Consider the following 49,525-nt stretch of genomic DNA (forward strand, 5'->3'; position numbering starts at 1 on the left):
TTCGGGCAGCAGCGCGCGCAGCCCGGTCATCGCGCGATCGAGCGTGGCGCGACCGTCGGGTGACCAGTCGGTGCAGCGCCGCGCCGCCGGGCCGCCCGCGGACGCCGAGACCAGCCCTGCGGCCACCGCGGCCTCGGGCAATTGCGCGAGCAGCACCGCATTGGCCGTGTCGATCGTCGCAAGCGACGGACAGCCGGGCGCGCCCTGCGCAAAGCCGGGCGACGATCGCGCGAGCGCCACGCCCGCCGCCAGCATCGCCATCGCCTCGCGCCGCGTGCTCGCCGTCACTCATTCACCCTTTTATTCCTGCAATAGGCTGGTGACATTGGCATCGATTGGGCGCAACATCCACGCATGTTCAGGCTGGAAATGGATGGCCCCGTCGCGCGCGTCGTGATCGACCGGGGCGAGAAGCGCAACGCGATTCCGATCGGGTGCTGGAACGCGCTCGAAAAGCTGGTGGGCGAGGCGGCGAACAGTGAGGCCCGCCTGATCGTCATCACCTCGGCGGACCCGATCAGCTTCTGCGCGGGAGCGGACCTGTCCGAGCTGCCTGCACTCGTCGACGACGTCAAGAAACGCCACATCTTTCGCGGTGCGATGAACAGCGCGCTGGCGCGCGTCCGCGCGGTCACCAAGCCGACGCTGGCGCTGATCGAGGGCGGCTGCTTCGGCGCGGGCGTGTCGCTGGCGATGGCGTGCGACATCCGCATCGCCAGCCCGCGCTCGAGCTATGCGATCACGCCGGCGCGTTTCGGCATCTCCTACCCGCAGCCCGATCTGTCGCGGCTCGCCGAGCTGGTCGGCCCCGGCCAGGCGGCGCGGCTGCTCTACGGCGCCGAGACGATCGACGCCGCCGAGGCGCATCGCATCGGGCTGATCGAGATCGTCTCGACCGAGCCGCGCATCGGTGCCGACATGATCGACCGGATCGCGGGCAATGCGCCCTACAGCCTGTGCGCGCTCAAGGCGACGCTGGCCGGGCGGTTCGGCGTCGACAAGCGCTTCGACGACGCCTTCGCCTCGCCCGATTTCGCCGAGGGCTGGCAGGCGTTCCGCAGCGGCCGCAAGCCCAGCTTCGGCGGATGAGCGACGCCCGGGCGGAAGCCTGGACGGCGATCGACGGCAGGCGCGGCACGGGCGGATCGGCAACCGGCGGCATCCTGATCGTCGCGGATCACGCCTCCAATCATGTTCCTGCGGACATCGACCTGGGGGTCGACGCCGATGTCCTCACCCGCCATGTCGCGATCGACATCGGTGTCGCCCCGCTCGCCGAGGCGCTTTGCGGAAGGCTGGGGTGCACGGCGATCCTCGGCGGCGTGTCGCGGCTGGTCTGCGACTATAATCGCAGCGAGGCGGCGGCCGGTCTCGTGCCGCGGTCGAGCGACGGCATCGACATCCCGGGCAATGCGCTCGATGCCGACGGGCGGATGGTGCGGCTCGATCGCTTCTTCCGACCCTATCATACCGCGGTCGCCGCGGCGATCGCCGCGCAGCGGCCGGTGCTGCTGGTCTCGCTACACAGCTTCACGCCGCGGCTCGCGAGCCAGCCCGCGGACGAACGCCCGTGGCAGATCGGCATCCTCTACAATCGGGACGAGCGCGCGGCGCGGATCGCGATCCCGCTGCTCGAGGCGGCCGGCGTCGTCACCGGCGACAACGAACCCTATTCGGGCCGGGTGCTCAACGCGACGATGGACCGTCACGGCGAGGCGGCGGGGCTGCCCTATCTCGGCATCGAGGTGCGACAGGATCAGATCGGCGATGCCGACGGCGTCGCGCGCTGGGCGGACCTGCTCGAGCCCGTGATCGGCGCGGCCTGGGACACGTTTGCGCGCGCGGCCGTTGCGGGATGACGCGGCGGCGAGGCTCGCCTAAGGTGACGTCATGAACCGATTATCCGCATTGCTGCTCGTCCCGCTTGCGTTTGCCGGCTGCCACAAACGGGCCGGCGAGGCAACCGCGGAGGCCGCCGCGCATGGTGCGGTCGTGCCCTGCGCGCTCGGCGGGGCCAAGACGTTCAAGCCCGAATGCGCGGTCGAGCGGACCGTCGCGGGCGATGGGCTGATGCTGATCCTCCACCATCCCGATGGCGGCTTCCGCCGGCTGCTCGTCACCACCGACGGGCGCGGCGTGGTCACCGCCGACGGGTCGGACCAGGCGAGCGTCGCGGTGATCGATCCGGGCACGATCGAGGTGGCCGTCGGCGACGACCGCTACCATCTCCCCGCGACCGTCAAGGGGCAGAAGCTGCCGCAGCAATGAGCGGCCGTCCGATCTTGACCGCGGCCGAGACGCGCGCCGCCGAGGACGCGATATTCGGGCGCGGCGTGTCGGTGAGCGCGCTGATGCAGCGCGCAGGCCACGCGGTGGCGGACATCGCCTGGGATCGGTTCGGGCCGCTCGAGACGCTGGTGCTGTGCGGACCGGGCAATAATGGCGGCGACGGCTATGTCGTCGCGCGGCGGCTGGCCGAGTGCGGCGTGCGCGTCCGCGTCGCGGCGTCGGGCGATCCCAAGACCGCGGCGGCGCAGGCGGCGCGTGCGGCCTGGGGCGGGACGGTAGAGACACTTTCCGACGCCCGGCCCGCGCCGCTGACGATCGACGCGCTGTTCGGCACCGGCCTGTCGCGTCCGCTCGACGACGCGGTGGCGGGACCGGCCGGGCGATTGCTGGCGGCAGCCCGCCACCGCGTCGCCGTCGATCTGCCGAGCGGGCTTGCGACCGACGACGGTGCGGTACTCACCGAATTGCCGCCCGCCGACCTGACCGTCGCGCTCGGTGCGCTCAAGCGGACGCACCGCCTCTTGCCGGGTGTCGCGCGCTGCGGCGACGTGGTCGTCGCCGACATCGGGTTCGGCGATGTCGCGAGCGACGTCACCGAGATCGGCCGCCCGCGCATCCCGGGGCCAGGCTTCGAGGCGAACAAATATAGCCGTGGCAAGGTGCTCGTCGTGGCGGGCGCGATGGCGGGCGCGACGATGCTGTCCGCGCTCGCCGCGCAGCGCGCCGGGGCGGGCTATGTCGAGCTGCTCGGCACGGCGGGTGGCGGCGAACCGCATGCGTTGGTCCGCCAGGCGTGGGACGACGGGGCGGTCGGCGACACGCGGATCGGTGGCATCGTGATCGGGCCGGGGCTGGGCACCGACGACGACTCCTATCGCCGGCTGATGCTCGCGATCGGCACGGGCAAGCCGCTGGTGATCGACGCCGACGCGGTCACTCTACTCGCCAGGCGCGGCCCGGAGCGGATCGAAGCGCCCGCGGTGCTCACCCCGCATGGCGGCGAATTCGTCCGGTTGTTCGGCAAGATCGCCGGCTCGGCGCTCGATCAGGCGCGCGAGGGCGCGCGGCGCTCGCGCGCGGTGGTGCTGCTCAAGGGCGCCTGCACCGTGGTTGCCCATCCCGACGGCCGCGCCGCGATCGATGCGCCGGCACCGGCCTGGCTGGCGAGCGCGGGGACAGGCGACGTGCTGTCGGGCATCCTCGGCACGATGCTGGCGCAGCTCGGCGACCCGTTCACGGCGGCGCAGGCGGCGGTGTGGCTTCACGCCGAGGCGGCGCGCCGCGCGGGGCCGGTGCTGATCGCCGACGATCTGGTCGCGCAACTCGGCGGCGTCGTGGCGGACTGCCTCGTCGCATAAAGACCGCCGTCACTGCGGGGCGCGCCACGCCGCGGCAACCCGGTTCGGCGCGCGTGGTCCTGGATTGCTTCGCGTCGCGCGCCATCACGGGCGAGCTATGCGGCAGCTTGATTGGACAGTGGGGGTAGGGTCCGCGCCGGCTTGGTGATACGGGCACGCCGGTGACCGACCAGAACCCCATCGACCGCCCCGATCTGCCACCGACGTCGCCACCGGCGGAGGGGTTGGAAATCCTCCGTCTCAACGCCTCCGGGCTCGGCGTCACCGCGGACGGCTATGCGGTGGCGCTCGCGGCGCCCGGCGACAGCGTGACCACCGACGACATGATCCTGCCCGGCCCGCATCACCAGCCGCCACCCTGCCGTCACTTCCCGATCTGCGGCGGCTGCACGCTCCAGCATGTCGACGACGCGGCTTACGCTACTTTTTTGATCGATCGCATCGCGGGCTCGCTGAACTCGGTCGGCATCCGCACCGAGATCGCGACGCCGCATCTCTCCCCGCCGCGCACCCGCCGCCGCGCCTCGCTACGCGCCGAGCGCAGCGGCAAGCGCATCCTGCTCGGCTTCAACGAGGCGCGCAGCCGGCGCGTCGTCGACCTCGCCGAATGCTGGATCCTGCGCCCCGAGCTGTTCGCGCTGCTGGCACCGGTGCGCGGGCTGCTCGCAAGACTGCTGCCCGACCGGCGCACCGCCGGCGTCGAGCTCGCGCTCGTCGACCAGGGCGTCGACCTGCTGATCAGCGGGATCGATCCCGACGGTCTGATGGCGATCGAGGCGATGACGGACTTTGCGCAAGCGCACCGCCTCGCCCGTCTGTCGATCGATTCGGGGCAGGGACCCGAAGCCCGCTGGGAGCCCGAGCCGGTGACCGCGACACTCGGCGGGGTCGCGGTCCCGCTTCCCGCGGGCGGCTTCCTCCAGGCGACCGAGGATGGCGAGGCGGCGCTCCTCGCGGTGGTGCGCGACGCGGTCGGCGACGCGAAGACGGTCGCCGACCTGTTCACCGGGCTCGGCACCTTCGCGCTGCCGCTGTCGCGGTCGGCGCGTGTGCTCGCGGCAGAGAGCGACCGCGCGGCGATCCTGTCGCTGAAAGGCGCGGCGGCGCGCGCGGGCCGACCATTGGTCGCCGATCATCGCGATCTGTTCCGGAGGCCCTATACGGCGGCCGAACTGTCGCGCTTCGATGCGGTGGTGCTCGATCCGCCGCGCGCGGGCGCCCGCGAGCAGGTCGCCGAGCTCGCGCAGGCGACGTGCGGACGGATCGCCTATGTGTCGTGCAACCCGTCAACCTTCGCGCGCGACGCGCGGACCTTGGCCGATGGTGGCTGGCGGCTCGAACAGGTCACGCCAGTCGGACAATTCCGCTGGTCGACGCATGTCGAGCTCGCGGCGCGCTTTGTGCGCGAGTCCTAGCGGTGCTCATCACCGTCATTCCCGCGAAGGCGGGAATCCATAAACGCCGCGTCCGATGATCAAGCGCCGCGTCTATGGATCCCGGATCATGTCCGGGATGACGGGAGGAGAAAAGCGGACGTTTCTCCGACTCAGTGGTTCTGCCGGTTGCCGTCGGGATCGTGCGAGAAGACGCGGCCGACCGATTTGGCATCCTCGCCCGCGCCGTGAACCGTATTGCAGGCCGTCACGAGCAAAGCGCTCGCCAGCAAGGCCAATGTCGTGATCGTTCGCATGAATTTCCCTTCGCGGTCCGCGGCAGCATAGCGCGACGGCCCCGCGAAGGGAATCGGTCCTGTCCTAGTCGGCGAACAGCTTGGCGAAGCTGCGCTTGGCGCGCTGCTTCCAGTGGCCGCGGTGATAGGCGTCGGAGGCGAGCAGCGGCAGCACCGAGGTGGCCTCCGCGAACACCATCTGCTCGAGCGCGGTGTTGACCTTGCCCCAGCTTGCGGCCTCCTGCAGCGTCGAGGACGAGCAGGCGCCGTCGCGCACGTCGGCGACGGTGATCTGGATCGCGTATTTGTGCACCTCGACGTCGTCATGGCCGAGGATCTCGGCGCAGACGACGGTGTCCTGCACGAAATTCTTCGGGACCCCGCCGCCGATCATCAGCAGCCCGGTGGTGCCGGCCTTGATCTTGATGTCGGTAAGCTCGCGGAAGTCGGCGATGCTGTCGAGCGTCATATAGGCCTTGCCCGCCTTGACCGCGTCGACCTGGTGCTTGACCAGACCGAAGCCCGCCGAGCTGTCGGTGAAGGCCGGGCAGAAGATCGGCACGTCATGCTCGTAGCAGAGCTTGACGAGGCTGTTGTCCTTCTTGCCGTGCTCGACCAGATACTTGCCCATCTGCTTGATGAATGCACGCGAGCTGTACGGCTTGGCCTCGAGCGTCTCGGCGATCTCGAAGATGGTGTGGTCGACGTTCTGGAGCGCGACCTCGTCGATATAGGTGTCGTAGATGCGGTCGATGTAGAGCGAGCGCAGCGTGTCGTCGTCGGGGATCTCGAGCGCCTGATAATGTTTGTGGCCGAGGCCTTCGAAGAAATCCATGTCGACGATCGAGGCGCCGGTCGCGACGATCGCGTCGACCATGTTGTTGCGGACCAGTTCGGCATAGAGGTCCATGCAGCCGCCGGCGCTCGTCGAGCCCGCGATGACGAGGATCACCGAGCAATCGGGGTCCGCCAGCATCTGGTTGTAGATGTCGGTGGCGCGGCCGAGATCGCGCGAGGTGAAGCTCATCTTCTTCATCGCATCGACGATCGGGCGCGCGTCGAAGCTGGTGATGTCGATATGCTCGACGGTGGTCGACAGCAGCTCCGCCTTGCGGGTGTCGTTGATCGGGGACTCGGTGTTCATGGCATGACCTTTCAAGGCAAGCCTGTTCCCCGGCGAACGCCGGGGCCCAGAGCTTCAGGCGCCGCGCGTGCGGGCCTGGGCCCCGGCGTTCGCCGGGGAACGGTAGGGATTAGGTGACCGTCTCTTACAGCTTGATGACGCGGCCGGCCACCTTCGCCGGCGCGGCGCGCTCGACGTAGAGACTGGTCATCGGCTCGTCCTCGACCACCACCGTCTCGTCGCTGGTGAAGCCGTTGAAGGCGGTGCGCATCGCGCAGCCATAGGCGCCAAGCATGCCGATCTCGATGAAGTCGCCTGCTGCTGTGTCGGCGGGCAGCTCGAACGGGCCGGCCATGCGATCCATGTCGTCGCAGGTGGGACCGTAGAAGCTGAAGCCGATGTTCCGCGCATGGCTGTCGGGTTCGCGCAGCAGGCTGACCGGGAAGCGCCAGCCGATGTGCGCGGCGTCGAACAGCGCGCCATAGGCACCGTCGTTGATATACAGCTCGTCGCCGCGACGCCGCTCGACGCGGACCAGCAGCGAGGCATATTCCGCCGACAGAGCGCGGCCGGGCTCGCACCACAGCTCGGCCGAATAGGACACCGGCAGGCTCTCGAACGCCTCGTGGATCGTGCGGAAATAGCGATCGAGCGGCGGCGGCTCCATCCCCGGATAGGAGGAGGGGAAGCCCCCGCCGACGTCGATCACGTCGACGGTGACCGCCGCCGAGACGATCGCCGCGCGCACGCGCGCCATCGCGTCCGAATAGGCCTGCGGGCTCATCGCCTGGCTGCCGACGTGGAAGCAGATACCGAGCGCGTCGGCGACCTGGCGAGCCGCCATCAGCAGCGGCGCCGCATCGGCGAGGTCGACGCCGAATTTGGACGCGAGGCTGAGTTTGGAGTGATCCGACGACACGCGCAGGCGGACGCACAGCGTCAGGTCGGTGGCGCCGTCGGTGGCGCGCACGATCTTGTCGAGCTCTTCCTGGCTGTCGAGCGAGAAGGTACGGACACCATGCGTGGCATAGGCCTCGCGGATCGCTTCCTCGGCCTTGACCGGGTGCATGAAGCACAAGGTCGCATCGGGAAGCGTGCGCGCGACGAGACGCACCTCGGCGATCGAGGCGACGTCGTAATGCGTGATGCCACCCTCCCACAGCGTCTCCAAGAGCGCGGGGGACGGATTCGCCTTCACGGCATAGAGCGAGCGACCCGGGAACTTCTCCGAAAAGAAGCGGGCGGCGCGCCGCGCAGCGTGCGGGCGGATAAGCGTGACCGGTTGTACCGGACGCGCCTTGGCGATCTCAAGGACGGAAACGGCCTTGTTGGGGGCTACCCCCAGCGCGCGATGATGCTTGTGCAATTCAAGGGACCTCCAGGGGTAGTTTCACCGAGAGCTGCCTTGCGGTTGGAAGTCCCATGGGGCAGCGAGGGGCGGCATATAGGATTAGCGGACCCCCCTGTAAAGGGCCGTGTAAACCCCAGGAGAACCGCCATTTTTCAAGCCGAATCAACGAACTTGTTAAGCAATCGGTTGCCGACGCTTTCGGGTGTCCGTGGCGCGGCCAACGCCCTGACGCACGTGGGGGTCGTCACGCCGCTGATCGAGACGCAGATTCGCGACGAAGTGGTATTCATCAAGGCCGAATGCCTGCAGCGCACCGGCAGCTTCAAGTTGCGCGGCGCCTGGTGGCGGCTGGCGTCGATCCCGGCTGTGCAGCGGGCGCAGGGCGTGGTCGCCTTCTCGTCGGGCAACCATGCGCAGGGGGTGGCGTGGGCAGCGCGGCGGCTGGGGATGCCGGCCGTGATCGTGATGCCGCGCGACGCACCGGCCGCCAAGGTCGCGGGGACGCGCGCGTCCGGCGCGGAGATCGTCTTCTACGATCGAGCGACCGAAAGCCGAGAAGCGATTGCCGCCGAAATCGCGCAAACATCCGGTGCGGTGCTGGTGCCGAGCTTCGACGACCCCTGGATCGTCGAGGGGCAGGGGACCGCGGGGCTCGAGATCGTCGAGCAATATCGGGCCGCCACCGGCCGGTCGGTCGCGCGGATTGCGGTGTGCTGCGGCGGTGGCGGGCTGTCGGCGGGCATCGCGCTGGGCGCCCCCGATGCTGCGATCGTCGTCGTCGAGCCCGAAGGCTGGGACGACATGGGCGAATCGCTCAGGCGCGGCGCGATCGTGCCGGTCGGCGCGAACCCGCCGGTGACGTCCTGCGATGCGCTGCAGACGCTGCGCGTCGCCGATCGCACCTTCGAAATTTTGCGCGCGCGCGGCGCGACCGGCATCGCGGTGAGCGAGGCCGAGATTGCCGCGGCGATGCGCTTCGCGTTCGAGACGCTCAAGCTGGTGGTCGAGCCGGGCGGTGCGGTCGCATTGGCAGCGGCACTGGCGGGTAAGCTGCCGCTGGCGGGCACCGCCCTGGTGGTCTCGGGCGGCAATGTCGATCCCGCGACCTTCCGGACGCTAACGGCATGATTGCGGGCAGTGGCTTTGCCGAATTCGCGCTCAGCGTCGCGATGCTTGCCGCCTTCGCGCTGGCGATCGCCGGCGTCCGGATGGTGGCGAGGGGCGAGGATCGCCAGCGCGGATGGCTGATGCTCGGAGTGGCGCTGGTGCTGGTCGGCAACGTGCTGATCTGGGCGTGGCCCTGACTCCCCTCCCTGCAAGGGAGGGGGCGGGGGTGGGTTTGCCGGTGGCGAACGGAGCCGCAATACGGAGAGCGACCCACCCCTAACCCCCCCCTTTCGGGCGGGGGAACGGCTATTTCAGCCGCATGTCCAGATAGCCGTCGACCGATTTCATCAGCGGATCCAGCTCGTTGGCGAAGAAGTGGTTCGCGCCCGGGATGGTGTCGTGATGGATGGTGATGTGCTTCTGCGTGCGCAGCTTGTCGACCAGCTTCTGCGTCGCCGGCGGGGTCGCCACCTCGTCGGCATCGCCCTGGATGATGATGCCCGACGACGGGCAGGGCGCCAGGAAGCTGAAGTCGTACATGCTCGCGGGCGGCGCGATCGAGATGAAGCCGCGGACCTCGGGGCGGCGCATCAGCAGCTGCATGCCGATCCACGCGCCGAAGGAGAAGCCCGCGATCCAGGTCTGCGTCGCTTCCGGGTGGATCGACTGCACCCAGTCGAGCGCCGAGGCCGCGTCGGACAATTCGCCTATGCCGTTGTCGAACAGCCCCTGGCTCTTGCCGACGCCGCGGAAGTTGAAGCGGAGCGTCGCGAAGCCGCGGCGCACGAAGGTCTGGTACAGGCTCTGGACGATGCGGTTGTTCATCGTCCCGCCCGCCTGCGGATGCGGGTGAAGGATCAGCGCGACGGGCGCGCGCGGGCGCGGGCCGGGGTTGAAACGACCTTCGAGACGGCCCTCGGGGCCGGGAAAGATGACTTCTGGCATTGCACCTGCTGCGGACGAGCGAAGGAAAACGACCGGTTTCGGCCGCACGATTGGCGCCCTATATAGAAAGCCGGGCCCACCGCGCAATCTTCGTGCGCGTGGATCGCCAGGAGTTGTCCCACGCCGATGCCGTCTCGCGTCTATCTCGATCATGCCGCGACCACGCCGCTGAGCCCGGCCGCGCGTGCGGCGATGCGCGACGCCTATGCGCAGTGGGCGAACCCGTCGTCGCCGCATGCCGAAGGCCGCGCGGCGCGCGCGGCGCTCGAGGGTGCGCGCCGCCGGATCGCCGCTCTGACCGGCTGGCGCGGCGCCATCCTGTTCACCAGCGGCGCCAGCGAGGGGCTGGCGATGGTGATGCGGCATGCCAAGGCGGGGCGGCGGATCGTCTCGGCAGTCGAGCATGACGCGGTGCGCCGCATAGCAGAGCGCGCGATCACGCTGCCGGTCGACGGCGACGGCCTCGTGCATAAGGTCGGTCTCGCCGAGGCGATCGCGCAGGCGGGCGATGCGCCGCTGGTCGCGGTACAGGCGGTCAACAGCGAGACCGGCGTGATCCAGCCGTTCGACGCGATTGCGGACGCCGTGCGCCAAGCCCGCGGGCTGTGGCTGTGCGATGCGACGCAGGCGGTCGGCAAGATCGCGCTGCCTGACGCGGACTTCCTCGTCTTCTCGGCGCATAAATTCGGCGGGCCGGTGGGCGTCGGCGCGCTGCTGGTGCGCGATCTCGCGACGATCGGCGCCGGCGGCGGGCAGGAGCAGGGCTATCGCGGCGGCACCGAAAATCTGCCGGGCGTTGCGGGAATGGTCGCCGCGCTTGGCGACGACGACGGGTGGATGGCGCGGGTCGCCGACCTGCGGGCGCAGTGCGACGCCGCGATCGAGGCGGCGGGCGGCACGATCGTCGCGCGCGACGCGCCGCGGCTGGCGACGATCGCCGCGTACCGGATGCCGGGGATGGCGGCCGCGGCGCAACTGATCCGCTTCGACATGGCGGGGTTCGCGGTGTCGGCGGGCAGTGCCTGCTCGTCGGGCAGCCTCAAGCCCAGCCATGTCCTCGCCGCAATGGGGCTCGACGGCCACGCCGCCGGCGAGACGGTCCGAATCAGCTTCGGGCGGACCACGACCAAGGACGAGGTCGCGCGATTCTGCGACCAGTGGCGTGCGATCGCAGCCGAAAGGGGAGCCCGCGCGGCATGAAGCGACCGATCTATCTCGATTATCAGGCGACCACGCCGCTCGCCCCCGAAGCGCGGGCGGCCATGCTGCCGCTGCTCGAGGAGGCGTTCGGCAACCCGCATTCGCCGCACCGCCTGGGGCGCGAGGCGAAGGCGGCGGTCGAGGTGTCGCGCGAGGTGATCGCCGCCCCGTTCGGCCCGGGTGGACGGCTGCTGTTCACCAGCGGTGCTACCGAGGCGCTCAACTGGGCGATCAAGGGCATCGCCGAGATCGCCGGCACCACGCGGCCGCGCATCGTCGTCACCGCGATCGAGCATGCCGCGGTGCTGGATACGGTCGGCTGGCTTGCGGGACGGGGCCATGACGTCGTCGTGCTCCCGGTCGGCCGCGACGGCATCGTCGACCTCGAGGCCGCGCGTGCCGCGATCGACAACCGCACCGCGCTGGTCGCCGCGATGCTGGTCAATAATGAGATCGGAACGATCCAGCCGATTGCCGATCTCGGCGCGCTGGCGCGCGAAGCCGGCGCCGTCATGCTCTGCGACGCGGTGCAGGGATTCGGACGCGTGCCATTGCCGGTCGAGGCGTGCGACATGGTCGCGATCTCGGCGCACAAGATCCACGGCCCCAAGGGGATCGGGGCGCTGTGGCTGCGCGACGGCGTCGCGCCCGCGCCGCTGCTGCATGGGGGCGGGCAGGAGGGCGGGCTGCGGTCGGGGACGCTCGCACCGGCGTTGTGCGTCGGCTTCGGCGCGGCCGCGGCGCTCGCCTTCGACCGCGTCGCGGACGATGCCGCGCATGTCGAGCGGCTGTGGCGCGCGGCGCTGGCGGGATTGGGCGAGGGTTGGTGGCTCAACGGTTCGGCGACGCGGCGCTGGCATGGCAATCTCAACGTCCGCCGTAACGGGCTCGACGCCGGCCGGCTGATGGCGGACCTGCGCGACATCGCCTTCTCGGCAGGCTCGGCCTGCGCCAGCGGATCGGGACGGCCGAGCCACGTGCTGCGTGCGATCGGCCTCGACAGGCCCCAGGCGCTGAGCTCGATCCGGCTCGGCTTCGGCCGCTACACCACCGCCGACGAGATCGGCGAGGCGGCCGCCGCGATCCGCGCCGCCGCCGAGCGGCAGGCCGCGTGGGCGGCATGACGCGCGTTCGCTTTCTGGATACGGCCGGGGCGCTTTCGGCCGCGGTCGATGCGCCCGTGGGCGCGCGGTTGCTCGATGTCGCGCAGGCCGCCGGTCAGCCGCTTGAAGGCACGTGCGAGGGTCAGATGGCTTGCTCGACCTGCCATGTCGTCGTCGCGCCGGAGGATTTCGCGCGGCTCCCGCCCGCCTCCGAGAATGAGGAGGATCTGCTCGATCTCGCCGCGCACGTCACGCGCACGTCGCGGCTCGCCTGCCAGATCTGGCTCGACGAGACGCTCGCCACGCTGACCGTGCGGATGCCGGGACAGGCGCACAACATGATGGGGCGTTGATTCACGCCGCGGGATCGACCATATGCGCCGCGGGAGTCGGGCGGACGGCGTCGTCGCCAACTTGGTCAGGTCCGGAAGGAAGCAGCCACAACGATTTTCTCCGGGTCGTTCCGGCTCCCACCGCGGTCGCTTTCCGGCTAGTCTATCCCCGATGACCGAATCCACCCCCTATCGCGTGCTCGCACGCAAATACCGGCCGCAGCGCTTCGGCGAGCTGATCGGCCAGGATGCGATGGTGCAGACGCTCGGCAATGCGATCCGCCGCGGACGGCTGGCGCATGCCTTCCTGATGACCGGCGTGCGTGGGGTCGGCAAGACCTCGACCGCGCGGCTGATCGCCAAGGCGCTCAACTGCATCGGGCCCGACGGGCAGGGCGGCCCCACGATCGATCCCTGCGGACTCTGCGAGCCGTGCGTCGCGATCGCCGAGGGCCGCCACATCGACGTGATCGAAATGGATGCCGCCAGCCACACCGGTGTCGACGACGTGCGCGAGATCATCGAGGCGGTACGCTATGCCGCAGTCTCCGCGCGCTACAAGATCTACATCATCGACGAAGTTCACATGCTGTCTAAGAACGCGTTCAACGCGCTTCTCAAGACGCTGGAAGAACCCCCTGCCCACGTTAAATTCCTGTTCGCGACGACCGAGGTCAACAAGGTTCCGGTGACGGTGCTGTCGCGGTGCCAGCGCTTCGACCTCAGACGGATCTCGGCCGAGCTGCTCGCCGGCCATTTCGCGCATGTCGTTGCCGCGGAACAGGTCTCGGCCGAGCCCGAGGCGCTCGCGCTGATCGCGCGGGCGGCGGAAGGCTCGGCGCGCGATGGATTGTCGATCCTCGATCAGGCGATCGCGCATGCCGGCGTCGATTCGACGGGCGTTACCGCGGCGCAGGTTCGCGAGATGCTGGGGCTCTCCGATCGCGGTGCGGTCAGGCGGCTGTTCGCGCTGCTGCTGTCGGGCGATGCGCCTGCGGTGCTGGCGGCGCTCGCCGAGCAGCACGCGCTGGGCGTCGAGCCCGCGGCACTCTTCCGCGGCCTGCTCGAGGCGGTGCACGGCGTCACGCGCGCCAAGGCCGGCGGCGTGCCCGATCCCGCGCAGTCGGCCGAGGAGCGCGAGGCGCTGGCGGAATGGGCGGGAACGCTTGGTCATGCGACGCTGCACCGGCTGTGGCAGCTGCTGCTCAAGGGGCTGACCGAGATCGAGACCAGCGCGATGCCGATCGAGGCCGCCGAAATGGGGCTGCTCCGCGTCGTCCACGCCAGCCAGCTGCCCGATCCGGCCGAACTGCTGCGACGGCTGCAGTCGGGCGAGCCGATGCCGGTCGACGCCAGCGGACCGGCGATGGCGGCCACGCCGACCGGCGCTCCGGGTGCCGCGGCGCCCGCACCCGTGGCGCTGGTGCAAGCGCCCGAGAGCTTCGCGGGACTTATCGAGGGAATAGAGCGACGGCATGCCCATCTCGCGCAGCAATTGCACGACCATGCCAGCCTCGTCCGATACGCGCCGCCCGAACTTGTGCTGCACCCCGAACGGCCCATCGACGGGAATATCGCCAAGGCCTTGAACGACATCTTTCCGATCGACTGGAAGGTGACGATGGCGGATTCACCGGGGGCGCCGACGCTGCGCAAGCAGGAACTCGCGGCGATCGAGGATGACCGCCGCGCGGTTCGGGATCATCCCGTCGTCGCCGCCGCGATGGCGGCGTTTCCGGGTGCGCAAATCATTGAAGAACAACGGAGTATGACATGAACCTCGAAGATCTTATGAAAGCTGCGCAAAATGTGCAGGATCAGCTCGGCAAAGCGCAGGCCAATCTCGACAGCGTCGAGGTCGAGGGTGTCGCGGGCGGTGGGCTGGTCACGGTGAAGGCGACCGCCAAGGGTCGTGTCACCGGGATCGCGATCGACGACAGCCTGATGGAACTGTCCGAAAAGCAGATGCTAGAGGATCTGATCGCGGCGGCGTTCAACGATGCGCGCAGCAAGGCCGATGCGGTCAGCGGCGCGGAAATGAGCAAGATGACGGCGGGCCTGCCGCTGCCGCCGGGCTTTAAACTGCCGTTCTAAGGGGTCGCGGCACACTGCACCCGTCGACGCGCCGGCGGGTGTCCCGAGCCCTCCGGAAACATGATTTTCGACAGGTTCGGCGCGGCGCGGGCGTCTAGCGCCTCCTATACGTCGGCCCGCTGCCAAGCGGCGTACGGCGGCGGTGGCGCATCATCGGACGCAGCGATCATAGCCGCCCCGCTGGACCGTGCCGATCCGGGCTGCGATGCGATTGCCATAGCGGCGCACCGCGCCCACCGGAGCCACCGCGCCGCGCACCTTGGGCAGCGGGAAAACCGCGACCAGCCGGGCCGCCTCGGTCGGGCTCATCCGGCTGGCATCATGATGGAAGTAGCGGAGCGCGCCGGCGTCGACCCCATAGGTGCCGATCCCGGTCTCGGCCACGTTGAGATACATTTCCATGATCCGGTGCTTGCCCCAGATCGTCTCGATCAGCAGCGTGAACCACGCCTCCAGCGCCTTGCGCAGGTAGGAGCGGCCTTGCCAGAGGAAGACGTTCTTCGCGGTCTGCTGGCTGATCGTTGAGCCGCCGTGGATGCGCCTGGCATGTTCGTTATGCTGCATCGCCTGCTCGATCGCGCCGAAATCGAAGCCGTGGTGCGAACAGAAGCGCGCGTCTTCGGCACCGATCGCGGCGCGCGCGACGTCGGGATCGATCCGCGACAACGGCATCCAATCCTTGTCGATGCCGCGCCCGTCGATCGCATTGGCGACCATCGTGAAGGTTACCGGCGGCGGGACGACGCGGTAGAGCGCGACCCACAGCACGGACAGCAGGACGAAGGCGACGAGGGCCTTGAAAATCCAGCGGAACAGGCGGCCGAGCGTGACGCGGCGGCGGGGTGCGGTGACGTGCATCGACGCGACGCTAGCGGGCGGCAGGCCCCGGCGACAATCCCCCATCGTCGTGGCGGGCATGTGCCGCGTTCGATGGCTCTCGGCCGGCCGTCTGGCGGCCAGGCGATCGAGGCTCGAATTGGTGTCCGGACAGACCGGCGGTCGCAGCCTCGGAGGGGGGCCGTCGGCGCGCCGAACGCGCCGGCCGGTCAGCTCAAAGGTGCGCGTGGATCCATTCGGGGCCTGCGATCCTGGGCGGCGCCGACGAGGTGTTCTGCGACATGACGATCATGATCGTCGCGAAGCCGCTGAACAGGAGCACGCAGGCAATGGCTTTCATTGGATCGTCCCGTGGTGGAGCCGGCGGTGGTCTGCCGCGGCGCTATCGCAGCAAAGCTGCGATCGCGTTAACCGCAACAGAAAGGGGCGCCCACCGCACGGTGGACGCCCCTTGAGTACGTCGCCGGAGAGATCAGGCCATCGCGGGCAGCAGACCCTTGCCGCCGGCCAGGCGGATCATCGCCTTCTGCAGCTTGTCGAACGCGCGCACCTCGATCTGGCGGACGCGTTCGCGCGAGACGCCATAGACCTGCGACAGCTCCTCGAGCGTCTTGGGATCGTCCGCGAGCCGGCGCTCGGCGAGAATGTGCTTCTCGCGGTCGTTGAGATCGTCCATCGCCTCGGTCAGCAGCTGATGGCGCTGGCCCTTCTCCTCGTCCTCGGCGAGCAGTTCGTCCTGTAGCGGGCCGTTGTCGACGAGCCAGTCCTGCCACGTCCCGTCGCCATCCTCGCGCATCGGCGCGTTGAGCGACGAGTCGCCGCCCATCGACATGCGGCGGTTCATCGAGGTCACTTCCTCGGCCGTAACGCCGAGGTCATGCGCGATCTTGGCGACATGCTCGGGGCGCAGATCGCCGTCCTCGAACGCGTCGAGCCGGCTCTTCATCCGGCGCAGGTTGAAGAACAGCTTCTTCTGCGCTGCGGTGGTGCCCATCTTCACCAGGCTCCACGAGCGCAGGATATATTCCTGGATCGAGGCGCGGATCCACCACATCGCATAGGTCGCCAGCCGGAAGCCGCGCTCGGGCTCGAACTTTTTGACGCCCTGCATCAGCCCGATATTGCCCTCCGAGATCAGCTCCGAGGTGGGCAGGCCGTAGCCGCGATAGCCCATCGCGATCTTGGCGACGAGGCGCAGATGCGAGGTGACCAGCTTGGATGCGGCCTCGGTGTCGCCATGCTCCTGAAAGCGTTTGGCGAGCATATATTCTTCCTCGGGCGCGAGGATCGGAAAGCGGCGGATTTCCGACATGTAGCGGTTGAGGCTCTGCTCACCGCCCAGCGCCGGAATGGTCGCGGGAGTGCGGGCGCCTGAGGTTCTCTTGGCAGTGGCCATGATAGTGTCTCCCAGAACTGTAGAACGGTTCGACTCGGAAGTCCGTTCCAACTTGCAACCTTTATACATGAAGCTCGCTTAACAAGCGCTGCATATCGTCAGGAATGCTGCTTTGCAGTGAGATAGTCTGGCTTGTCACGGGGTGGACGAAACCCAGATGGGCGGCGTGCAACGCCTGTCTCGCAAAGCCCAACTCTCTCAGCAGCGAAGAGTGCCCCTGACGGGCGCGCCCATAGACCGGATCGCCGAGCAAAGGATGTCCGATCGACTCCATATGGACGCGGACCTGATGCGTCCGACCGGTCTCCAACCGGCATTCGATCAGCGCCGCCTTGCGTAACTTCGTCTCCAACGTCCAATGGGTTACAGCGCGGCGTGCATGGGGCGCGTTGACGATCGCCATCTTCTTGCGGTCGGTCGGCGCGCGCGCCAGCGGGGCGTCGACCGTGCCGCTCAGCCGCAGCGGCACGCCCGATACGATCGCCTTGTAGCGCCGGTCGATGCTGTGCGCCGCGAACTGGACCGCGAGACCTTCATGCGCCCGGTCGTGCTTGGCGGCGACGATCAGCCCCGACGTGTCCTTGTCGATCCGGTGGACAATGCCGGGCCGGGCGACGCCGCCGATCCCCGACAGCTGCCCCGCGCAGTGATGGAGCAGCGCGTTGACCAGCGTGCCGTCGAGATTGCCCGCCGCCGGGTGGACGACGAGGCCGGCCGGTTTGTCGACGACGATCAGATGCGCATCTTCATAGGCGACGACCAGCGCGATGTCCTCGGCCTGCGCCTCGGCGGGCACCGCGTCGGGTACGGTGACGACGAACAGCGATCCGGCGCTGGTCTTGGCGGAGGCCTCGCGGACCGGGCTGCCGTCGGCGCGGGCGACCGCGCCTGCGGCGATCAACGCCTTGACGCGTTCGCGCGACAGATCGGGAATCGCCGCGGTGAGCGCGCGATCCAGCCGCCAGCCGTCGGCATCCGCCGGCACGCAGGCATCGATATTGGAAAACCCCCGGATCATCCGCTAGCGGATGTGGCTATGGACGTGCGGATTGCAAGCGCTCTGATCGAGGCGATCCTGGCCGACGCGGCGCGCGCGCCGGGGCGCGAGGTGTGCGGATTGCTATTGGGGGAACCCTGCGACCCGGTTCGTGCCGAGCGACGTCGAAGCGCAGGTCCCGACCTATCCTCCGGGTCCCTCGACGTCGCGCGGGACGAACGGGTGGGGGCGGTGCGCGCCACCGCGAATGTCGCCGCCGATCCCGCGCGCAGCTTCGAGATCGACCCGACATCCCTGTTCGCCGCGATCCGCGCCGAGCGGGCCGGCGGCGCGCGCATCCTCGGCCATTATCATTCGCATCCCAATGGCTCGCCTCGGCCGTCGGCGCGCGACGCGGCGATGGCGGATCGACCCGGCCGGCTGTGGCTGATCGCGGCGGCCGGCGCGGTGCGGCTGTGGCGCGAGCGGCCGGGCGGGATCGTGCAAAACGCCTTTGAACCGGTGCGGCTCGTCGTCGATCCGCTGACAAGCGGTTGCGCTTGAGGGTTCGAATCGCCACAAGGGCGGCTGTTCAGGCGCGTGATGATAAGAGGACGGGGATATGGCGGCAGACGGCATCGAGTTTGCGAGCCTGCTCTGTTCGCGACTTTGCCACGACCTGCTCTCGCCGGTCGGCGCGCTCAACAATGGCATCGAGCTGCTCGCCGACGAGCATGATCCCGAGATGCGCGCACGCTGCCTCGATCTGCTTGCCGAAAGCGCGCGGGCGTCGGCGAACAAGCTTAAATTCTTCCGGCTCGCCTTCGGGGCGGCGGGCGGCTTCGGCGATTCGGTCGATACGCGCGAGGTGCGCGCGGCGATCGAGGGGCTGTTTGGCGGCGATCGGCGGATCCAGGTCGGCTGGATGGTCGGCGATGCGACGCTCGGCAAGGCCGCGATCAAGATCCTGCTCAACCTCGCGCTGATCGGCGGCGACGCGCTGGTCCGCGGCGGCCGGCTCGACGTCGGCGTCGAGAATGGCGCCAACTCGACCGAGATCGTGGTGCGCGCCGAAGGGCCGCGGATCGTGCTCGACCCCGAATTGCGCACCGCCCTGACCGGCGGCACCGCGCAGGACGCGCTGACCCCGCGCGCCTCGGCCGCGTGGCTGATCTGGCACGTCGCCAATGAGCGCGGCGGCAGCGTGATGATCTCCGAGCCGGAGGACGGCGTGCTCCTCCTCGGCGCGGCGCTGCCAACGACCGGCTGAGGCGGAGGCCTGTTCGGTCGCCCGGCGGGGGCCGGCTTAGCCCGGAGCGTGGGGCGAGCGCGGCGTCAGGAGAGCGCGCTGACGCCTGGGACCCGGCTTCCGTTGGGAAAGCGAGCGCCATCAACGCCACAAACGGCTTCTTAACCAAATCTGCCCGATAGCGTCCCGGTACAGTATTGGACCGGGACCGATGGACGAACTTCTGGGGGAATTCATCGCCGAGACGCGCGAGACGCTGGAGCCTTTGGCCAGCGAGATCGTCGCGTGGGAGCTTGCGCCCGACGACCGCGCGCGGTTGGACAGCATCTTCCGCTTCGTCCACACCGTGAAGGGCAGCTGCGGCTTCCTCGACCTGCCGCGGCTCGAGCGGCTCAGCCACGCCGCCGAAGGTGCGCTCGCCGAGGTTCGCGAGGGCTCGCGCCGGCCTGACAAGGCGCTGGTCAGCGGGGTGCTCTGCATCATCGACCGGATCGGTGAACTGGTCGAGGCGCTCGCCGCGGGCGAGCCCTACCCCGAAGGCGGCGACGATGCGCTGATCCTCGCGCTGGAGCCCGGAAACGATCCCGACGAGGCGGCACCGGCATCGGCGCATGCCCAGCCCCAACCGCAAGCGGGGCCGCGTGCGCCCGCGCGCAGCATCCGCCTGCCCGTCGAACTGCTCGACCGGATGATGGCGGGAGTCTCCGACATGGTGCTCGCGCGCAACGAACTGTCGCGACGGCTGCGCGATCGCGGTAACGACGGCAGCATCGACGCCGCGTTCGAGCGCTTGTCGACCTGCGTCGCAGAGATGCGCGAATCGATCACGCGGACCCGCATGCAGCGGATCGACGGGCTGTTCTCGGCGCTGCCGCGGATGGTCCGCGATCTCTCGGCCGATCTTGCCAAGCAGGTGCTGCTGGCCGTCGACGGCGGCGACGTCGAACTCGACCGCGAGATGATCGAGATGATCCGCGATCCGCTCACCCACATCGTCCGCAACGCGATCGATCATGGCATCGAGCTGCCCGCGGAGCGTCAGGCCGCGGGCAAGCCGGCGTCGGGCACGCTGCGCGTGCTGGCGCGTCAGTCGGGCAACCAGATCCTGATCGAAGTCGCCGACGACGGCGGCGGCATCGACGACGAGCGGCTGGTCCAGAAGGCGATCGGCGCCGGGCTGATCGCCCGCGAGCGCGCCGCGACGATGACACGGACCGAACGGCTCGAGCTGATCTTCTCGGCCGGGCTGTCGACCGCGACGGCGGTCACCGCGATCTCGGGTCGCGGCGTCGGCATGGACGTCGTGCGCGCCAATGTCGAACGCATCGGCGGCACCGTCGACATCGACACCCAGCCCGGTCGTGGCTGCCGGCTGACGCTGCGTGTGCCGATGACGCTGACGATCATCCCGGCACTGACCTTTTCGGTCGGCGCCGAGCTGTTCGCGATCCCGCGCGGTGCGATCGACGAGATCGTCCGCGCCAGCGGCGGTTCGGTGGTGGTCGAGCGCGTCGGCAATTCACCGGTCGCGCGGATCCGCGGCGAGCGCGTGCCGGTCGTGGCGCTCGACGCGCTGCTCGGCATCGACAGCTATATCGATCCGGCGCGGGCGATCCTCGTCGTGGTGCGCGCCTCGAGCGGCGAGCGCTATGCGCTGCTCGTCGACAGCGTGCAGGATCACGAGGAGCTGGTGGTCAAGCCCGCCGCGCCCGCGATCATGGCGACGGGAATCTATGCCGGCACGACGCTGCCTGACAATGGCCGGCCGATGCTGCTGATCAATCCTGCCGGCGTCGCGCACATCGCCGGGGTCCAGGCGCCCGACGCCTCTATGTCTGCCAAGTCCGATGTTCCCGAGGCGGTGATCGAGACGATACCGACCTTGCTGTTCCGCGCGGTCGACGGCGCGGTCCGGGCGATCCGGCTCGGCCTGGTCGAGCGGATCGAGGACGTCCCGTCGACCGCGGTCGCGAATGTCGGCGGGCGGTTGCGGCTGTCGCACGACGGCCGCATCGTGCCATTGTTCGGCTGCGAGGCGGTCGTGCCCGATAAATATGACTGCGTCCGCGTGCTGCTGCTCGGCGACGGATCGAGCGAGATCGCCTACGCCATCCGTGAGGTCGTCGACATCCACGCGCTGTCGCCCGACTGCCTGCCGGCCTCGACGCCGGGACCGATCGCGGGGGTGCTGCTGGTCGGTGAGATGCAGGTCGAGCTGATCGACTGTTTCTGGCTGTTCGCGCAGGCCGGCGCGGGGCTCGGTGCGGCCGAACGCCCGCTGTGCCTGTTCGACCGCGACGATCCGTGGATGCGCGACGTGCTGCGGCCGATCGTCGAGCAGGCCGGATACCGCGTCGCCTATAGCGGCGATCCCGACGACCAGGCCGCCGCGGTGATGATCCTGTCGGCCGAGCGCGAGAGCGGCCCGCCCGTATCGCACGCGCCCGTCATCCGGCTGCGGGCCACCGCGGACGAGGATCATGCCGCCTCGGGCAGCGTCTATCGCTATGATCGCAGCGGGCTGATCGCCGCGCTCGTCGCCGCGCAGGGGGGGCGCTGAGATGGACTCGCTCAAACTCATCGCGCGCATCGCCGACCAAGAGGTCGCGATCGCCACCAGCCTTATCGAATCGGTCGTCGAGGTCGAGGCGATCACCCGCGTCCCGCTCGCCGCGCCGCACATCGCGGGGCTCGCGGCGCTGCGCAGTCGGGTGTTGACGATCATCGACACCTATGCCGCGCTCGAGATCGGCCACTCGCCGCGCGAGGGCATATTGCAGGCGGTGGTGGTGACGATCGACCACCATCTCTACGGCCTGCTCGTCGACGAGGTGGTCGATGTCGCCGCGATCGCCAGCGAGCCCGATCTGCTCCACGCCGGCCTGTCGCGCGGCTGGGCGCACGCCGCGCTCGGTCTGGTCGAGCATAATGGCAAGGCGCTGCTCGAACTCGATCCCGCGCGGATCGTGGCCGGGCCCGCGGTGCTCGCCGCCTGAGCCGTTAACGTCGTGCTTACCCCGCCATGGCTATGGCGGTCTCACCATCGTGTTGCATCGAGGAAGAGATGATGAAGACGTGTCTGGTTGTCGATGACTCGAAGGTGATCCGGAAGGTCGCTCGGCATATCCTCGAGACGCTCGATTTCACCGTTTCCGAAGCCGGCGACGGGCAGGAGGCGCTCGACGCCTGCCGCGTCGGCACGCCCGACGTGGTGCTGCTCGACTGGAACATGCCGGTGATGAGCGGGATCGAATTTCTGCGCGCGCTTGGCCAGGAAGCGCTCCCGCAGCGCCCCAAGGTGATCTTCTGCACCACCGAGAACGGCATCGCGCACATCCGCGCCGCGATCGACGCGGGCGCCGACGAATATGTCATGAAGCCCTTCGACCGCGAGACGCTGCAGAGCAAGTTCGAGCTGGTCGGCGTCGCCTGATACGCGCCCGATGCCCGTCCACCAGAGTTACGGACGGAAGCTCGAGACCCGCCCGATCCGGCTGATGATCGTCGACGATTCGATCGTCGCACGGTCGGTCTTCCAGACGATCCTCTCGCCGCTTCCCGACTTCGAGATCGTCGCCACCGCGAGCAGCGCCGCGCAGGCACTGGCGCGGCTTGATGCGACCACGGTCGACATCGTGCTGCTCGACCTCGCCATGCCCGGCATGGACGGCTTCGCCGCGCTACCCGAGATTCTCAAGCGCGGGCGCGGTGCGCGCGTGCTGATCGTCTCGGCGTCGGCGGGCGTGGGCGCCGAGGCATGCGTGCGCGCGATGACGCTGGGTGCGGCGGACACGCTGGAAAAGCCCGTCGCCGGGGGCTTCGCCGATCACTTCCGCCTCGATCTGGTCGACAAGCTGCGCCGCATCGGTGGCGACAGCCGCGTGCCGGACCGCGCCGTCGTCCGCGAGGTCGCACCCGCCGCGCGACCCGAGCTCGACCTGCCGGCGATGCGCCAGCCGGTACCGGGCGTCATCGACTGCCTGGCGATCGGTGCCTCGACCGGCGGTTTGCACGCGCTGTCGGCGCTGTTCGCGGCGCTGCCGCCGAGCTGCGACATGCCGATCCTGGTAACGCAGCATCTGCCGGCGTCGTTCATGCCCTATTTCGCCGATCAGATGAGCACGATCACCGGCCGTCCCGCAACCGTCGCGCGCGAAGGAATGAGCCTTTTGCCTGGTCAATTGCTGATCGCGCCCGGCGACGCGCACATCACCGTCGGCATGATCGGCGGTTGCCCGCGGATCCTGCTCAATCGCGATCCGGCGCCGTCGGCCTGCATGCCGTCGGTCGATCCGATGCTGGCCTCGGTGGCGCAGGTCTATGCCGAGCGCGCCTTCGCGGTCGTGCTGAGCGGCATGGGCCGCGACGGCATGATCGGCGCGCGGGCGCTGGTCGAGGCGGGCGGCGAGGTCGCGGTGCAGAACCGCGCGACGTCGGTGGTCTGGGGAATGCCCGGCAGCGTCGCCAAGGCCGGGCTTGCCGCCACCATCGCGTCGCCCGCGCAGATTGCCGCGCGCATCGTCGAGCGGGTGGAGGGGCGCGCCGCGCGTCTGGCGCCGTGGAGATAAGCGACGGCGCGGTGCGCGTCCTCGCCGGTCTGCTCACCGCGCGCACCGGGCAGCAGCTGTCGGTCGGCCGCCGCTGGCGGATCGAGACCGCGCTGCGGCCGCTGCTGCTCCAGCATGAGATCGCGACGCTCGACACGCTCGTCGGCCGCATCGTCTCGGGCGCCGAGCCCGTACTGGCCGACGCGGCGATCGAGGCGTTGCTCAATCACGAGACCTTCTTCTTCCGCGATCTCGCCGCCTTCCGGCAGTTCGAGACGCTCGGGCTGCAGCGGCTTCATACCGCGCGCGCGGACACCAAGCGCTTGCGGATCTGGTCGGCGGGATGCTCGACCGGCCAGGAGGCCTATACGCTGGCGATGATCTTCGCCAATCGGCCGGACCATTGGGCCGACTGGTCGATCGAGATCGTCGCGACCGATCTTTCGCCGACCGCGGTCGCGCGGGCGCGCGCCGGTCGCTATTCGCAGTTCGAGATCCAGCGCGGGCTGCCGGTGGCGCAGATGCTCCGCTGTTTCGATCAGCAGGGCGACGAGTGGCAGGTGTCGAGCGGCTTGCGCGACAAGGTGCGGTTCCGCGTCCACAATCTGCTCGGCGTGCCGCCGGCGGGGCTGTTCGATGCGGTGCTGTGCCGCAACGTCCTGCTCTATTTCTCGGCCGACGTCCGCGGGCTGGTGTTCGGCCGGATCGCGAGCGCGATGCCCGACGACGGGCTGCTGATGCTCGGCGCGGGCGAGACCGTGATCGGCCAGACCGACCGCTTCGTCTCCGATTATGAATGCCGCGGCTGCTACCGCAAGCGCCGCGACGGCAGCGGTCCGATCGCCAGCCAGGGCAGCACGCTGCGCTGACGGCTTGACGGCGCCGGCCCAGGGGGCGAGGCAGGGTCATGGCTGCCATGATCGATTGCCCCTCGCCCAATTTCGACGAGCGCACGCTGCCCGTCTCGATGGTCGTGCTCCACTATACCGGCATGCAGGATGCACAGTCCGCCTTCCGTAGGCTGACCGATCCCGAGGCCAAGGTCTCGGCGCATTATATGATCGCCGAGGACGGGCAGGTGATCTGCCTGGTCGAGGAGGACAAGCGGGCGTGGCATGCCGGGCGCAGCTATTGGCGCGGGCTCACCGACATCAACTCGGCGAGCATCGGCATCGAGCTGGTCAATCCCGGACATGAGTTCGGCTATCGGCCGTTCGCCGAGGAGCAGATGGCGGCGCTGATCACGCTGATGATGGGCATCGTGCCGCGCTACGGCATCACCCGCGGCAACATCGTCGGCCATTCGGACATCGCGCCGTCGCGCAAGGAGGATCCGGGCGAGCTGTTCGACTGGGAGCGGCTGGCCAAGCTTCGGCTCGCGCTGCCGCGCCCCGAGGAATATCTGACCGACCCGCATTGGACCGATGCCGGCTTCCTGCTCGCGCTCGAACGCTTCGGCTACGACATCGTCGACCAGGAGGCCGCGGTCCGTGCCTTCCAGCGCCGTTTTCGACCCGCCAATCTGGATGCGGTGATCGACGGCCAGTGCCGCGCGATCCTGCTCTCGCTGCTGACCGGCGGCGACAAGGGCGCGGCATTGCGGGCGGGGGCGGGGTGAGCATCCTCCGTTCGTCAGCACGAACGGGTTTTGGCTTTCTTCGTCGCGCCCCTTCCGCTAACGCCCCTCGCGTCAGAGGGTCGGGCGGCCGCGGCCTCGCGCAAGCGGGGGCGAGGAAAGTCCGGGCTCCACGGAAAGTACGGTGCCGGGTAACGCCCGGCGGGGGCGACCCCAGGGACAGTGCCACAGAAAACAAACCGCCCTGCAACCAGGTCTCTGGGGCCAGGGTAAGGGCGAAACGGTGCGGTAAGAGCGCACCGCGCCCCTGGTAACAGGGGCGGCACGGCAAACCCCACCGGGAGCAAAACCGAATAGGGATCGCACGAACCTTCGGGTTCAGGGGCCGCTTCCGCCTCGCGATCCGGGTTGGTTGCTGGAGGCGGCGAGCGATCGCCGTCCTAGAGGAATGGTCGCCCATCCCCGGATTTCGGTCCGGGGTGGACAGAACCCGGCTTACAGACCCTCTGGCATTTTCCCCCTTTGGCTTTTGCGGACTCATGCCCTAGCAGGGGCGGCGATGCTCGAAAGCCCGACGCCGGACCGCAACGCCACCGTCCTGCTGCTGCTGGCGATCGCCGGTTGCGTCGACGTCGTCGGCCTCGGCGAGACCAGCCGCTATTTCGTCTCCTATATGAGCGGCAATACGACTCAGCTCGGCCAGCTGCTCGCCTATCACGACTATGCGGCCGCACTGATGCCGATCGGGCTTATCGCTTTGTTCGTCGGCGGCGCGACGCTGGGCACGCTGATCGTCGAGGCGGCAGGGGCGCGCGCGGCGGGCGCACTCCTGCTCGTCGAGGCGGCGCTGCTCGCGCTCGCCTATGCGGGTCTGGGCACGCTGCGGCCGATGCTGGGCGTGATCCTGCTGCCGGTGGCGATGGGGCTCGCCAACATCGTCACGCTGCACAATGGCGGCGCCAGCCCCGGCACCACCTATGCGACCGGCACGCTGGTCAAGCTCGGCGTCGCGCTCGCCGGGCTCGGGCGCGACGGCGGCGGGAGCCGCGCGCGCGACGTGCTGCGCTATGCGATCATGTGGCTCGCGCTGCTCGCCGGCGGGATGCTGGGCGCGATCGGCCAGCTGCGCTGGGGCGCCGCGGTGCTGCTCGTCCCGGTCGCAGCACTGGCGGTGCTCGGCCTCGTCGACCTTATGCTGACTGGCCGCAGGCGCGCCTGAAAAATATCCGCGCGCGCAGTCGCCTAATCCCCTGCCGCACCCTAGATGGGGCAGGATGACGAGACGGCAGACGCGATCCGACGACTGGGGCTTTCCCCGCTGGCGCAGCTACGGCAGCGAGACCGCGGCGGCGCGCGTGCGGCTGTGCGACCGCCACGGCTGCGACAAGCCCGGCGACCGGCCAGCCCCCAAATCGCCCAACAGCCCCGAACGCTGGTATTTCTGCGAAGAGCATGCCGGCGAGTACAATCGCAATTGGGACTATTTCCAGGGCCTGTCCGCCGAGGAGGCCGTCGCGCGCGAAGCAGACGAGCGGCGGACTTCGGCGGGCTACCGCGAATCGTCGCACAATGCCTGGGCGGGGCCCGGCGACGGCAGCCGCTCGCGCGACGAGATGCGCGCCTTCGACGCGCTCGAGCTCGAGAGCGATGCGACGATGGACGAAGCCAAGGCGGCGTGGCGCCGGCTCGCCAAAGCCAACCATCCCGACGTCAAGCCGGGCGACGCGGCGGCCGCCGAGCGCTTCCGCAAAGTCCAGGCGGCGTGGGAGGTGCTGCGCACCGCCGAGGAGCGGCGCCAGGGCATCGCATGAAGACGCTGGTCCGGTCGCATTGGTCGAAGACGGTGTTGGTGTGCGGCAAATGCTCGAAGAAGCTGGGCGGCGGGTTCGGTGAGAAGCGCGAGACGTCGCTGGTCAAGCTGCTGCGCAAGTTCGGCGGCGGCAAGAAGCGCAAGGCGGCGTTCGGCGTGATCGAGACGAAATGCCTCGGCATCTGCCCCAAGGGCGCGGTGGTGACGGTCGATGCCGCGCATCCCGGGCAGTGGCAGCTGATCGAGGCGGGAACGCCCGAGGGGCAGGTGATCGAGCGGCTGGGGCTGTTGGTGGATTTAAGACCAGAAGACACCCGTTCGCACTGAGCGCAGGCGAGGTTCCAGGTCGGGCGCGGTGCGCTTGGCGCATGTCCTTCGAGTTCGCGCGGGACGAACGGGGTGGGGGCTTATTCGTCGCTCTCGGCGTCGGGCAGCGGATCGCGGCCCGAGATGCGGCGCGCCAGCGCGGCGGTCGCCGCATAGTCGCCGAAGTCGCCCGAGAGTTGGAGTACATGGTCGCTGCCCAGCGCACCCGCCGGGCTTGTCCCGAGCGGCTTGCCGTCGAGCGCGCAGGCGATCGTGCCGTCGGCCGGCGGCGCGATCGCGGTGACCGCAGCCGATGCCAGCGTCACCATCAGCGAGGGCTTACCCGCCATGTCGGGGATGGCGCGCGCGTCGAGGATGTCGGTCGGCTTGAGCGCGTGGCCGGCAACGACGAACGCGCCGGTCGGATAGGTCTTTGCCGGCGGCCTTGCCGCGGGCTTGGCGGCAACCGCGCTGCCGCCCAGCAGCAGCGCGGCGCCGAGCGCCAGGAGCAGGCGCTTCCGCACCATCACGCCGCGGCGTAGCGCGCCGCGGTGTCGCGGATCAGCGCGATCATGTTGGGGATGCCCTGCGTGCGGTTGGAGCTGAGCTGGTTCTTGAGATCGAACGGCGCGAGCGCGCCCTCGATGTCGGCGGCGGCGATTTCGGTCGCGGGCCGGTCCTGCACGGTCTTGAGCACCAGCGCGATGATGCCCTTGGTGATCGCCGCGTTCGAGTCGGCGAGGAAGTGCAGCCGGCCGTCCGCGGGATGCGTCGGATAGACCCACACCGAGGCCGAGCAGCCGCGGACCAGCGTCGCGTCGGTCTTGAGCGCCTCGGGCATCGGCTCGAGCTCGCGGCCGAGATCGATCAGCAGGCGGTAGCGATCGTCGGCGTCGAGAAATTCATATTCGTCGCGGACGGCGTCGAGGGTGGTGGCCATGGAAGTGCGATTAGCAGGGGGGGCGGTTGGACGGAAGGGCGGAGCGTCCGACATCTGCCTGGCCTCCCTCCGCCTTCGTCATCCCGGACTTGATCCGGGATCCATAGACGCAGCGCTCCTCAGTCGAACGCGGCGTATATGGATTCCCGCCTTCGCGGGAATGACGGGGAGAGAGAGGCAAGGACGCCTAAAGATCGATCCCGGCCGCGATCGCTTCCAGCTTGCGGATGCGCTCGCGCAGGTCGGCGAGTTCGATGCGCGCGCCGGCGCTGGTGGGGCGGGGCAGGTCGGGCTCGCTGACCAGCGCATGGCGCTTGAGGTCGAGCCAGCCGCGCCAGCCGGCGAGGCTCGCGCTGGTCAGCATCGCCAGGCCGGCAAGGCCGGCGATCGAGACGGTGAGCAGCGGAAGGATGTCGGTCATCGCATCTCTCCTTGGGGCGGTGGGGTCGGCGCGGGCCGAGGTCGTGCCCTCAGGGCCGGTCGCGCAACGATTCGATCTCGCGGTCGAGCGACGTCGAATGGTCGGTGGCGATCCGCTCGAGCACCGCGATCCGCTCTTTCAGCGAGCGGACCTCGTCGCGCAGCTGGCGGGCCTCGGCGTCGTCGGACGGGCGGGGCGGCATCGCGTCGAAACGGGGGCGGACGTTTCGGCCGCCGATGCCGCAGCGATCGCGGTAGAGCCGCGTGGCCAGCACCATCCCGATGATGATGACGACCATCCATTCTCCGTGGTGCATCGCAGGTCTCCTTAAGCTCGGGGTGGCGCTCAGTTGAGCGGGCTATCGCGCAGCCGGTCGATCTCGTCGGCAAGATTGGTCGAGCGATCGGTGAGGATGCGCTCGAGCACGGCGACGCGCTGTTCGAGCCGCTCGGTCTTGGCGGCATATTGCGCGGCCTTCTCGGCGGTGGCGTCGGTCGAGGCCTGCGCCATCCGCTCCTTGGCGGCGATCCATGCCTCGAACGGGCGGCGGGCGAGGGCCACGATCGGGATCGAGACCGCGATGATGGGAACGAGGATGCCGATGTCCATGATGAATTCCCCTTAGTTTACCGGGCCGCGCAGCGTCTCGATCTCGCGGTCGAGACGGTAGGCGCCATCGGTAACGATGCGCTCGATCGTGACGAGCCTGTCCTTGACCGCACCGAGTTCGGCACGGAGTTGCGCATTCTCCTGCGTGACCAAGCGCACCCGCTCCTCCGCCACGTCGGACGAATGGGGATAGATCGGCTCGCCCCAGCGCGTGCCCAGCGGATAGCCGTTCTTGATCTTCATCCGGGTCACGATCACCCAGGCGGGGGCGATGAACATCGTCGGGAAGGCGACGAGCGGTACGATGAGATCGGCAACATTCGACATAGTCTGTCCCCTTATCGTCCCGCGTCTTTAGCGCAGGCTGTCGATCTCGTCGGCGAGGCGACGGTTGTGGCTGGTATAATAGACTTCGAGGTCGCTGAGGCGACGGTCGATGTCGCGAAAGCTCGAGCGGACGTCGCGGACGCTGTTGCCGGGTGTGACGCGCGCCTTCTGCCAGAAGCGCTGATCCTCGCGGCTCATGTCCTCGAACTCGAGCGGCTTGTCGGCGGCCAGCCAGTTGGTCACCCAATAGGCGATCAGCGTCCAGGGGAAGCCGCCGATCACGGTGAGCAGCACCGCGGCGACACGGACCATGGTGACGTCGAGCCCTGTATAATCGGCGATCCCGGAGCAGACGCCGAGCCATTTGGCGTTGCGCTTGTCGAGGTAGAATTTGGTGTAGCGAGCGGACATGGACGTTACTCCCTATGCGATTGCGGTCAGGCGCGGCCCTGCCAGTCGTCGGCGTCGCGGCCCATTCCGCGCGGTGTGCGCTCGCTGCGATCGGGGACGGAGGGGCGCCAATTGGGGTCGTCGGCGGCAACGATGCGTTCGATCGTGGCAAGCCGCTCATCGAGCCGGCGGGCGAGATCATGCAGGCCGTCGAGGAGGTTTTCGTCCTCCATCGAGAGGCCGCGGGCCCGCCGCCACTGGCTGATATAGTGGAGCCCGATCCAGGGGAGCCCGATGAAGAGCATCCCGCAGATCATGATCGGGAGGAAGACGTCCTCCATGGATCAGCCCTCCTGGCTGGCGGAGGCGCGGCCCATCCGGGCTTTGAGCGCCTCGAGCTCGGCATCGACCTTGTCGGACGAGCGCAGATCCGCAATCTCCTCCTCGAGCGTCTTGGGGGCGGCGCCCATGCCGGCGGCATCCGCCCTTCCTTCCGCGAAGTCGACGCGGCGCTCGAGCGTCTCGAAGCGTGCGAACGCCTCGTCGATCTTGGGGCCGTTGGTCATCTCGCGCAGCTTGTAGCGGTTGTGCGCGCTTTCCAGCCGCGCGACGATCGAGCTCTGGCGGGCGCGCGCCTCGCGCAGCTTGGTCTGCAGCTTGGTGATGTCCGCCTCGGACGCGCCGAGCGCATCGTCGAGCACGCCGATCTCCTCGCGGAGGCGGTCGGCCATGTCACCGGCCTTCTGCTTCTCGAGCAGCGCCGCCTTGGCGAGGTCCTCGCGATTCTTCGAGAGCGCGAGCTCGGCCTTCTCGGTCCAATTCTCCTGGAGCTTGTCGAGCTTGGCGATGTGGCGGCGCATCTCCTTCTGGTCGGCGATCGTGCGCGCGGCGGAGGCGCGAACCTCGATCAGCGTCTCCTCCATCTCCATGACGATCATGCGGATCATCTTGGCGGGGTCCTCCGCCTTGTCGAGCAGGTCGGTGACGTTGGCGGCGATGATGTCTCGGGTGCGGGAGAAAATGCCCATTGTTGTGCTCCAGTGAAACGAGTGGGGATGGCCGGGCGGGAGGGGGACCGCCCGGACCGGTCGGTCAGGCCAGCGCCGGACCGACCGCGGCGGCGAGGCAGGCGGCCGTCGCGAACAGGGTGACCAGCGCGGCGGTGACCGGGCTGCGCTCCGTTGCGTAAACATAGGACATGGCGTGTCTCCGTGCCTGAACGTGTGGACCGCCGGAGCGGTGACGGAAAGAGCCTTGCAGATGCCGTGCCAAATTCGGAAGTCCCTGGTTTCCGGGGTTTTCCGTCGCTCGCACGCGACATAAGAACGTCACACTTGCCAAATGTTGGCGAATAGTCCCATTTCCGCCGCCATGGATCGCGACACCAAATTCATCGGCGAATCGACCGCCTTCCTCGATGCGGTCGAGCGCGCGAGCAGAGCGGCGGCGCTCAACCGGCCGGTGCTGGTGATCGGCGAGCGCGGCACCGGCAAGGAGCTGATCGCCGAACGGCTGCACCGGCTGTCGCCGCGCTGGGCCGGCTCGCTGGTCACGCTCAATTGCGCGGCGATGCCCGAGACGCTGATCGAAGCGGAGCTGTTCGGCCATGAGTCCGGCGCGTTCACTGGGGCCACCAAGGCGCGCGTCGGCCGCTTCGAGGAGGCCGACGGGGGCACGCTGTTCCTCGACGAGCTCGCGACTTTGTCGTCGGGCGCGCAGGAGCGGCTGCTCCGCGCGGTCGAATATGGCGAGGTGACGCGGATCGGCTCGTCCAAGGCGATTCGCGTCGACGTGCGGATCGTCGCGGCAACCAACGAGCATCTGCCCGCGCTGGTCGACCAGGGGCGATTCCGTGCCGACCTGCTCGACCGGCTGTCGTTCGAGGTCATCACCCTGCCGCCGCTGCGCCACCGCGAGGGCGACATTCCCGTGCTCGCCGACCATTTCGCCCGGCGGATGGCCGCCGAGCTCGACTGGCCGCAATTTCCAGGCTTCGCCGCCAAGGCGATGGCGATGCTGGTCGGCTATGACTGGCCGGGCAACGTCCGCGAGCTGCGCAACGTCGTCGAGCGCGCGGTCTATCGCTGGGACGCGCCCGATCGCGCGATCGACTCGATCGAGTTCGACCCCTTCGCCTCGCCCTGGCGGCCGCAGGGGCAGGGCGCCAAGCCGGCGATGACCGCCGAGCCCGGCCCCGCGCAGACCATCGCGGTGGTCGAGCATGCCGACGTCAGCGACCTGCGTGCGGCCTGCGACGCCTATGAGAAGCAGCTGCTGGAGGCCGCGCTCAAGCGCTGCCGCTTCAACCAGCGCACCACCGCGGCGGCGCTGGCACTCAGCTACGACCAGCTCCGCCATGCGCTGAGGCGGCACAATCTGCTCGAGAAGGCGGCAGCCTCCTAACCCGCTCGCCCTGAGCGAAGCCGAAGGACATGCCGCGAGCGCGGCGCCTGCAACACGCGCCTCGACTGCGCTCAGTGCGAACGGGCGTGAAGGTTTGCGACCACCACCCGCCGTCCGTCCCGAGCGAAGTCGAAGGACATGCCCCGAGCGTGGCACTTGCAAGACGCACTTCGACTTCGCTCAGTGTGAACGGGCTAGAGATACGTCACGCCCAACCGTTTCGGCTCCGTTCTCTGATAATGGCTCGCAACAGGTCTTTTCGCTGCACTTTTGTCGAAGGGACGCGTTAGGGCCCACGAGCTTTCAACCACGATACCAGGAGATGCCGCATGGCCTTCGTCCTTCCCCCGCTTCCCTTCGAGAAGACCGCGCTCGATCCGATCATGTCGGCCGAGACCTTCGACTATCATCATGGCAAGCACCACAATGCCTATGTCCAGAAGGTCAATGGCTGGGAGGCCGAGAAGAATCTCGGCGGCAAGACGCTGATCGAGGTCACCAAGCTCGCCAAGGATACCGGCGACAAGGGCCTGTTCAACAACGCCGCTCAGGTCTGGAACCACAGCTTCTTCTGGCAGTGCCTGGCGCCCGCCGGTTCGACCAAGCCGAGCGAGAAGCTCGCCGGGCTGATCGAGCAGTTCGGCGGCCAGGACGCGCTGATCGCCAAGCTCAAGGAAGAGGCCGTCGGCCATTTCGCGAGCGGCTGGGCGTGGCTGGTGCTCGACGGCGGCGCGCTCAAGGTGACCTCGCTGCACGACGCCGACACGCCGGTGGTGCATGAGGGCATGAAGCCGCTGCTCACGCTCGACGTGTGGGAGCACGCCTATTACATCGACTATCGCAACGCGCGCCCCGACTTCGCCGAGAAGGTGCTCAAGAATGTGATCAACTGGGACTTCGTGTCGCAGAATCTCGATGGCGAAGGTGCCAGCCGCGCCGACCAAGAGCCGGCCTGATCCGCTAACTCGATCGTCATCCTGACGAACGTCAGGATCCAGGGCTGCGGGCTACACGGTCTGCAGCCCTGGATCCCGGATAGGTCCGGGATGAGTTTTGAAAATTATTCCGCAGGCGGTCCGTCGGCGACCGCCTCGGCGGGCGTTTCGCCAAGGCCATGCTTCATCAGCATCGGGATGTTCGCCATCGCGAAGATCATCGTCGCGGGCACCGCGCCCCATAATTTGTAGCCGATCCAGAAGCTCGTCGTGCTGTTGCGCCAGACGAGCTCGTTGGCGACTGCCATCGCGATGAAGAACAGCGCCCAGTTGCGCGACAACAGCGTCCAGCCGCGCGCGTCCAGCCCCGGATAGGCGGTGCCCAGCGCGAGCTTGAGCGTCGGCTTGCCCGTCCACAGGCCGAACCAGAGGATGCCCGACACCATCAGATAGTAGAGCGTCGGCTTGATCTTGATGAACCAGTCGACGTGCAGCCACAGCGTCAGTCCGCCGAGCACCAGCACCATCGCGCTCGAAAACCATTGCATCGGCGAAATCCGCCCGAAGCGGACCAGCGAGAAGACCATTGCCACCGCCGTCGCCGCCATGAAGATCCCCGTCGAGGCGAAGATGTTCTTATGCGTCAGCGAATAGGCCGCGAAATAGACCAGCAGCGGCCCGAGATCGAGCGCGAGGCGGAGCAGCGGCCCGGCTTCGGTCCGGCGGGCGGTGGGGCTGTTCACGGCAATCCTCTTTCCTGTCTTCTCACCGTTGGTCCCCACGTAGTCGAAGGACGCGCGGCAGGCGGTATCGTTTGTAGCACGCACTTCGACTGCGCTCAGTGCGAACGGTATAGGGCGTTCGGGTGAACCGCCCCTTACTTCACCCGTGGCGTCACCCCCGCGATCAGCCCCGCCACCTCGTCGGGATCGAACGGCCGGAAATCCTCGAGCGTCTCGCCGACGCCGATCGCATGGATGGGCATCCCGAATTTCTCCGCCGCCGCGACCAGCACGCCGCCCTTGGCGGTGCCGTCGAGCTTGGTCATCACCAGCCCGGTGACGCCCGCGTCACGCCCGAAAATCTCGATCTGGTTGAGCGCGTTCTGGCCGGTGGTCGCATCGAGCACGAGCACCACGTCATGCGGCGCCGCCGGATTGAGCCGCCCCAGCACGCGCCGGATCTTCGACAGCTCGTCCATCAAGCCGGCCTTGTTCTGGAGGCGGCCGGCGGTGTCGACGATCAGCACGTCGGTGCCGATCGCGGTGCCCTGCTTGACGCCCTCCCAGACCAGGCTGGCCGCGTCGCCGCCTTCCTTGCCCGAGATGATCGGCACCCCGATCCGTTCCGCCCAGACCTTGAGCTGCCCGATCGCCGCCGCCCGGAACGTGTCGCCGGCGACCAGCATCACCTGATAGTCCTGCTCCTGGAGCAGATGCGCGAGCTTGGCGATCGTCGTCGTCTTGCCGGAGCCGTTGACGCCGATCACGAGGATCACCTGCGGACGCGGGAACGCCTCGATCTCGAGCGGCTTGGCGACCGGGCGCAGGATCTTGGCGACCTCGTCGGCGACGACCGCGCGGATGCCGGCCTCGTCGATGCCCTTGTCATAGCGCTCGTCCTCGAGCCGTTCGCGCACGCGTGCCGCGGTGACCGGTCCGAGATCGGAGGCGATCAGCGCCTCCTCGATCTCGTCGAGCGTCTGCCGGTCGAGCTTCTCCTTGGTGAGCAGGCCCGCGAGGTTGCCGCCGAGCTTCTCGGTTGTGCGACGGAAGCCCGCTGCAAGCTTGTCGTGCCAGATCACCGTATGCGGTACGCGCTTGGTCGGTTCGGGGGTGTCGGTCATCTGATCTTCCTGTTCCCCGGCGAACGCCGGGGCACGATATGGTTCAACGCGTCTCTCCCACGAGCATGCCATCCTCGACATGGCTCACGCGCATCGACACGACGTCGCCGCGGCGGACGCGGTTGGTGGTGGCCCCCCATGGCGCCGCGCCCGAGGCGAGGCGGATGGGGGCGTAATTGCCGGCGTGCCCGCGGCCGTCGAGCCGCTCGACCAGCACCGACTGCGTCGTCCCGACGAGGGTGCTCAACCAGGCGGCGCGGCGCGCATCGGCGGCGTCGCGCAGACGCGCCGCGCGGGCGCGGATCGTCGCGGCGTCGTGCTGCGGCATCCGTGCAGCGGGGGTGCCGGCGCGGACGGAATAGGGGAAGATGTGGCCGAGCACGATGTCGCAATCGTCGAGCAACGCCAGCGTGTTGAGCGCCTGCTGTTCCGTCTCGGTCGGGAAGCCGGCGATCAGGTCGGCGCCGATCGCGATCTCGGGGCGCGCCGCCTTGAGCCGCTCGACCATCGCCACCGCTTGCGCGCGGCTGTGACGCCGCTTCATCCGCTTGAGCACTTTGTCGTCGCCGGCCTGTAGCGACAGGTGAAGATGCGGCTGGAGGCGGGGTTCCTGGGTGAGCAGCGCGAACAGCCGGTCGTCGATCTCGATCGAGTCGAGCGAGGACAGCCGCAGCCGCGGCAGCTCGGGCACCAGCGTCAGCACGCGCTCGACGAGCTGACCGAGGCTCTGATGGCCAGGCAGGTCGGGGCCGTAGCTGGTCGTGTCGACGCCGGTCAGCACGATCTCGCGATAGCCGTCGGCGACGAGCGCGCGGATGCGCTCGATCACGCCGCCGGCCGGGACCGAACGGCTTGGGCCGCGCGCATAGGGGATGATGCAGAAGGTGCAGCGATGGTCGCACCCGGTCTGCACCTCGACGAAGGCGCGCGCGCGGGTGCCGAAGCCGGCGGCGAGGTGGGGGGCGGTGTCGGTGGCGGCGAGGATGTCGGAGACGCGGATCTTGTGTGCACCCACGCCTCCATCTTCGTGCGACCCCCAAACCCCGTTCGTCCTGAGCGCAGTCGAAGGACGTATTACGGGCGCGGCGCCTGGGTCACGCACTTCGACTGCGCTCAGTGCGAATGGGGTGGGGGGCGTGGACGTGCCCTCCCGTAATCCGTTCGTCCCGAGCGCAGTCGAGGGACCGGCTTCGGGCGACGCGTCTGCGTCTTGTCCCTCGACTTCGCTCGGGACGAACGGGGGAAGGTTGAAGGACGCCGCCTCGCGCTTCTCCCGATTGCCCACCACCGCGCTCACTTCGGGCATGACCGCGAACATCGCCGGATCGAGCTGCGCCGCGCAGCCCGTCACCACGATCCGCGCGCCCGGCCGGCGCTTGGCTGCAGCGCGCACCGCCTTGCGCGCCTGGCGCACCGCTTCGCCGGTCACCGCGCAGCTGTTGATGATGACCAGATCGTCCTGACCCGCCGCAAGCCCGCGCATGGCCTCGCTCTCGGCGGCGTTGAGACGGCAGCCCAGCGTGATCAGCTCGGGGCCGCTCATGCCGGGAAGGCGGCCATGTCGAGTTCGCCCGTGAAGACGTGGGTGGCGGGCCCGGTCATGCGGATCGTGCCGCCGGGCTGCCAGTCGATCACCAATTCGCCGCCGGGCAGCGCCACCGTAACGCCGCTCCGGGCACGCCCCGAGCGGATCGCCGCGACCGCGGTCGCGCACGCGCCGGTGCCGCAGGCGCGCGTCAGGCCCGCACCGCGCTCCCAGACCCGCAGGCGGATGCGATCGGGCGAGTCGATCGTGGCGAGATTGACGTTGATCCGCTCGGGGAAGACCGGGTCGTGCTCGATCGTCGGCCCGATCGCGGCGAGATCGGGCGCGTCGAGGTCGGGCACGAAGAAGATGATGTGCGGATTGCCCACGCTGAGCGCGATCGGTGCCATGATCGGCGCGAGCCCGTCCCACGCCAGCGGCAATGCCGCCGTGTCCATTGCATAAGCGAGCGGCACCGCATCCCAGCCGAAGCGCGGCGCGCCCATGTCGACGCTGGCGCCGCCGGCGATCGCTTCGCTCGACAGGATGCCGCCCAGCGTCTCGATCGCGGGCGTGCCGCCGAGCAGCAGCGCGACGCAGCGAGTCGCATTGCCGCACGCCGCGACCTCGCCGCCATCGGCGTTCCAGATCCGCATACGCGCGTCGGCGACGCGCGACCGCTCGATCAGGATCAGCTGGTCGCAGCCGACGCCGCTGTGCCGGTCGGCGATCGCCTGCGCGCGCGCGGGCCCCATCACCAGCGGCGCTTCGCGCGCGTCGAACACGACGAAGTCGTTGCCGAGACCGTGCATCTTGTGGAAGCGTTGCGCCATGATGCGCGCGATCTAGGCAGTGCGCCGGGTCAAGTCCACCGCCGCTTGCGTTTCACCGCGCACCGGTCTATCCGGCCGGCGATCGTTCCGACAGGTTCGTGATGGCTCCAGCGCCCGGTTTCGGACCGTGCGCCCGCCGGCCGGCGAGTTTCGCCCGCCGGCGCTTTGTGCGTTGGGCTTATCGCGATCCCCAGGACACAGGAGCCGGTGCGTATGTTCGAGAGTCTGAGCGAAAGGCTGGGTGGGGTCTTCGATCGCCTGCGCGGTCGCGGTGCGCTCAACGAGGCGGACGTGCGCGCGGCGCTGCGCGAGGTGCGGATCGCGCTGCTCGAGGCCGATGTCGCGCTGCCCGTGGTGCGGGATTTCGTCGACAAGGTGACCGAGGCCGCGATCGGCCAGTCGGTGCTGCGCTCGATCACGCCCGGCCAGCAGGTCGTCAAGATCGTCAACGACGCGCTGACCGAGATGCTCGGCTCGGAAGCCTCCGATCTCCAGCTCGACGTCACCCCGCCCGCGATCGTGATGATGGTCGGCCTGCAGGGCTCGGGCAAGACCACCACCACTGCCAAGATCGCCAAGCGCCTGCGCGAGCGCGGCCGCAAGAAGGTGTTGCTCGCCTCACTCGACGTCAACCGTCCTGCAGCGCAGGAGCAGCTTGCGGTGCTGGGCGTCCAGGCCGAGGTCGCGACGCTGCCGATCGTCGAGGGCCAGCAGCCCGTCGACATCGCGCGCCGCGCGCTCAACGCCGCCAAGCTCCAGGGCTTCGACGTGCTGATGCTCGACACCGCGGGCCGACTGCATGTCGATCAGGCGCTGATGGACGAGATGAAGGCGGTCGCCGACGTCACCCGGCCGACCGAGATACTCCTCGTCGTCGATGCGCTGACCGGCCAGGACGCGGTCAACGTCGCCAAGAACTTTTCCGACCAGGTGCCGCTCACCGGCGTCGTGCTGACCCGGATGGACGGCGATGCGCGCGGCGGCGCGGCGCTGTCGATGCGCGCGGTGACGGGCAAGCCGATCAAGTTCGTCGGCACGGGGGAAAAGCTCGACGGGCTCGAGCTGTTCCAGCCGTCGCGCGTTGCCGGCCGCATCCTCGGCATGGGCGACGTCGTGTCGCTGGTCGAACGCGCGGCGGAGAGCATCAAGGCGGAGGATGCCGAGAAGCTCGCCGAGCGCATGTCCAAGGGGCAGTTCGACCTCAACGATCTGCGCGGCCAGCTGACCCAGATGCGCAAGATGGGCGGTCTCGGCGCGCTCGCGTCGATGCTGCCCGGCATCGCCAAGGTGAAGAACGCGATGGCGAACGGGCAGGTCGATGACAAGATCCTGATCCACATGGACGCGATCATCGGCTCGATGACGCCCAAGGAGCGGGCGAAGCCCGAGCTGCTCAACGCCAAGCGCAAGATCCGCGTCGCCAAGGGCTCCGGCACCACCGTGCAGGACGTCAACAAGATCCTGAAGATGCATCAGGAAATGGCGACGATGATGAAGAAGATGAAGAAGATGGGCGGCCTCAAGGGGCTCGCCGCCATGTTCGGCAAGGGCGGCGGGGGCATGGGTGGCCTCGGCGGTCTGGGCGGACCGGGCGGCGGGATGCCCCCGGGCGGCGGCGCGGGCGGTCTCGGCGGTCTGCCGGGTTTGCCCGGCGGGCAGGGGCTGCCACCCGGCTTCGAGAATTTCATGAAGAAGAAGTGAGTTAGTTCAACAACCGTCGTCATCCCGCCGAACGTCAGGATCCAGGCCCACAGGCGACCCCGCCCGAAGCCTTGGATCCCGGATCAAGTCCGGATGACGGATAGAAATCAGTAGAAGGAATTACAGCATGTCCGTTTCGATCCGTCTGTCGCGTGGTGGTGCCAAGAAGCGTCCTTATTACCGCATCGTCGTCGCCAACTCGACCGCGCCGCGCGATGGCGCCTTTCTCGAGAAGATCGGCACCTACAATCCGATGCTCCCCAAGGGCGACGAGAAGCGCGTGATCCTCGACGGCGAGCGCGCCAAGCATTGGCTGTCGGTCGGCGCGCAGCCGACCGATCGCGTTGCCCGCTTCCTCGATGCCGCCGGCATCAAGGAGCGCGCCGCGCGCTCGAACCTCAAGAAGGGCGAAGCCGGCGACAAGGCCAAGGAGCGCGCCGAGGAGCGCGCCGCCAAGGTGACCGCGGCGAACGAGGCGGCTGAGGCTGCGGCTGCTGCAGCGGCGGCACCGAAGGAAGAGCCGGCGGCGGAAGCGGCTCCGGCCGAGACGCCTGCGGAAGAGACCAGCGAGGCGTGATGCCTTGGCCTGGCGCTTCAAAAGGAGCGCCAGGCTCTCTCCCCACCCGTTCGTCCTGAGCGAAGTCGAAGGACAGGACACGGGCGGAAACACCGTTCGTACTGAGCGCAGTCGAAGTGCAGCCACCGTCCGCGCGTGGCCTTCGACTGCGCTCAGGCGGAATGGGGGTGCTTCGACTTCGCTCAGCACGAACGGGGTGTAGGCCGGTGACAGACACGCGCGTTACATTGGCTGCCGTCGTCGGCGCGCACGGCATCCAGGGCGAACTCCGCCTCAAGCTGTTCACCGACGACCTCGCGCAGTACCCGCGGCTTCAGGCGGGCGAGGCGACGCTGACGCTCAAGTCGGTGCGCCCCGGCCCCAATGGCGCGGTCGCGCGCTTCGCCGAGGTGACCGACCGCACCGCCGCCGAGGCGCTGCGCGGCACGCCGCTTACCGTTTCGCGCGACGCGCTGCCGCCGCTCGCCGACGGCGAATATTATCATGCCGACCTGCTCGACCAGGACGCCGTCTCCACCGACGGCACCGCGCTCGGCCGCATCGTCGCGGTCGAGAATTACGGCGCGGGCGACCTGATCGAGATCGAGCGCCCCGACGGCAAGCGCTTCCTCGTGCCGGTCGCGGCCGGGGTCGACGATCTCGGGCCGCCGATCCGCGTGCACGCCGAGTTCGTGGACGCCTGATGGATCCGGCCGCGCAGATCTTCTTCCTGATGCTCGCAGCGCAGTTCGCGTTTACCGGGCTGTTGATGTGGAGCGTCGCGCGGCGCTTCCCGGCGCGTCTGCGACTATACCGGTTCGTCGCGCCCGCGCCGGTGCCGATCTTCTGCTTCGCGATGGCGATCACCGGCTTCCTCGCTTGGATGCGACAACAGCATCTGCCGAATTGGGACGAGGCCTCGACCGGCATCGTCGTGCGGATGGCGGTATCCTATGTCGTACTGTGGCTGGTCGGCGTGGTGTGGGGGAGCTTGGTGGCGCGCTGGACGCGTCGGCGATGAGCATGTTCTTCTCGTTCCCCGGCGCACGCCGGGGCCCAGAGCCCCAAACGCTGCCGCCTGAAGCCCTGGACCCCGGCGTACGCCGGGGAATGGAAATGCGATGAGCTTCACCGCCGCCGTCCTCACCCTCTATCCCGAGATGTTTCCCGGGCCGCTGGGCACCAGCCTCGCCGGCCGCGCGCTGGCGGAGGGCAAGTGGGCGCTCGATGCGGTCCAGATCCGCGACTTCGCCGCCGACAGGCACCGCTCGGTCGACGACACGCCGGCCGGCGGCGGCGCGGGCATGGTGATGCGCGCCGACGTGCTCGCGACCGCGCTCGACGCCACCGCCGCACGCCACCCCGCGCTCCCGATTCTGGCCATGACGCCGCGCGGTGCGCCGCTCGCGCAGGCGCGCGTCAGGCGCCTCGCGGACGGCCCCGGCGCGCTCATCCTCTGCGGCCGCTTCGAGGGCATCGACCAGCGGCTGTTCGACGCACGCGCCATCGAGGAGGTGTCGATCGGCGACTATATCCTGTCGGGCGGCGAGATGGCCGCGCTGACGCTGCTCGACGCTTGCATCCGGCTGCTTCCCGGCGTAATGGGCGCGGCTTCCAGCGGGGATGACGAGAGCTTCGAGACGGGGCTACTCGAATATCCGCATTATACCCGACCCACGACATGGGAAGGGCGCACGATCCCGCAGGTGCTGCGATCGGGGGATCATGCGAGGATCGACGCCTGGCGTAAAGCCGAGGCCGAGACCATCACACGGCTAAGGCGGCCGGACCTTTGGGAGCGCCACGGTGGCGCGCCGGGTCGGTCGCCCTCTGGCGCGCGGCACGAAGACGGGACGAAGTCATGAACCTGATCCAGACGCTCGAGGCCGAGGCCATCGCGCATTTCAACGAAACCAAGAAGATCCCCGAATTCCGCCCCGGCGACACGATCAAGGTCGGCGTCAAGGTCGTCGAAGGCGAGCGCACCCGCGTCCAGGCATTCGAGGGCGTGTGCATCGCGCGCGCCAACCGCGGCATGGGTTCGAGCTTCACCGTCCGCAAAATCTCGTTCGGCGAGGGCGTCGAGCGCGTCTTCCCGCTCTATTCGCCCAACGTCGATTCGATCGACGTCGTGCGCCGCGGTGTCGTGCGTCGCGCCAAGCTCTATTATCTGCGCGGCCGCACCGGCAAGTCGGCGCGTATCGCCGAGCGCAAGGACAATCGCGAGAAGGTCAAGGCGTAACGCCTTTGGCCCTCGCGGGCTGATGAGGGGCGTCGGTGGCGGAAGCCGCCGGCGCCCTTTTCTTTGCCCCTCTCCCCTGCGGGGGAGAGGGAGGGGCCCGCCGCGCAGCGGTGGGAGGGTGAGGGCACGTCCCCTCGGGCGCTGCGTGTCCCCACCCCCCCACCCCCCTGGCTGGGCCCCCCCCCCCCCCCCTCGCGGGGGGGGGGGAAGGCGCGCCGCGGGGGGGGGGGGGGGGGGGGCCACGTCCCCTCGGGCGCTGCGTGCCCTCACCCTCCCAGCCTGCGGCTGGGCCCCTCCCTCTCCCTTGCGGGAGAGGGGAAGAATGCTACCAGCACCTCATGCGCCATATCCTCCTCGCCCTGCCGCTTCTCGTCGCCGCCGCTCCCGCCACGACTGGTGTCCCGCAGAAACCGCTGACCCTCGATCGCATCTATGCGAGCCCGTCGCTGTCCGGCCCGACCCCGCGCGACGTGCAGCTCTCGCCCGACGGCAGGCTCGCGACATTGCTCAAGCCGCGCGCCGACGAGCGCGAGCGCTACGATCTGTGGGCGGTCGACACGACCGCTGGTGCGCAGCGCATGCTGGTCGACAGCAAGCGCGTCGGTTCAGGCGCCGAGATTTCCGAGGCCGAAAAGATGCGGCGCGAGCGCGCGCGCGTCGGCGGCACCAAGGGCATCGTCGACTATGATTGGGCGCCCGACGGCAAGACCATCCTCGTCCCGATCGACGGCGATCTCTATCTGGCCGGCCTCGACGGATCGGTGCGCCGGCTGACCGACACGCCGCAGTCGGAGATCGACGCGCACGTCTCCGAGGGCGGGCGCTATGTCAGCTTCGTCCGCGACCAGAATCTGATCGCGCTCGATCTCACCACCGGCAGGGAGAAGCCGCTTACCAAGGAGGGCGGGGGCACCGTCACCTGCGGCACCGCCGAGTTCGTCGCGCAGGAGGAGATGGACCGCACCACCGGCACCTGGTGGGCGCCGGGCGACGGCCATGTCGCGGTCGAATGCTACGATGAAGCCAAGGTCAAGACGGTCACGCGCGCCGCGATCGGCGCCGACGGCACAAAGACCTTCGACCAGCGCTATCCCGCCGCGGGCACGCCCAATGTCGCGGTGTCGCTGACGGTCATGTCCGCCGACGGCTCGCATCGCCAGAAGGTCGATCTCGGCGCCGATCCCGACATCTATGTCGCGCGCGTCGACTGGTCGAAGGACGGGCGCACGCTCTACGTCCAGCGCCAGAGCCGCGACCAGAAGACGCTCGACCTGCTCGCCGTCGACCCCGCGACGGGTGCGTCGAGGACCCTGTTCAGCGAGACCTCGAAGACCTGGGTCAACCTCACCGACGATTTCCGCCCGCTCGCCGACGGCAGCCTGATCTGGGGTTCGGAGCGTAGCGGCTATATGCATCTCTACCGCTATGCCGATGGCGTATGGACGCAGCTCACCCACGGCGACTGGACCGTCGAGATGAACGGCCAGAGCCACTCGACCGGCGTGATCGGTGTCGACGAGGCGCAGCACCGGCTGTTCTTCGCGGCCAATAAGGACGACGTGCTCGAAAGCCAGATCTACACGATCGACTATCTCCACCCGGGTGAGCCGCAGCGGATCACCGAGCGCGGCTATTGGAACGACGCGGTGATGGACAAGGCGGCGACGCACCTGCTCGTCACCCGCTCGAGCCCCAGCCAGCCGTCGCAGGTCTATCTGGCCGACGCGACCGGCAGGCGCGTGTCGTGGATCGAGGAGAACAGGCTCGACGCGGCGCACCCCTATGCACCCTATCTCGCCGCGCATCGGCCGGTGACCTACGGCACGATCAAGGCCGCCGACGGCAGCGATCTCCACTATGAGATGATCACCCCCAAGCTCGTGCCGGGCAAGCACTATCCGGTGTTCTTCGAACATTATGGCGGCCCGGGGTCGCAGCAGGTCAAGCGCAGCTGGATGGGGCCGCTGCCGCAATATTGGGTGTCGAAGGGCTGGATCTATTTCCAGATCGACAATCGCGGCTCGGCCAATCGCGGCACTGCCTTCGGCAACCAGATCTATCATGCGATGGGCAGCGTCGAGGTTGCCGACCAGGCGACCGGCGCGCGCTGGCTGCAGAGCCAAAAATTCGTCGATCCGAAGAAGATCGCGATCTTCGGCTGGTCCTACGGCGGCTATATGACGCTCAAGATGCTCGAGACCGCACCCCCAGGCCTCTATGCGGCGGGGGTGTCGGGCGCGCCGGTGACGCGCTGGGAACTCTATGACACGCATTATACCGAACGCTATCTCGGCGATCCGACGGCCGTGCCTGGCGTCTATGCGGGATCGGACGCGATCGCGCAGGCGCCGTCGATCAAGACGCCGATGCTGCTGATGCACGGGCTCTCCGACGACAATGTCGTGTTCGAGAATTCGGCGGCGCTGATCAACAAACTGCAGGAGACCGACACGCCCTTCGACATGATGCTGTACGTCGGCCAGACCCACCACATCGCGGGCGAGGGCCGGCAGGCGCATGTCGAGAAGACGATCGAGCGGTTTCTGGACGACAAGGTGCTTCACGAACTCACCCCTCCCTGAAAGGGAGGGGACGGGGGTGGGTTCGCCTGGGGCTGGCGCTACCCTATCCTGAGACGAACCCACCCCTAACCCCTCCCTTTCAGGGAGGGGAACCGCAAGCCTCTTGGACAACAAGCGCCAAGCGACTATGCGCGGGCGCGCAATATTCGCACTTGGAGTTTTGACATGGGGTATCGGATCGTCGTGGCGGGAGCCACCGGCAATGTCGGGCGCGAGATGCTCGCGATCCTGGCGGAGCGCGAATTTCCGATCGATGAGATCGCGGTTGTCGCCAGCAGCCGCTCGCAGGGCACGCAGGTCGAATTCGGCGACACCGGCAAGATGCTGACGATCAAGAATATCGACCATTTCGATCCGACCGGCTGGGACATGGCGCTGTTTGCGATCGGCTCGGAGGCGACCAAGATCCACGCGCCGCGCTTCGCCAAGGCGGGCTGCACGGTGATCGACAATTCGTCGCTCTACCGGATGGATCCCGACGTGCCGCTGATCGTGCCCGAGGTGAACCCGGATGCGATCGAGGGCTACGCCCGCAAGAACATCATCGCCAACCCCAATTGCTCGACTGCGCAGATGGTCGTGGCGCTCAAGCCGCTGCACGATTTCGCCAAGATCACGCGCGTCGTCGTCTCGACCTACCAGTCGGTGTCGGGCGCGGGCAAGGCGGGGATGGACGAGCTGTTCGAGCAGAGCCGCAACATCTTCGTCGGCGATTCGGCCGAGCCGAAGAAGTTCACCAAGCAGATCGCGTTCAACGTGATCCCGCACATCGACAGCTTCCTCGACGACGGCTTCACCAAGGAAGAGTGGAAGATGGTCGTCGAGACCAAGAAAATCCTCGATCCCAAGATCAAGGTGGTCGCGACCTGCGTGCGCGTGCCGGTGTTCGTCGGCCATAGCGAGGCGATCAACATCGAGTTCGAAAACGAGATTTCGGCCAAGCAGGCGCAGGACATCCTGCGCGAGGCGCCCGGCATCATGCTGATCGATAAGCGCGAGGACGGCGGCTACACGACGCCGATCGAGTGCGTCGGCGAGTTCGCCACCTTCGTCAGCCGCGTCCGCGAGGACCCGACCGTCGACAACGGCCTCGTGCTGTGGTGCGTCTCGGACAATCTGCGCAAGGGCGCGGCGCTCAACGCGGTGCAGATCGCCGAACTGCTCGGGCGGCGCCACCTCCATAAGGCGGCGTAACGGTCATCGTCCGCTCGGTGGTCGCGCTGTCGGCCATCGAGCGGATCGGTCCGCCGGATCAGGCGGCCAGCCACATCCGCGCGGCCTTCTCCGAGATGAAGACCATGCCGCCGTCGCGCATCGTCTGCTTCGCGCGGACCTTGCTGAGGCTGTCGGCGGTGACCACCGCGGTGCGGTCGCCCTCGCGCCACAGATCGCCCATCGCGTCCGCCATGATCTTGGCGGAACTCGGCGATGCCACGGTGCCGCGGCTATTGTCGAACAGGACGCGGAGCGTGCTGAAATCGTGGCGCGCCCTGATCAGTTCGGCGCGACAGTCCTGCGCCATGCGCGAGGTCATGCTGTCGTCCAATTCGCCTTCGACGCGACAGATGACGAGGGCATCCGAAACATCGCGTTCGATTTCGTACCTGGCCATGTGATCCTCCGAAGATCGGCATGTTTGTCATTCTTTACCATGAACTTAAAGACCAATCTTGCGGTGCATTGCAGCAATGGCCTGCCCCGCTCAAATATCGGTCAGGCGGATCCCGCTGTCCGGTGGACGACTGCGGAGCATCCGATCAGATCGCAGGGCGATGCGGGAGGCGAGAATGACCGACACGATGACAGGCGGCTGCCAATGCGGGCGGGTGCGCTACGCCGCCGCGATTGCGAACGACGAGGCGTATGTCTGCCATTGCGGCATGTGCCGCCGCGCGACCGGTGGCATCTCGATCGCATTCAAGCAGGTCGCGCTCGCCGATGTGACGTGGACCGCGACATCGCCCGACTATTATCAATCCTCGCCGATCGCCAGACGGCCCTTCTGTAAGGTGTGCGGGACGCCGCTCGGCTTCCAGTTCCTCGACGGCGACGCTATGGACCTCACCGTCGGCTCGTTCGACGATCCGACACGTTTCCGCCCGACCTCCCATTTCTCGATCGAGACCGCGCTGCCGGCGTGGATGGATGTGTCGCATTTGCCCGGCACACGGCTCGACGAGCATGCGCCCGTCGCCGACAGATGGAAGAAGGCCCTTGGCAAGCTCCCCGACTGATCCGACCGTCCATCGGTTCGCCAGCTTCGACGGCGTCGAGATCGCCTGGCGCGAGATCGCGCCGGCCGGCGGCGGCGGGCGGCCGATCGTGCTGATCCACGGCTTCTTCTCGACCGCCGAGGTCAATTGGATCCGCTACGGCCATGCCGCGCGCCTCGCGGCGTGCGGCTACCGCGTGATCATGCCCGACCTGCGCGGCCATGGCGACAGCGCCAAGCCGCACGATTCCGCCGCCTATCCGCGCGATGCGCTCGCCGACGACGGCTTCGCCTTGATCGCTCGTCTCGGGCTGACCGACTATGACCTCGGCGGCTATTCGCTGGGCGGGCGCACGACGATGCGGATGCTCGCGCGGGGTGCCACGCCGCGGCGCGCGATCGTCGGCGGGATGGGGCTCGCCGGGATCGTCGACACCGGCGGACGCGGTAGTCATTTCCGCAACATACTGACCAACCTCGGCAGCTTCGCGCGGGGCTCGAACGAATGGATGGCGGAAGCCTTCCTCAAGACCGTCGGCGGCGATCCGGTGGCGCTGCTCCACGTGCTCGACACCTTCACCGACACGCCGCTCGACGTGGTCCGCGGCATCGACACGCCGACGTTGGTCGTCGCCGGCGTCGACGACGACGACAATGGCTCGGCGCGGGCGCTTGCCGACGCGCTGCCGGCTGGGGTCCACGTCCCGATCCCCGGCAACCATATGAGTGCGGTGACCAAGCGGGAACTCGGCGAGGCGATCGCCGATTTTGTCACGCTCGCGTAACATTTATCAATCTGGATCAGTATTTAGCGAATCATTCACCGGCATGGCGCGATACAGGCGGCATGGATTCCACCGCCATCATACTGTCGAGCCTGACGGCGACCAGTCTGCTGCTGTGCGTGGCATTGGCGATGGCCTGGCATTGTTTCGGGCGTGAACGCCATGCGGCGATCTGGTCCGCCGCCTTCGGCCTGTCGACGGCGACCTGGGCGGTCAATCTGCTCAGCGCCTGGATGCCGGCCTTCGATACCCCTCTGACGCTGCTCGCGAGCCTGACGTCGATCGGCTGCTTCGCGCTGATCGCGCTCGGTTTCCGGCGACGGGTCGGGCTCCCCGAACGCGCCGAGCTGATCATCATGATCGGTGCGGCGGTCTCGGTGCTGGCCGGCTGGGTGGTGATCTGGTCGACCCATGCCGGCTTCGTCCGCGCGCTGATCGTCTTCTTCTGCGCCGCGATGCTGATCGTTTCGGCGCTGTCGTTGCGCGCGGATCCGCAGGACGGGCGACGGCGGACGGGTGGGGCGGCGTTCTGGATGCTGGCGAGCTTTGCGGGCTATGATCTTCTGCTCGGCATCGTGGCGCTGTGCGCATCTGGCCCGGCGGACCTCAGCTATCGGCTCTACCGGCTCATGCTGCTGCTGGGCGTGCCGACCGGGCTGTTCGGGGTCGGGCTGTTCGCGATGTTCCTGCTCGCGGCCGACCTTGCAGACGGCATGCGGCAGCTCGCGGCGAGCGATCCGCTGACCGGCATCCTCAACCGCCGCGGCTTCGAGCAGGCGGCGGTGCCGCTTGTCGCGCAGAGCAAGCGCCATGCACGCACGCTGGCGGTGGTGATGGCGGACCTCGACCGCTTCAAGACGATCAACGACCGCTTCGGCCACGGCGTCGGCGATGCTGTGCTGCAATGTTTCGCCAGCCATGTCGGCAAGACGATCCGCGAGGGCGATCTGTTCGGCCGGATGGGTGGCGAAGAGTTCGTGCTGGTGCTGCCCGACACCGGCGGCAGCGAGGCGATCGAGGCGATCGAGCGGATCCGGGCGGGGCTCGATGCGGCGGTGCGCGATCTCGTCCCGTCGGCGCGGATCACCGCCAGCTTCGGCATCGCGCTGCTCGATCAGCGCGGCGACACGCTGTCGGATGCGATGGGCCGCGCCGACCGGGCGCTCTACGATTCGAAGATGACGGGGCGCGACCGGATCACGCTGGCCGCGGCGGCGACCGCCACGGCGCTGCGCGCGGTGACACGCCGCGTCGCCTGAACGGCCGGATCACGCGACCCGGCCGGTTCGCGGTTGGGCTCAGAGCTGGCCGAGCAGATAGTCGGCGGCGCTGACCTTGAACTCGCCGCCGGACTCGACGTTGAGCTGCTTGACCACGCCATCGACGACCAGCATCGAATAGCGCTGGCTACGCGTGCCCATGCCGAATTTCGAGCCGTCCATGGTGAGGTCGACCGCCTTGGCGAAATCACCATTGCCGTCGGCGAGCATGGTGATGCCCTCGGCATTGTTGGCCTTGGCCCAGGCGCCCATCACGAACACGTCGTTGACCGAGGTGCAGGCGATCGCGTCGACGCCCTTGGCCTTGAGGTCGGCGGCCTTGTCGATGAAGCCGGGGAGATGCTTGGCCGAGCAGGTCGGCGTGAAGGCGCCGGGCAGCGCAAACAGCGCCACCGTTTTGCCTGCGAAGAACTCCTTGCCGACCGGCTCGGGCCCGTGCTCGGTCATGGTCGAGAAGGTCGCGTCGGGAAGCGTATCGCCGATCTTGATCGTCATCGTGGGGATCCTTGGAAGGGAGCCGTTGGCCGGCCGTTGAGGGGAGACGATGCGGACCTAGCCCAGCACCGACCGACCGCCAACCGCCGACGCGCGGTCAGCGTTCCGCGTCCTCCTGCCGCCGCCGCCAGCTCAGCAGCGGGCGGGGGACGGCGGGCAGCGCACGGAACAGCGG

At 68.5% G+C, this 49,525-nt stretch carries 59 protein-coding genes, 2 other RNA genes and 1 pseudogene; 38 read left to right on the forward strand and 24 right to left on the reverse strand.

Going from position 1 to position 49,525, the window contains the following annotated elements; genetic code table 11:
- Positions 1 to 288: pseudogene (locus Q0326_RS09175) on the reverse strand (hypothetical protein); the annotation flags it as partial.
- Between the two features lie 66 nt (positions 289 to 354).
- On the opposite strand from Q0326_RS09175, the gene Q0326_RS09180 reads away from it, so the two are divergent.
- The 5 genes from Q0326_RS09180 to Q0326_RS09200 all read left to right on the forward strand — a co-directional run bounded on the left by Q0326_RS09180 (position 355) and on the right by Q0326_RS09200 (position 5,062).
- Complete coding sequence (locus tag Q0326_RS09180; protein ID WP_298689406.1) at positions 355 to 1,089, forward strand: enoyl-CoA hydratase-related protein; 735 nt, start codon at positions 355 to 357, stop codon at positions 1,087 to 1,089.
- The gene (locus Q0326_RS09185; RefSeq protein WP_298689408.1) at positions 1,086 to 1,859 is read left to right on the forward strand and encodes an N-formylglutamate amidohydrolase; all 774 of its coding nucleotides are present in this window, start codon (positions 1,086 to 1,088) and stop codon (positions 1,857 to 1,859) included. The genes Q0326_RS09180 and Q0326_RS09185 overlap by 4 nt, the downstream gene beginning before the upstream one ends.
- A gap of 31 nt (positions 1,860 to 1,890) precedes the next feature.
- On the forward strand, positions 1,891 to 2,268 hold the full coding sequence (locus Q0326_RS09190) for a hypothetical protein (RefSeq protein ID WP_298689410.1): 378 nt from the start codon (positions 1,891 to 1,893) through the stop codon (positions 2,266 to 2,268).
- Entirely contained in the window at positions 2,265 to 3,647 is a 1,383-nt protein-coding gene (locus tag Q0326_RS09195; protein WP_298689412.1) for an NAD(P)H-hydrate dehydratase, read from the forward strand. Before Q0326_RS09190 ends, Q0326_RS09195 begins: the two co-directional genes overlap by 4 nt.
- 194 nt (positions 3,648 to 3,841) lie before the next feature.
- Complete coding sequence (locus Q0326_RS09200; RefSeq protein ID WP_298689521.1) at positions 3,842 to 5,062, forward strand: class I SAM-dependent RNA methyltransferase; 1,221 nt, start codon at positions 3,842 to 3,844, stop codon at positions 5,060 to 5,062.
- Between the two features lie 131 nt (positions 5,063 to 5,193).
- Here the strand turns inward: Q0326_RS09200 and Q0326_RS09205 are convergent, their stop codons facing one another.
- The 3 genes from Q0326_RS09205 to Q0326_RS09215 form a co-directional block, all read right to left on the reverse strand.
- The gene (locus Q0326_RS09205; RefSeq protein ID WP_298689414.1) at positions 5,194 to 5,337 is read right to left on the reverse strand and encodes an entericidin EcnA/B family protein; all 144 of its coding nucleotides are present in this window, start codon (positions 5,335 to 5,337) and stop codon (positions 5,194 to 5,196) included.
- A gap of 64 nt (positions 5,338 to 5,401) precedes the next feature.
- On the reverse strand, positions 5,402 to 6,460 hold the full coding sequence (locus Q0326_RS09210) for a deoxyhypusine synthase (RefSeq protein ID WP_298689416.1): 1,059 nt from the start codon (positions 6,458 to 6,460) through the stop codon (positions 5,402 to 5,404).
- A 124-nt stretch (positions 6,461 to 6,584) separates the two neighbouring features.
- A complete protein-coding gene (locus tag Q0326_RS09215) occupies positions 6,585 to 7,805 on the reverse strand; it encodes a type III PLP-dependent enzyme (RefSeq protein ID WP_298689418.1) in 1,221 nt (406 codons plus the stop codon).
- A 171-nt stretch (positions 7,806 to 7,976) separates the two neighbouring features.
- On the opposite strand from Q0326_RS09215, the gene Q0326_RS09220 reads away from it, so the two are divergent.
- Together Q0326_RS09220 and Q0326_RS09225 are read left to right on the forward strand one after the other, a co-directional pair.
- Complete coding sequence (locus tag Q0326_RS09220; RefSeq protein ID WP_298689420.1) at positions 7,977 to 8,918, forward strand: threonine/serine dehydratase; 942 nt, start codon at positions 7,977 to 7,979, stop codon at positions 8,916 to 8,918.
- The gene (locus Q0326_RS09225) at positions 8,915 to 9,094 is read left to right on the forward strand and encodes a hypothetical protein (protein WP_298689422.1); all 180 of its coding nucleotides are present in this window, start codon (positions 8,915 to 8,917) and stop codon (positions 9,092 to 9,094) included. The genes Q0326_RS09220 and Q0326_RS09225 overlap by 4 nt, the downstream gene beginning before the upstream one ends.
- A gap of 109 nt (positions 9,095 to 9,203) precedes the next feature.
- Here the strand turns inward: Q0326_RS09225 and Q0326_RS09230 are convergent, their stop codons facing one another.
- Positions 9,204 to 9,842 (reverse strand): alpha/beta hydrolase, encoded by a 639-nt coding sequence (locus Q0326_RS09230; protein WP_298689424.1) that lies wholly within the window; start codon positions 9,840 to 9,842, stop codon positions 9,204 to 9,206.
- 126 nt (positions 9,843 to 9,968) lie between these two features.
- Here Q0326_RS09230 and Q0326_RS09235 point away from each other — a divergent pair, with 126 nt between their 5' ends.
- The 6 genes from Q0326_RS09235 (at position 9,969) to Q0326_RS09260 (ending at position 14,571) form a co-directional block, all read left to right on the forward strand.
- Positions 9,969 to 11,042 (forward strand): aminotransferase class V-fold PLP-dependent enzyme, encoded by a 1,074-nt coding sequence (locus Q0326_RS09235; RefSeq protein WP_298689426.1) that lies wholly within the window; start codon positions 9,969 to 9,971, stop codon positions 11,040 to 11,042.
- Positions 11,039 to 12,166 carry a cysteine desulfurase family protein gene (locus Q0326_RS09240; protein WP_298689428.1) on the forward strand — a complete coding sequence of 376 codons (1,128 nt, stop codon included), beginning with the start codon at positions 11,039 to 11,041 and terminating at the stop codon, positions 12,164 to 12,166. Before Q0326_RS09235 ends, Q0326_RS09240 begins: the two co-directional genes overlap by 4 nt.
- Positions 12,163 to 12,498 (forward strand): 2Fe-2S iron-sulfur cluster-binding protein, encoded by a 336-nt coding sequence (locus Q0326_RS09245; protein WP_298689430.1) that lies wholly within the window; start codon positions 12,163 to 12,165, stop codon positions 12,496 to 12,498. The genes Q0326_RS09240 and Q0326_RS09245 overlap by 4 nt, the downstream gene beginning before the upstream one ends.
- Before the next feature lie 28 nt (positions 12,499 to 12,526).
- Positions 12,527 to 12,623, forward strand: an RNA gene (gene ffs / locus Q0326_RS09250) — signal recognition particle sRNA small type.
- Positions 12,624 to 12,649: 26 nt separating this feature from the next.
- Positions 12,650 to 14,254, forward strand: coding sequence for a DNA polymerase III subunit gamma/tau (locus Q0326_RS09255; RefSeq protein WP_298689432.1), 1,605 nt, complete (start codon positions 12,650 to 12,652; stop codon positions 14,252 to 14,254).
- Positions 14,251 to 14,571: a YbaB/EbfC family nucleoid-associated protein gene (locus Q0326_RS09260; protein WP_298689434.1), complete on the forward strand. Its 321-nt coding sequence runs from the start codon at positions 14,251 to 14,253 to the stop codon at positions 14,569 to 14,571. The genes Q0326_RS09255 and Q0326_RS09260 overlap by 4 nt, the downstream gene beginning before the upstream one ends.
- A 150-nt stretch (positions 14,572 to 14,721) precedes the next feature.
- Here the strand turns inward: Q0326_RS09260 and mtgA are convergent, their stop codons facing one another.
- The 4 genes from mtgA to Q0326_RS09280 all read right to left on the reverse strand — a co-directional run bounded on the left by mtgA (position 14,722) and on the right by Q0326_RS09280 (position 17,822).
- Positions 14,722 to 15,429: a monofunctional biosynthetic peptidoglycan transglycosylase gene (mtgA, locus tag Q0326_RS09265; RefSeq protein WP_298689523.1), complete on the reverse strand. Its 708-nt coding sequence runs from the start codon at positions 15,427 to 15,429 to the stop codon at positions 14,722 to 14,724.
- Positions 15,430 to 15,622: 193 nt separating this feature from the next.
- Positions 15,623 to 15,748, reverse strand: a complete 126-nt coding sequence (locus tag Q0326_RS09270) for a hypothetical protein (protein WP_298689436.1) — start codon at positions 15,746 to 15,748, stop codon at positions 15,623 to 15,625.
- 132 nt (positions 15,749 to 15,880) lie between these two features.
- The gene (rpoH, locus tag Q0326_RS09275) at positions 15,881 to 16,804 is read right to left on the reverse strand and encodes an RNA polymerase sigma factor RpoH (protein ID WP_298689438.1); all 924 of its coding nucleotides are present in this window, start codon (positions 16,802 to 16,804) and stop codon (positions 15,881 to 15,883) included.
- Positions 16,805 to 16,865: 61 nt separating this feature from the next.
- Positions 16,866 to 17,822 (reverse strand): RluA family pseudouridine synthase, encoded by a 957-nt coding sequence (locus tag Q0326_RS09280; protein ID WP_298689440.1) that lies wholly within the window; start codon positions 17,820 to 17,822, stop codon positions 16,866 to 16,868.
- An 18-nt stretch (positions 17,823 to 17,840) separates the two neighbouring features.
- On the opposite strand from Q0326_RS09280, the gene Q0326_RS09285 reads away from it, so the two are divergent.
- From Q0326_RS09285 to Q0326_RS09340, 12 genes are all read left to right on the forward strand, one after another.
- Positions 17,841 to 18,344, forward strand: coding sequence for a M67 family metallopeptidase (locus Q0326_RS09285; protein WP_298689442.1), 504 nt, complete (start codon positions 17,841 to 17,843; stop codon positions 18,342 to 18,344).
- 58 nt (positions 18,345 to 18,402) lie between these two features.
- The gene (locus Q0326_RS09290) at positions 18,403 to 19,050 is read left to right on the forward strand and encodes a histidine phosphotransferase family protein (RefSeq protein ID WP_298689444.1); all 648 of its coding nucleotides are present in this window, start codon (positions 18,403 to 18,405) and stop codon (positions 19,048 to 19,050) included.
- Positions 19,051 to 19,240: 190 nt separating this feature from the next.
- Positions 19,241 to 21,589, forward strand: a complete 2,349-nt coding sequence (locus tag Q0326_RS09295) for a chemotaxis protein CheA (RefSeq protein WP_298689446.1) — start codon at positions 19,241 to 19,243, stop codon at positions 21,587 to 21,589.
- Between the two features lies 1 nt (position 21,590).
- The gene (locus Q0326_RS09300) at positions 21,591 to 22,025 is read left to right on the forward strand and encodes a chemotaxis protein CheW (RefSeq protein WP_298689448.1); all 435 of its coding nucleotides are present in this window, start codon (positions 21,591 to 21,593) and stop codon (positions 22,023 to 22,025) included.
- A 71-nt stretch (positions 22,026 to 22,096) separates the two neighbouring features.
- Positions 22,097 to 22,462 carry a response regulator gene (locus tag Q0326_RS09305; protein ID WP_298689525.1) on the forward strand — a complete coding sequence of 122 codons (366 nt, stop codon included), beginning with the start codon at positions 22,097 to 22,099 and terminating at the stop codon, positions 22,460 to 22,462.
- A 10-nt stretch (positions 22,463 to 22,472) separates the two neighbouring features.
- Complete coding sequence (gene cheB, locus Q0326_RS09310) at positions 22,473 to 23,597, forward strand: chemotaxis-specific protein-glutamate methyltransferase CheB (protein ID WP_298689450.1); 1,125 nt, start codon at positions 22,473 to 22,475, stop codon at positions 23,595 to 23,597.
- Positions 23,598 to 23,608: 11 nt separating this feature from the next.
- Positions 23,609 to 24,445, forward strand: a complete 837-nt coding sequence (locus Q0326_RS09315) for a protein-glutamate O-methyltransferase CheR (RefSeq protein ID WP_298689452.1) — start codon at positions 23,609 to 23,611, stop codon at positions 24,443 to 24,445.
- A 38-nt stretch (positions 24,446 to 24,483) separates the two neighbouring features.
- Complete coding sequence (locus Q0326_RS09320; protein ID WP_298689454.1) at positions 24,484 to 25,194, forward strand: N-acetylmuramoyl-L-alanine amidase; 711 nt, start codon at positions 24,484 to 24,486, stop codon at positions 25,192 to 25,194.
- A gap of 72 nt (positions 25,195 to 25,266) precedes the next feature.
- Positions 25,267 to 25,666, forward strand: an RNA gene (gene rnpB / locus Q0326_RS09325) — RNase P RNA component class A.
- A gap of 45 nt (positions 25,667 to 25,711) precedes the next feature.
- The gene (locus Q0326_RS09330; protein WP_298689457.1) at positions 25,712 to 26,371 is read left to right on the forward strand and encodes a YoaK family protein; all 660 of its coding nucleotides are present in this window, start codon (positions 25,712 to 25,714) and stop codon (positions 26,369 to 26,371) included.
- 55 nt (positions 26,372 to 26,426) lie between these two features.
- Positions 26,427 to 26,963: a J domain-containing protein gene (locus tag Q0326_RS09335; RefSeq protein ID WP_298689458.1), complete on the forward strand. Its 537-nt coding sequence runs from the start codon at positions 26,427 to 26,429 to the stop codon at positions 26,961 to 26,963.
- Positions 26,960 to 27,289, forward strand: coding sequence for a (2Fe-2S) ferredoxin domain-containing protein (locus Q0326_RS09340; protein WP_298689460.1), 330 nt, complete (start codon positions 26,960 to 26,962; stop codon positions 27,287 to 27,289). The genes Q0326_RS09335 and Q0326_RS09340 overlap by 4 nt, the downstream gene beginning before the upstream one ends.
- 80 nt (positions 27,290 to 27,369) lie before the next feature.
- Here the strand turns inward: Q0326_RS09340 and Q0326_RS09345 are convergent, their stop codons facing one another.
- The 9 genes from Q0326_RS09345 to pspA form a co-directional block, all read right to left on the reverse strand.
- Positions 27,370 to 27,795, reverse strand: a complete 426-nt coding sequence (locus Q0326_RS09345) for a hypothetical protein (RefSeq protein WP_298689462.1) — start codon at positions 27,793 to 27,795, stop codon at positions 27,370 to 27,372.
- Positions 27,795 to 28,208 carry a SufE family protein gene (locus Q0326_RS09350; protein ID WP_298689464.1) on the reverse strand — a complete coding sequence of 138 codons (414 nt, stop codon included), beginning with the start codon at positions 28,206 to 28,208 and terminating at the stop codon, positions 27,795 to 27,797. Before Q0326_RS09350 ends, Q0326_RS09345 begins: the two co-directional genes overlap by 1 nt.
- A 187-nt stretch (positions 28,209 to 28,395) precedes the next feature.
- Positions 28,396 to 28,629: a hypothetical protein gene (locus tag Q0326_RS09355; protein WP_298689466.1), complete on the reverse strand. Its 234-nt coding sequence runs from the start codon at positions 28,627 to 28,629 to the stop codon at positions 28,396 to 28,398.
- A gap of 49 nt (positions 28,630 to 28,678) precedes the next feature.
- Positions 28,679 to 28,945 (reverse strand): hypothetical protein, encoded by a 267-nt coding sequence (locus Q0326_RS09360; RefSeq protein ID WP_298689468.1) that lies wholly within the window; start codon positions 28,943 to 28,945, stop codon positions 28,679 to 28,681.
- Between the two features lie 29 nt (positions 28,946 to 28,974).
- Positions 28,975 to 29,238, reverse strand: coding sequence for a hypothetical protein (locus tag Q0326_RS09365; protein WP_298689470.1), 264 nt, complete (start codon positions 29,236 to 29,238; stop codon positions 28,975 to 28,977).
- A gap of 12 nt (positions 29,239 to 29,250) precedes the next feature.
- Positions 29,251 to 29,565, reverse strand: a complete 315-nt coding sequence (locus tag Q0326_RS09370) for a hypothetical protein (RefSeq protein ID WP_298689472.1) — start codon at positions 29,563 to 29,565, stop codon at positions 29,251 to 29,253.
- 27 nt (positions 29,566 to 29,592) lie between these two features.
- On the reverse strand, positions 29,593 to 29,976 hold the full coding sequence (gene pspC, locus Q0326_RS09375; protein WP_298689474.1) for an envelope stress response membrane protein PspC: 384 nt from the start codon (positions 29,974 to 29,976) through the stop codon (positions 29,593 to 29,595).
- A 26-nt stretch (positions 29,977 to 30,002) separates the two neighbouring features.
- Positions 30,003 to 30,296 (reverse strand): envelope stress response membrane protein PspB, encoded by a 294-nt coding sequence (gene pspB / locus Q0326_RS09380; RefSeq protein WP_298689476.1) that lies wholly within the window; start codon positions 30,294 to 30,296, stop codon positions 30,003 to 30,005.
- Positions 30,297 to 30,299: 3 nt separating this feature from the next.
- Complete coding sequence (gene pspA / locus Q0326_RS09385; protein ID WP_298689478.1) at positions 30,300 to 30,983, reverse strand: phage shock protein PspA; 684 nt, start codon at positions 30,981 to 30,983, stop codon at positions 30,300 to 30,302.
- A 343-nt stretch (positions 30,984 to 31,326) separates the two neighbouring features.
- Here pspA and pspF point away from each other — a divergent pair, with 343 nt between their 5' ends.
- Both pspF and Q0326_RS09395 read left to right on the forward strand, forming a co-directional pair.
- Positions 31,327 to 32,358, forward strand: a complete 1,032-nt coding sequence (gene pspF / locus Q0326_RS09390) for a phage shock protein operon transcriptional activator (protein ID WP_298689480.1) — start codon at positions 31,327 to 31,329, stop codon at positions 32,356 to 32,358.
- A 329-nt stretch (positions 32,359 to 32,687) separates the two neighbouring features.
- Positions 32,688 to 33,314, forward strand: a complete 627-nt coding sequence (locus Q0326_RS09395; RefSeq protein ID WP_298689482.1) for a superoxide dismutase — start codon at positions 32,688 to 32,690, stop codon at positions 33,312 to 33,314.
- A 104-nt stretch (positions 33,315 to 33,418) separates the two neighbouring features.
- Here the strand turns inward: Q0326_RS09395 and Q0326_RS09400 are convergent, their stop codons facing one another.
- From Q0326_RS09400 to dapF, 4 genes are all read right to left on the reverse strand, one after another.
- Positions 33,419 to 34,036, reverse strand: a complete 618-nt coding sequence (locus tag Q0326_RS09400) for an inner membrane-spanning protein YciB (protein WP_298689484.1) — start codon at positions 34,034 to 34,036, stop codon at positions 33,419 to 33,421.
- Between the two features lie 134 nt (positions 34,037 to 34,170).
- Positions 34,171 to 35,139: a signal recognition particle-docking protein FtsY gene (gene ftsY, locus Q0326_RS09405; RefSeq protein ID WP_298689486.1), complete on the reverse strand. Its 969-nt coding sequence runs from the start codon at positions 35,137 to 35,139 to the stop codon at positions 34,171 to 34,173.
- Positions 35,140 to 35,182: 43 nt separating this feature from the next.
- Positions 35,183 to 36,682 carry a tRNA (N(6)-L-threonylcarbamoyladenosine(37)-C(2))-methylthiotransferase MtaB gene (gene mtaB, locus Q0326_RS09410; protein ID WP_298689488.1) on the reverse strand — a complete coding sequence of 500 codons (1,500 nt, stop codon included), beginning with the start codon at positions 36,680 to 36,682 and terminating at the stop codon, positions 35,183 to 35,185.
- Positions 36,679 to 37,497: a diaminopimelate epimerase gene (gene dapF, locus Q0326_RS09415; RefSeq protein WP_298689490.1), complete on the reverse strand. Its 819-nt coding sequence runs from the start codon at positions 37,495 to 37,497 to the stop codon at positions 36,679 to 36,681. Before dapF ends, mtaB begins: the two co-directional genes overlap by 4 nt.
- A 213-nt stretch (positions 37,498 to 37,710) precedes the next feature.
- Between dapF and ffh the strand changes: the two genes are divergently transcribed.
- The 8 genes from ffh (at position 37,711) to Q0326_RS09455 (ending at position 45,772) form a co-directional block, all read left to right on the forward strand.
- Positions 37,711 to 39,198: a signal recognition particle protein gene (gene ffh / locus Q0326_RS09420; protein ID WP_298689492.1), complete on the forward strand. Its 1,488-nt coding sequence runs from the start codon at positions 37,711 to 37,713 to the stop codon at positions 39,196 to 39,198.
- A 127-nt stretch (positions 39,199 to 39,325) separates the two neighbouring features.
- Positions 39,326 to 39,775: a 30S ribosomal protein S16 gene (rpsP, locus tag Q0326_RS09425; protein ID WP_298689496.1), complete on the forward strand. Its 450-nt coding sequence runs from the start codon at positions 39,326 to 39,328 to the stop codon at positions 39,773 to 39,775.
- A 206-nt stretch (positions 39,776 to 39,981) separates the two neighbouring features.
- Entirely contained in the window at positions 39,982 to 40,458 is a 477-nt protein-coding gene (gene rimM, locus Q0326_RS09430; protein ID WP_298689498.1) for a ribosome maturation factor RimM, read from the forward strand.
- Positions 40,458 to 40,775, forward strand: coding sequence for a hypothetical protein (locus Q0326_RS09435; protein WP_298689500.1), 318 nt, complete (start codon positions 40,458 to 40,460; stop codon positions 40,773 to 40,775). The genes rimM and Q0326_RS09435 overlap by 1 nt, the downstream gene beginning before the upstream one ends.
- A gap of 100 nt (positions 40,776 to 40,875) precedes the next feature.
- Positions 40,876 to 41,619 carry a tRNA (guanosine(37)-N1)-methyltransferase TrmD gene (gene trmD / locus Q0326_RS09440; RefSeq protein ID WP_298689502.1) on the forward strand — a complete coding sequence of 248 codons (744 nt, stop codon included), beginning with the start codon at positions 40,876 to 40,878 and terminating at the stop codon, positions 41,617 to 41,619.
- A complete protein-coding gene (gene rplS, locus Q0326_RS09445) occupies positions 41,616 to 41,996 on the forward strand; it encodes a 50S ribosomal protein L19 (protein ID WP_298689504.1) in 381 nt (126 codons plus the stop codon). Before trmD ends, rplS begins: the two co-directional genes overlap by 4 nt.
- 338 nt (positions 41,997 to 42,334) lie before the next feature.
- Positions 42,335 to 44,578 carry a S9 family peptidase gene (locus tag Q0326_RS09450; RefSeq protein ID WP_298689506.1) on the forward strand — a complete coding sequence of 748 codons (2,244 nt, stop codon included), beginning with the start codon at positions 42,335 to 42,337 and terminating at the stop codon, positions 44,576 to 44,578.
- Positions 44,579 to 44,743: 165 nt separating this feature from the next.
- Positions 44,744 to 45,772: an aspartate-semialdehyde dehydrogenase gene (locus Q0326_RS09455; protein ID WP_298689508.1), complete on the forward strand. Its 1,029-nt coding sequence runs from the start codon at positions 44,744 to 44,746 to the stop codon at positions 45,770 to 45,772.
- Positions 45,773 to 45,830: 58 nt separating this feature from the next.
- On the opposite strand, the gene Q0326_RS09460 is transcribed toward Q0326_RS09455, so the two are convergent.
- Entirely contained in the window at positions 45,831 to 46,190 is a 360-nt protein-coding gene (locus Q0326_RS09460; RefSeq protein ID WP_298689511.1) for a hypothetical protein, read from the reverse strand.
- A gap of 175 nt (positions 46,191 to 46,365) precedes the next feature.
- Between Q0326_RS09460 and Q0326_RS09465 the strand changes: the two genes are divergently transcribed.
- From Q0326_RS09465 to Q0326_RS09475, 3 genes are all read left to right on the forward strand, one after another.
- The gene (locus Q0326_RS09465) at positions 46,366 to 46,812 is read left to right on the forward strand and encodes a GFA family protein (protein WP_298689513.1); all 447 of its coding nucleotides are present in this window, start codon (positions 46,366 to 46,368) and stop codon (positions 46,810 to 46,812) included.
- On the forward strand, positions 46,793 to 47,575 hold the full coding sequence (locus tag Q0326_RS09470) for an alpha/beta fold hydrolase (RefSeq protein ID WP_298689515.1): 783 nt from the start codon (positions 46,793 to 46,795) through the stop codon (positions 47,573 to 47,575). Before Q0326_RS09465 ends, Q0326_RS09470 begins: the two co-directional genes overlap by 20 nt.
- Positions 47,576 to 47,637: 62 nt before the next feature.
- Positions 47,638 to 48,834: a GGDEF domain-containing protein gene (locus Q0326_RS09475; RefSeq protein ID WP_298689517.1), complete on the forward strand. Its 1,197-nt coding sequence runs from the start codon at positions 47,638 to 47,640 to the stop codon at positions 48,832 to 48,834.
- A gap of 39 nt (positions 48,835 to 48,873) precedes the next feature.
- Here the strand turns inward: Q0326_RS09475 and Q0326_RS09480 are convergent, their stop codons facing one another.
- Positions 48,874 to 49,350, reverse strand: coding sequence for a peroxiredoxin (locus tag Q0326_RS09480; RefSeq protein WP_298689519.1), 477 nt, complete (start codon positions 49,348 to 49,350; stop codon positions 48,874 to 48,876).
- Between the last annotated feature and the right edge of the window lie 175 nt (positions 49,351 to 49,525).

The sequence above is a fragment of the uncultured Sphingomonas sp. genome (genome assembly GCF_937859915.1).
Lineage (GTDB): Bacteria > Pseudomonadota > Alphaproteobacteria > Sphingomonadales > Sphingomonadaceae > Solisphingomonas.

What these genes read in the sequence shown, in the direction of transcription:
- Q0326_RS09180 (WP_298689406.1), top strand. Translation starts at nt 355, where the DNA reads ATGTTCAGGCTGGAAATGGATGGCCCCGTCGCGCGCGTCGTGATCGAC.
- Q0326_RS09185 (WP_298689408.1), top strand. Translation starts at nt 1,086, where the DNA reads ATGAGCGACGCCCGGGCGGAAGCCTGGACGGCGATCGACGGCAGGCGC.
- Q0326_RS09190 (WP_298689410.1), top strand. Translation starts at nt 1,891, where the DNA reads ATGAACCGATTATCCGCATTGCTGCTCGTCCCGCTTGCGTTTGCCGGC.
- Q0326_RS09195 (WP_298689412.1), top strand. Translation starts at nt 2,265, where the DNA reads ATGAGCGGCCGTCCGATCTTGACCGCGGCCGAGACGCGCGCCGCCGAG.
- Q0326_RS09205 (WP_298689414.1), bottom strand. Translation starts at nt 5,337, where the DNA reads ATGCGAACGATCACGACATTGGCCTTGCTGGCGAGCGCTTTGCTCGTG.
- Q0326_RS09210 (WP_298689416.1), bottom strand. Translation starts at nt 6,460, where the DNA reads ATGAACACCGAGTCCCCGATCAACGACACCCGCAAGGCGGAGCTGCTG.
- Q0326_RS09225 (WP_298689422.1), top strand. Translation starts at nt 8,915, where the DNA reads ATGATTGCGGGCAGTGGCTTTGCCGAATTCGCGCTCAGCGTCGCGATG.
- Q0326_RS09230 (WP_298689424.1), bottom strand. Translation starts at nt 9,842, where the DNA reads ATGCCAGAAGTCATCTTTCCCGGCCCCGAGGGCCGTCTCGAAGGTCGT.
- Q0326_RS09235 (WP_298689426.1), top strand. Translation starts at nt 9,969, where the DNA reads ATGCCGTCTCGCGTCTATCTCGATCATGCCGCGACCACGCCGCTGAGC.
- Q0326_RS09240 (WP_298689428.1), top strand. Translation starts at nt 11,039, where the DNA reads ATGAAGCGACCGATCTATCTCGATTATCAGGCGACCACGCCGCTCGCC.
- Q0326_RS09245 (WP_298689430.1), top strand. Translation starts at nt 12,163, where the DNA reads ATGACGCGCGTTCGCTTTCTGGATACGGCCGGGGCGCTTTCGGCCGCG.
- Q0326_RS09255 (WP_298689432.1), top strand. Translation starts at nt 12,650, where the DNA reads ATGACCGAATCCACCCCCTATCGCGTGCTCGCACGCAAATACCGGCCG.
- Q0326_RS09260 (WP_298689434.1), top strand. Translation starts at nt 14,251, where the DNA reads ATGAACCTCGAAGATCTTATGAAAGCTGCGCAAAATGTGCAGGATCAG.
- mtgA (WP_298689523.1), bottom strand. Translation starts at nt 15,429, where the DNA reads ATGCACGTCACCGCACCCCGCCGCCGCGTCACGCTCGGCCGCCTGTTC.
- Q0326_RS09270 (WP_298689436.1), bottom strand. Translation starts at nt 15,748, where the DNA reads ATGAAAGCCATTGCCTGCGTGCTCCTGTTCAGCGGCTTCGCGACGATC.
- rpoH (WP_298689438.1), bottom strand. Translation starts at nt 16,804, where the DNA reads ATGGCCACTGCCAAGAGAACCTCAGGCGCCCGCACTCCCGCGACCATT.
- Q0326_RS09280 (WP_298689440.1), bottom strand. Translation starts at nt 17,822, where the DNA reads ATGATCCGGGGGTTTTCCAATATCGATGCCTGCGTGCCGGCGGATGCC.
- Q0326_RS09285 (WP_298689442.1), top strand. Translation starts at nt 17,841, where the DNA reads ATGGACGTGCGGATTGCAAGCGCTCTGATCGAGGCGATCCTGGCCGAC.
- Q0326_RS09290 (WP_298689444.1), top strand. Translation starts at nt 18,403, where the DNA reads ATGGCGGCAGACGGCATCGAGTTTGCGAGCCTGCTCTGTTCGCGACTT.
- Q0326_RS09295 (WP_298689446.1), top strand. Translation starts at nt 19,241, where the DNA reads ATGGACGAACTTCTGGGGGAATTCATCGCCGAGACGCGCGAGACGCTG.
- Q0326_RS09300 (WP_298689448.1), top strand. Translation starts at nt 21,591, where the DNA reads ATGGACTCGCTCAAACTCATCGCGCGCATCGCCGACCAAGAGGTCGCG.
- Q0326_RS09305 (WP_298689525.1), top strand. Translation starts at nt 22,097, where the DNA reads ATGAAGACGTGTCTGGTTGTCGATGACTCGAAGGTGATCCGGAAGGTC.
- cheB (WP_298689450.1), top strand. Translation starts at nt 22,473, where the DNA reads ATGCCCGTCCACCAGAGTTACGGACGGAAGCTCGAGACCCGCCCGATC.
- Q0326_RS09320 (WP_298689454.1), top strand. Translation starts at nt 24,484, where the DNA reads ATGGCTGCCATGATCGATTGCCCCTCGCCCAATTTCGACGAGCGCACG.
- Q0326_RS09330 (WP_298689457.1), top strand. Translation starts at nt 25,712, where the DNA reads ATGCTCGAAAGCCCGACGCCGGACCGCAACGCCACCGTCCTGCTGCTG.
- Q0326_RS09335 (WP_298689458.1), top strand. Translation starts at nt 26,427, where the DNA reads ATGACGAGACGGCAGACGCGATCCGACGACTGGGGCTTTCCCCGCTGG.
- Q0326_RS09340 (WP_298689460.1), top strand. Translation starts at nt 26,960, where the DNA reads ATGAAGACGCTGGTCCGGTCGCATTGGTCGAAGACGGTGTTGGTGTGC.
- Q0326_RS09345 (WP_298689462.1), bottom strand. Translation starts at nt 27,795, where the DNA reads ATGGTGCGGAAGCGCCTGCTCCTGGCGCTCGGCGCCGCGCTGCTGCTG.
- Q0326_RS09350 (WP_298689464.1), bottom strand. Translation starts at nt 28,208, where the DNA reads ATGGCCACCACCCTCGACGCCGTCCGCGACGAATATGAATTTCTCGAC.
- Q0326_RS09355 (WP_298689466.1), bottom strand. Translation starts at nt 28,629, where the DNA reads ATGACCGACATCCTTCCGCTGCTCACCGTCTCGATCGCCGGCCTTGCC.
- Q0326_RS09360 (WP_298689468.1), bottom strand. Translation starts at nt 28,945, where the DNA reads ATGCACCACGGAGAATGGATGGTCGTCATCATCATCGGGATGGTGCTG.
- Q0326_RS09365 (WP_298689470.1), bottom strand. Translation starts at nt 29,238, where the DNA reads ATGGACATCGGCATCCTCGTTCCCATCATCGCGGTCTCGATCCCGATC.
- Q0326_RS09370 (WP_298689472.1), bottom strand. Translation starts at nt 29,565, where the DNA reads ATGTCGAATGTTGCCGATCTCATCGTACCGCTCGTCGCCTTCCCGACG.
- pspC (WP_298689474.1), bottom strand. Translation starts at nt 29,976, where the DNA reads ATGTCCGCTCGCTACACCAAATTCTACCTCGACAAGCGCAACGCCAAA.
- pspB (WP_298689476.1), bottom strand. Translation starts at nt 30,296, where the DNA reads ATGGAGGACGTCTTCCTCCCGATCATGATCTGCGGGATGCTCTTCATC.
- pspA (WP_298689478.1), bottom strand. Translation starts at nt 30,983, where the DNA reads ATGGGCATTTTCTCCCGCACCCGAGACATCATCGCCGCCAACGTCACC.
- pspF (WP_298689480.1), top strand. Translation starts at nt 31,327, where the DNA reads ATGGATCGCGACACCAAATTCATCGGCGAATCGACCGCCTTCCTCGAT.
- Q0326_RS09395 (WP_298689482.1), top strand. Translation starts at nt 32,688, where the DNA reads ATGGCCTTCGTCCTTCCCCCGCTTCCCTTCGAGAAGACCGCGCTCGAT.
- ftsY (WP_298689486.1), bottom strand. Translation starts at nt 35,139, where the DNA reads ATGACCGACACCCCCGAACCGACCAAGCGCGTACCGCATACGGTGATC.
- mtaB (WP_298689488.1), bottom strand. Translation starts at nt 36,682, where the DNA reads ATGAGCGGCCCCGAGCTGATCACGCTGGGCTGCCGTCTCAACGCCGCC.
- dapF (WP_298689490.1), bottom strand. Translation starts at nt 37,497, where the DNA reads ATGGCGCAACGCTTCCACAAGATGCACGGTCTCGGCAACGACTTCGTC.
- ffh (WP_298689492.1), top strand. Translation starts at nt 37,711, where the DNA reads ATGTTCGAGAGTCTGAGCGAAAGGCTGGGTGGGGTCTTCGATCGCCTG.
- rpsP (WP_298689496.1), top strand. Translation starts at nt 39,326, where the DNA reads ATGTCCGTTTCGATCCGTCTGTCGCGTGGTGGTGCCAAGAAGCGTCCT.
- Q0326_RS09435 (WP_298689500.1), top strand. Translation starts at nt 40,458, where the DNA reads ATGGATCCGGCCGCGCAGATCTTCTTCCTGATGCTCGCAGCGCAGTTC.
- trmD (WP_298689502.1), top strand. Translation starts at nt 40,876, where the DNA reads ATGAGCTTCACCGCCGCCGTCCTCACCCTCTATCCCGAGATGTTTCCC.
- rplS (WP_298689504.1), top strand. Translation starts at nt 41,616, where the DNA reads ATGAACCTGATCCAGACGCTCGAGGCCGAGGCCATCGCGCATTTCAAC.
- Q0326_RS09450 (WP_298689506.1), top strand. Translation starts at nt 42,335, where the DNA reads ATGCGCCATATCCTCCTCGCCCTGCCGCTTCTCGTCGCCGCCGCTCCC.
- Q0326_RS09455 (WP_298689508.1), top strand. Translation starts at nt 44,744, where the DNA reads ATGGGGTATCGGATCGTCGTGGCGGGAGCCACCGGCAATGTCGGGCGC.
- Q0326_RS09460 (WP_298689511.1), bottom strand. Translation starts at nt 46,190, where the DNA reads ATGGCCAGGTACGAAATCGAACGCGATGTTTCGGATGCCCTCGTCATC.
- Q0326_RS09465 (WP_298689513.1), top strand. Translation starts at nt 46,366, where the DNA reads ATGACCGACACGATGACAGGCGGCTGCCAATGCGGGCGGGTGCGCTAC.
- Q0326_RS09475 (WP_298689517.1), top strand. Translation starts at nt 47,638, where the DNA reads ATGGATTCCACCGCCATCATACTGTCGAGCCTGACGGCGACCAGTCTG.
- Q0326_RS09480 (WP_298689519.1), bottom strand. Translation starts at nt 49,350, where the DNA reads ATGACGATCAAGATCGGCGATACGCTTCCCGACGCGACCTTCTCGACC.